Source organism: Porphyromonas endodontalis (assembly GCF_052173515.1).
In the GTDB taxonomy this organism is placed as follows: domain Bacteria; phylum Bacteroidota; class Bacteroidia; order Bacteroidales; family Porphyromonadaceae; genus Porphyromonas; species Porphyromonas endodontalis_A.
Genome location: NZ_JBQMYL010000003.1, coordinates 115,343 through 173,013, shown reverse-complemented (window position 1 = coordinate 173,013; position 57,671 = coordinate 115,343). Strand labels below are relative to the sequence as shown.

General features: G+C 48.4%; 45 protein-coding genes and 1 pseudogene (2 of these 46 running past the window's edge). 18 read left to right on the top strand and 28 right to left on the bottom strand.

All coding sequences use genetic code 11. The features are described 5' to 3' along the window. The 13 genes from rfbB to ACTTHR_RS02590 all read right to left on the bottom strand — a co-directional run. A protein-coding gene (rfbB, locus tag ACTTHR_RS02650) for a dTDP-glucose 4,6-dehydratase (protein ID WP_442605088.1) crosses the window boundary here: on the bottom strand, positions 1 to 421 show its 5' end (the start). It extends 635 nt beyond the left edge of the window; 421 of the gene's 1,056 nt are visible here — the first part of the coding sequence; its start codon is at positions 419 to 421; its stop codon lies beyond the left edge, outside the window. Between the two features lie 11 nt (positions 422 to 432). Next, entirely contained in the window at positions 433 to 1,314 is an 882-nt protein-coding gene (gene rfbA, locus ACTTHR_RS02645; protein ID WP_442605087.1) for a glucose-1-phosphate thymidylyltransferase RfbA, read from the bottom strand. A gap of 92 nt (positions 1,315 to 1,406) precedes the next feature. After that, complete coding sequence (locus ACTTHR_RS02640) at positions 1,407 to 3,068, bottom strand: dipeptidase (protein WP_442605086.1); 1,662 nt, start codon at positions 3,066 to 3,068, stop codon at positions 1,407 to 1,409. Positions 3,069 to 3,177: 109 nt separating this feature from the next. Then, positions 3,178 to 3,801 (bottom strand): hypothetical protein, encoded by a 624-nt coding sequence (locus ACTTHR_RS02635; protein ID WP_442605085.1) that lies wholly within the window; start codon positions 3,799 to 3,801, stop codon positions 3,178 to 3,180. A gap of 424 nt (positions 3,802 to 4,225) precedes the next feature. Beyond that, the gene (locus tag ACTTHR_RS02630) at positions 4,226 to 4,771 is read right to left on the bottom strand and encodes an RNA methyltransferase (protein ID WP_442605084.1); all 546 of its coding nucleotides are present in this window, start codon (positions 4,769 to 4,771) and stop codon (positions 4,226 to 4,228) included. 131 nt (positions 4,772 to 4,902) lie between these two features. Further along, a complete protein-coding gene (locus ACTTHR_RS02625) occupies positions 4,903 to 6,258 on the bottom strand; it encodes a gliding motility-associated C-terminal domain-containing protein (RefSeq protein ID WP_442605083.1) in 1,356 nt (451 codons plus the stop codon). Positions 6,259 to 6,396: 138 nt separating this feature from the next. Further along, complete coding sequence (locus tag ACTTHR_RS02620; RefSeq protein WP_004333203.1) at positions 6,397 to 6,942, bottom strand: 2-oxoacid:acceptor oxidoreductase family protein; 546 nt, start codon at positions 6,940 to 6,942, stop codon at positions 6,397 to 6,399. Positions 6,943 to 6,960: 18 nt separating this feature from the next. Then, positions 6,961 to 7,755, bottom strand: coding sequence for a thiamine pyrophosphate-dependent enzyme (locus ACTTHR_RS02615; protein WP_004333347.1), 795 nt, complete (start codon positions 7,753 to 7,755; stop codon positions 6,961 to 6,963). Positions 7,756 to 7,768: 13 nt separating this feature from the next. After that, on the bottom strand, positions 7,769 to 7,960 hold the full coding sequence (locus ACTTHR_RS02610; RefSeq protein ID WP_304285627.1) for a hypothetical protein: 192 nt from the start codon (positions 7,958 to 7,960) through the stop codon (positions 7,769 to 7,771). Between the two features lie 166 nt (positions 7,961 to 8,126). After that, positions 8,127 to 9,212, bottom strand: coding sequence for a 3-methyl-2-oxobutanoate dehydrogenase subunit VorB (locus tag ACTTHR_RS02605; RefSeq protein ID WP_304285628.1), 1,086 nt, complete (start codon positions 9,210 to 9,212; stop codon positions 8,127 to 8,129). A 20-nt stretch (positions 9,213 to 9,232) separates the two neighbouring features. Continuing rightward, positions 9,233 to 9,463 (bottom strand): 4Fe-4S dicluster domain-containing protein, encoded by a 231-nt coding sequence (locus ACTTHR_RS02600; RefSeq protein WP_004333224.1) that lies wholly within the window; start codon positions 9,461 to 9,463, stop codon positions 9,233 to 9,235. A 763-nt stretch (positions 9,464 to 10,226) separates the two neighbouring features. Further along, positions 10,227 to 11,288 (bottom strand): endonuclease/exonuclease/phosphatase family protein, encoded by a 1,062-nt coding sequence (locus tag ACTTHR_RS02595; protein ID WP_442605082.1) that lies wholly within the window; start codon positions 11,286 to 11,288, stop codon positions 10,227 to 10,229. A gap of 227 nt (positions 11,289 to 11,515) precedes the next feature. Next, positions 11,516 to 14,251, bottom strand: coding sequence for a TonB-dependent receptor plug domain-containing protein (locus tag ACTTHR_RS02590; RefSeq protein WP_442605081.1), 2,736 nt, complete (start codon positions 14,249 to 14,251; stop codon positions 11,516 to 11,518). A 507-nt stretch (positions 14,252 to 14,758) separates the two neighbouring features. On the opposite strand from ACTTHR_RS02590, the gene ACTTHR_RS02585 reads away from it, so the two are divergent. The 16 genes from ACTTHR_RS02585 to ACTTHR_RS02510 all read left to right on the top strand — a co-directional run bounded on the left by ACTTHR_RS02585 (position 14,759) and on the right by ACTTHR_RS02510 (position 38,904). Further along, positions 14,759 to 15,352, top strand: coding sequence for a DUF3575 domain-containing protein (locus tag ACTTHR_RS02585; RefSeq protein WP_304284885.1), 594 nt, complete (start codon positions 14,759 to 14,761; stop codon positions 15,350 to 15,352). 61 nt (positions 15,353 to 15,413) lie between these two features. After that, the gene (locus ACTTHR_RS02580; RefSeq protein WP_442605080.1) at positions 15,414 to 16,892 is read left to right on the top strand and encodes a tetratricopeptide repeat protein; all 1,479 of its coding nucleotides are present in this window, start codon (positions 15,414 to 15,416) and stop codon (positions 16,890 to 16,892) included. Positions 16,893 to 18,100: 1,208 nt separating this feature from the next. Next, positions 18,101 to 21,208, top strand: a complete 3,108-nt coding sequence (locus tag ACTTHR_RS02575) for a SusC/RagA family TonB-linked outer membrane protein (protein ID WP_442605079.1) — start codon at positions 18,101 to 18,103, stop codon at positions 21,206 to 21,208. A 32-nt stretch (positions 21,209 to 21,240) separates the two neighbouring features. After that, positions 21,241 to 22,638: a RagB/SusD family nutrient uptake outer membrane protein gene (locus ACTTHR_RS02570; RefSeq protein ID WP_442605078.1), complete on the top strand. Its 1,398-nt coding sequence runs from the start codon at positions 21,241 to 21,243 to the stop codon at positions 22,636 to 22,638. A gap of 307 nt (positions 22,639 to 22,945) precedes the next feature. Next, positions 22,946 to 25,624 (top strand): trypsin-like serine peptidase, encoded by a 2,679-nt coding sequence (locus ACTTHR_RS02565; RefSeq protein ID WP_442605077.1) that lies wholly within the window; start codon positions 22,946 to 22,948, stop codon positions 25,622 to 25,624. Between the two features lie 36 nt (positions 25,625 to 25,660). Continuing rightward, positions 25,661 to 27,292: a hypothetical protein gene (locus tag ACTTHR_RS02560; RefSeq protein ID WP_442605076.1), complete on the top strand. Its 1,632-nt coding sequence runs from the start codon at positions 25,661 to 25,663 to the stop codon at positions 27,290 to 27,292. A gap of 36 nt (positions 27,293 to 27,328) precedes the next feature. Continuing rightward, entirely contained in the window at positions 27,329 to 28,294 is a 966-nt protein-coding gene (locus ACTTHR_RS02555) for a hypothetical protein (RefSeq protein ID WP_442605075.1), read from the top strand. Between the two features lie 322 nt (positions 28,295 to 28,616). Next, positions 28,617 to 30,584, top strand: a complete 1,968-nt coding sequence (locus ACTTHR_RS02550) for a hypothetical protein (RefSeq protein WP_442605074.1) — start codon at positions 28,617 to 28,619, stop codon at positions 30,582 to 30,584. 340 nt (positions 30,585 to 30,924) lie between these two features. Beyond that, positions 30,925 to 32,205: a serine hydroxymethyltransferase gene (glyA, locus tag ACTTHR_RS02545; protein ID WP_304284877.1), complete on the top strand. Its 1,281-nt coding sequence runs from the start codon at positions 30,925 to 30,927 to the stop codon at positions 32,203 to 32,205. Between the two features lie 283 nt (positions 32,206 to 32,488). After that, positions 32,489 to 33,436 carry a helix-turn-helix transcriptional regulator gene (locus ACTTHR_RS02540; RefSeq protein ID WP_442605073.1) on the top strand — a complete coding sequence of 316 codons (948 nt, stop codon included), beginning with the start codon at positions 32,489 to 32,491 and terminating at the stop codon, positions 33,434 to 33,436. Positions 33,437 to 33,615: 179 nt separating this feature from the next. Beyond that, the gene (serB, locus tag ACTTHR_RS02535) at positions 33,616 to 34,863 is read left to right on the top strand and encodes a phosphoserine phosphatase SerB (RefSeq protein ID WP_040580630.1); all 1,248 of its coding nucleotides are present in this window, start codon (positions 33,616 to 33,618) and stop codon (positions 34,861 to 34,863) included. Positions 34,864 to 34,918: 55 nt separating this feature from the next. After that, positions 34,919 to 35,221, top strand: coding sequence for a Dabb family protein (locus tag ACTTHR_RS02530; RefSeq protein ID WP_442605072.1), 303 nt, complete (start codon positions 34,919 to 34,921; stop codon positions 35,219 to 35,221). A 12-nt stretch (positions 35,222 to 35,233) separates the two neighbouring features. Then, positions 35,234 to 35,974 carry an LPS export ABC transporter ATP-binding protein gene (gene lptB, locus ACTTHR_RS02525; RefSeq protein ID WP_304284873.1) on the top strand — a complete coding sequence of 247 codons (741 nt, stop codon included), beginning with the start codon at positions 35,234 to 35,236 and terminating at the stop codon, positions 35,972 to 35,974. A 534-nt stretch (positions 35,975 to 36,508) separates the two neighbouring features. After that, positions 36,509 to 37,597, top strand: a complete 1,089-nt coding sequence (gene gcvT, locus ACTTHR_RS02520) for a glycine cleavage system aminomethyltransferase GcvT (RefSeq protein WP_304284872.1) — start codon at positions 36,509 to 36,511, stop codon at positions 37,595 to 37,597. A 79-nt stretch (positions 37,598 to 37,676) separates the two neighbouring features. Beyond that, positions 37,677 to 38,153 (top strand): hypothetical protein, encoded by a 477-nt coding sequence (locus ACTTHR_RS02515; protein ID WP_442605071.1) that lies wholly within the window; start codon positions 37,677 to 37,679, stop codon positions 38,151 to 38,153. Between the two features lie 4 nt (positions 38,154 to 38,157). Beyond that, positions 38,158 to 38,904 (top strand): 2-phosphosulfolactate phosphatase, encoded by a 747-nt coding sequence (locus ACTTHR_RS02510; RefSeq protein WP_442605070.1) that lies wholly within the window; start codon positions 38,158 to 38,160, stop codon positions 38,902 to 38,904. Between the two features lie 128 nt (positions 38,905 to 39,032). On the opposite strand, the gene ACTTHR_RS02505 is transcribed toward ACTTHR_RS02510, so the two are convergent. From ACTTHR_RS02505 to ACTTHR_RS02440, 14 genes and pseudogenes are all read right to left on the bottom strand, one after another. Beyond that, positions 39,033 to 41,555: a prolyl oligopeptidase family serine peptidase gene (locus ACTTHR_RS02505; RefSeq protein WP_442605069.1), complete on the bottom strand. Its 2,523-nt coding sequence runs from the start codon at positions 41,553 to 41,555 to the stop codon at positions 39,033 to 39,035. A 13-nt stretch (positions 41,556 to 41,568) separates the two neighbouring features. Continuing rightward, positions 41,569 to 42,627, bottom strand: a complete 1,059-nt coding sequence (gene selD, locus ACTTHR_RS02500) for a selenide, water dikinase SelD (RefSeq protein WP_442605068.1) — start codon at positions 42,625 to 42,627, stop codon at positions 41,569 to 41,571. Beyond that, entirely contained in the window at positions 42,618 to 42,869 is a 252-nt protein-coding gene (locus ACTTHR_RS02495) for a DUF3343 domain-containing protein (RefSeq protein WP_442605067.1), read from the bottom strand. Before ACTTHR_RS02495 ends, selD begins: the two co-directional genes overlap by 10 nt. Then, a complete protein-coding gene (locus ACTTHR_RS02490) occupies positions 42,856 to 43,998 on the bottom strand; it encodes an aminotransferase class V-fold PLP-dependent enzyme (protein WP_442605066.1) in 1,143 nt (380 codons plus the stop codon). The genes ACTTHR_RS02495 and ACTTHR_RS02490 overlap by 14 nt, the downstream gene beginning before the upstream one ends. An 11-nt stretch (positions 43,999 to 44,009) precedes the next feature. Next, positions 44,010 to 44,603, bottom strand: coding sequence for a sulfurtransferase-like selenium metabolism protein YedF (gene yedF / locus ACTTHR_RS02485; RefSeq protein WP_442605065.1), 594 nt, complete (start codon positions 44,601 to 44,603; stop codon positions 44,010 to 44,012). Between the two features lie 19 nt (positions 44,604 to 44,622). After that, positions 44,623 to 45,945, bottom strand: a complete 1,323-nt coding sequence (locus tag ACTTHR_RS02480; RefSeq protein ID WP_442605100.1) for an ABC-F family ATP-binding cassette domain-containing protein — start codon at positions 45,943 to 45,945, stop codon at positions 44,623 to 44,625. Between the two features lie 39 nt (positions 45,946 to 45,984). Next, positions 45,985 to 46,548, bottom strand: a pseudogene (locus tag ACTTHR_RS02475) (ATP-binding cassette domain-containing protein); the annotation flags it as partial. Then, entirely contained in the window at positions 46,545 to 48,605 is a 2,061-nt protein-coding gene (locus tag ACTTHR_RS02470; protein ID WP_442605064.1) for a tetratricopeptide repeat protein, read from the bottom strand. The gene ACTTHR_RS02470 and the pseudogene ACTTHR_RS02475, both read right to left, overlap by 4 nt. 28 nt (positions 48,606 to 48,633) lie before the next feature. Next, positions 48,634 to 49,206, bottom strand: a complete 573-nt coding sequence (def, locus tag ACTTHR_RS02465) for a peptide deformylase (RefSeq protein WP_314813429.1) — start codon at positions 49,204 to 49,206, stop codon at positions 48,634 to 48,636. Positions 49,207 to 49,232: 26 nt separating this feature from the next. Then, a complete protein-coding gene (ruvX, locus tag ACTTHR_RS02460; protein ID WP_276773791.1) occupies positions 49,233 to 49,676 on the bottom strand; it encodes a Holliday junction resolvase RuvX in 444 nt (147 codons plus the stop codon). A gap of 539 nt (positions 49,677 to 50,215) precedes the next feature. Further along, entirely contained in the window at positions 50,216 to 52,495 is a 2,280-nt protein-coding gene (locus tag ACTTHR_RS02455; RefSeq protein WP_442605063.1) for an NADP-dependent malic enzyme, read from the bottom strand. Positions 52,496 to 52,633: 138 nt separating this feature from the next. Further along, positions 52,634 to 53,971 (bottom strand): ABC transporter permease, encoded by a 1,338-nt coding sequence (locus ACTTHR_RS02450; protein WP_442605062.1) that lies wholly within the window; start codon positions 53,969 to 53,971, stop codon positions 52,634 to 52,636. Further along, on the bottom strand, positions 53,964 to 54,905 hold the full coding sequence (locus ACTTHR_RS02445; protein WP_442605061.1) for an ABC transporter ATP-binding protein: 942 nt from the start codon (positions 54,903 to 54,905) through the stop codon (positions 53,964 to 53,966). Before ACTTHR_RS02445 ends, ACTTHR_RS02450 begins: the two co-directional genes overlap by 8 nt. An 11-nt stretch (positions 54,906 to 54,916) precedes the next feature. Next, positions 54,917 to 55,390 (bottom strand): type I restriction enzyme HsdR N-terminal domain-containing protein, encoded by a 474-nt coding sequence (locus tag ACTTHR_RS02440; RefSeq protein ID WP_442605060.1) that lies wholly within the window; start codon positions 55,388 to 55,390, stop codon positions 54,917 to 54,919. 78 nt (positions 55,391 to 55,468) lie between these two features. Between ACTTHR_RS02440 and holA the strand changes: the two genes are divergently transcribed. Together holA and ACTTHR_RS02430 are read left to right on the top strand one after the other, a co-directional pair. Beyond that, positions 55,469 to 56,512 (top strand): DNA polymerase III subunit delta, encoded by a 1,044-nt coding sequence (gene holA / locus ACTTHR_RS02435; RefSeq protein WP_442605059.1) that lies wholly within the window; start codon positions 55,469 to 55,471, stop codon positions 56,510 to 56,512. Continuing rightward, positions 56,512 to 57,447 carry a TIGR01212 family radical SAM protein gene (locus ACTTHR_RS02430; protein WP_442605058.1) on the top strand — a complete coding sequence of 312 codons (936 nt, stop codon included), beginning with the start codon at positions 56,512 to 56,514 and terminating at the stop codon, positions 57,445 to 57,447. The genes holA and ACTTHR_RS02430 overlap by 1 nt, the downstream gene beginning before the upstream one ends. Positions 57,448 to 57,585: 138 nt before the next feature. Here ACTTHR_RS02430 and ACTTHR_RS02425 read toward each other — a convergent pair whose 3' ends face one another. Then, positions 57,586 to 57,671, bottom strand: partial view of an FKBP-type peptidyl-prolyl cis-trans isomerase gene (locus tag ACTTHR_RS02425; RefSeq protein WP_442605057.1) — the final stretch only. Its footprint extends 778 nt past the window's final position; 86 of the gene's 864 nt are visible here — the last part of the coding sequence; its start codon lies off the right edge, out of view — the gene reads right to left on this strand; its stop codon occupies positions 57,586 to 57,588.

Genomic DNA, 57,671 nt, shown 5'->3' with positions numbered 1-57,671 from the left:
CCTCTAGGGGGAGAGCTCCGTACACTTCGTCTGTAGAGACGTGATAAAAACGCCCTTGTATTGACTTCTCCTGCCACGTAGCGCGAGCCGTCTCTAGTAAAGAGAGAGTACCCAGCACGTTGGTTCGGGCAAAGAGAAGAGGGTCGGATATGGAACGATCAACATGACTCTCGGCCGCCAAATGCACTACGCCGTCAATGCCCTCTTGGGCAAAAAGTGACTGAAGCAAGGGTAAGTCCGTAATATCTCCCACCACAAAGCGCACTTGGGGTAGCTCTAGGAGGTCTTCGAGATTCGCTACATTACCTGCATACGTGAGGGCATCCAAGAGAATGATTCGGTACTCAGGATACTGCAGAACAAAGTGCCGTGCTACATGGGATCCAATGAAACCGGCTGCTCCCGTAATCAGTAAATTCATAGGAGTAAATGTCAAATGGAGGGGACGAGTAGGGAGAGAAGGTATTGGCCATAGGCATTCTTTGCCATCGGGGTGGCTACCTTGCTGAGGGTATCTGCCCCAATCCAACCCTGTTGGTAGGCGATTCCCTCGAGGCAAGCAATCTTGATGCCCTGCCTTTTCTCAATAACTTCTATAAAGGTAGAGGCCTCACTAAGGGAGTCGTGCGTGCCGGTATCGAGCCAGGCAAAGCCCTGTCCGAGTTGCTCTAAGTAGAGAGAACCTTGGGTCAAAAAAGCTTGATTCACGGAAGTGATTTCCAGCTCCCCTCGTGCGGAAGGGCGCACTGCTTGTGCAATATCCAAGACCTTATTGGGATAGAAATAAAGCCCTGTTACGGCATACGGACTGCGAGGCTGTTTGGGTTTTTCTTCGATAGATAAGACCTGACCATCGGCATCAATCTCTGCAACTCCGTAACGCTCGGGGTCACTAACCCGATAGCCAAAAATCGTCGCTTTCCCCTCTTGTTCTGCCCGGGCTACCGCCCTCGTAAGCATCTCAGGGAATCCGGCTCCATAAAAAATATTATCCCCCAAAATAAGGCAAACAGCGTCATCGCCTACGAACTCTCGTCCTATGATAAAGGCCTGTGCTAAGCCATCGGGGGAGGGCTGAGGGGCGTACTGCAAACGAATCCCCAAGTCGCTACCATCTCCCAAAAGACGCTCAAAAGCCGGAAGATCTTGCGGCGTGGAAATCAGAAGAATATCTCGAATCCCGGCCAGCATCAGTACACTGAGCGGATAGTAAACCATGGGTTTGTCAAAGATTGGGAGCAATTGTTTACTCACCCCCTTAGTGATCGGATAGAGACGCGTGCCCGAGCCTCCTGCTAATACTATACCCTTCATTTTGCTGATACTGACTAGAGAAAAGATACAACAACCGCAAGCCGCAGAGGAGCGACCCGCAGTTGTTGCCGTTAGTGATAAGGAAAAGTCAATTAGTGACCTCCCCCCGTAGAGAGGAACTTATTGCCCGTTTCGTCTACAATCTGCTTGTAGTAGCGTGTGTCGTAACCGGGGAATTCGGGCATAGCACTCAAGCCGTGACCATTATCTTTGAAGCTGCCGTTTTCTTCCTTCTTCATGTTACCATCCATGTACTTTACAAGTAGATATTCGCCGAGAGACTTCCAGCGAGCCGTAGCAGCATCTGCCACAGTGCAACTATAGTTGGTGAGGAAAGCTCGTGCCTTGGCGGGCGACTCCTTGAGGAGGGCAACAGCCTTAGCATCGATCTGTGCAAGGGCATTGTCGAAGCCATCTTCCAACTCATACTGAACGGGACGGATGTCTTGAATCATGGGAGCATAGCGTGCGTACGCCATATTAGCTACCCAGTTGTGGATCCAGAAAGCACTTGTCCAAGAGAAGTGCATCATGTCACCATTACCTACGCGATAGCACTCGGGAGTGCGTTGTATGGAGGCATACATAGGCGTAAATACGGCGGTATTGGCATCGTCTACACCGAACCAAAGGATACCACCTACTTCATCAGGGAGGTTGGGGCGGAGCTGAGCCACGAGTACAAAACCGGTTTGCTGCGTTGCGATAGCACGCTCATTGAAATAGGTTTTGCCATTATACTCCCACGACATAGGACGCCAGCGGTAGGGAACGCTATAAGGACCGGCACCGATATCTTGAGTCATATCCATCGGGGTGCCTTCGTAGTGGTCGCGCATCATATTGCGTACATCGGCCACCGAAAGTTTGCGGTTGGGGATGACGTAAAGAGGCATAGGCTCTTGGTTTACGTCGCCCATAGCAAGAGCTTCGTACTTCTTCATGCCATCGGCAAAGCGATTGAAAAAGCTCCATACACGAGCCTCGCAACCACGGAGACCATCGGACGTCCAGGGGTTGTATGCCTTCTGGAAGCTGAAGTCTTTGTCCTTACCCTTGAAGTAGCCTTTCTCCCGAGCCAGAGAAATTACATCCTTAGCATAGAGACAATTATTGGGGTCGTTGAACTTGATTTGTTGGATACGAGCCTGATTGGCATGGGCAGAAATGGCATTGTCAGGAATGCGCATTGCCACCCAAACAGCCCCCTTCTTACCGGGGCCCTTTCCGATTAACTCCATTACCCACGCCTCGTTTTTATCCGCAATACTGAAGCTTTCGCCCGAGCTGCGGTAGCCATACTCTTCGACGAGGCTGGTCATTACCTTAATGGCTTCGCATGCTGTTTTGGCACGTTGTAGGGTTACATAGATAAGGCTACCATAGTCCATCAAACCATCGGGGTTGACGAGTTCGGAGCGACCGCCCCATGTAGACTCGGTAATGGCGAGCTGATGCTCATTCATATTACCAATTACATTGTAGGTATGAGCCACCTGTGGGATAAACCCAATAGGGGTATTCGTATCCCACTCGATAATCTGACGCATAGAACCCTTTGCCCAATCGGCAGCAGGCCAATGGTAAAGCTCGCCGTAGAGAGTATGCGAGTCTGCGGCATAAGAGATCATTACAGAGCCATCTTTTGAGGCCCCTTTGCCAACGAGCAACCCAGTACAAGCGTCGGCTTGTGGGGCTAATAGCGTGGCAATTGCTGCGACGGTGAGGGTCGCAAAGAAAGTGCGAATCTTCATCTTACTAATGCTTTTGCTTGTTTTTGCTCCACAAATATACGACAAAAGCGAATGTATCCAGCCTATTGACTTCCATACATTCGCTTGATAAGGAGTCTATCCCCTCTAATTATTTCAGAAGCATATCACGATGGAGTACCTTGCCATCTTTGAGTATAACGCGTATTTCCAGCCGATCAAACTTCCCCTCCACATCACTACGATTGCAGGTAATAGTAAACTCATACCCCACATTAGGGAAGGGCATATAGTCATAGTTGGTTATACGATCCAATGGTAGGTCAAAAGGAGTCCACATCTCAGAATCAGCATTCTTGTAGCCTCTTCGGATAAAGGGCTCAATACTAAGACTCGATAAGGTTACAAGATGGGATAAGGATGCTTCACGTCCTCCATTACAACCCACTACTTCTATTTTTTGCACCCCGTACACACACGGAAGGGTCGGAGAGATGGCGTAAAATCCCGATCCATCCTCTCCATGCTCTTTGGCGATCTGATCTAGTAGCTCCTCATTTGTAGCCTTTGTTATAGTAGATTTTCTCAAACTATGGAACTGAAGATACCAAGTAAGCTTAGATTCATCCTCTCCAAATACCTTTTTCAAACTAATGCCTTCGGGAATACAGCACGTCTCAATCGCATATTTATGCCACTCTGCGTCCCTCTTCTCCTTAGCACATGCTCCCAGCAAGATCGTGAGCAAAAATATAAGTACACTAACCTTTTTCATTGCACTTCTTGGCTTTTATACGCATTTTTAATATCCCTTCGCCCGTGAATGTACGAATAAAATTTGAATTGAATACCTATATCGGAAGATGCAGACAGGGTGCAGATGCCAGTGTCAAATGCAATGGGATGACAAAAGTAGTTTTCCATTAGGCAATATTTGAATGATAGAATAACCTATCTTTCTCTCGGTCAGGCTAAGAGTGGTTTCTCGTTGATGAACTCCGATGATAAGGTCTATTCTTGTTTGAGAAGCCGATCAATTGTATACATTAGCTCTTTGATTAAGTAGTTGTTTTAACTTTTAAGTTCAATGACCGAGGGGCAACCCCATGGCGGTTTTTGTTTACCAAAGCATTGTATTTACAACTGAGAAATAGATTCTCCTCTCCGGAGAAATACCCCAAACAGATACGTATTGTGGATTAGAAGGAAGGTAAAGAGCGCAAATAGTTTGCCACAATGGAATAGATGGCAATCCCTGCACTCACACTCACATTAAGGGAGTGTTTGGTGCCATATTGAGGGATCTCAATGCAACGATCAACGCAAGCAATAACTTCGTCTGCTACACCGTGCACTTCGTTCCCAACCACCAAGGCAACTCGCTCGGGCGGAGTGAGCGGAGATTCTTCGGGACATAAACTATCCGTTGCCTGCTCTAGAGCCCAAATCTTATACCCTTTGCTACGGAGTCGCTCTACTGCCTCCAAAGTGGATTCGGCATGCTCCCACGCTACACTAAGTTCGGCACCAAGTGCCGTCTTGTGAATCATTGGGTTGGGAGGTAATCCCGTAATACCGCAAAGAATCAAACCCTCCAGACGAAAAGCATCTGCGGTGCGAAAGAGACTTCCTACATTGTTTAAGCTACGGACATTATCCAACACCAACGTAAGGGGCACCTTCTCTTCGCTGCGGAACTGCTCTACATCGAGCCGTTGCATCTCCTCTATCTTGAGTTTTCTCATATATTACACTATGCCAATGTGGGGGCGAAGGTACTCAAATTAGAGCTAAAGCACCGCCTCTTGCCCTGGTTATCGAGCATGGATACGAGGAGAAAAAGGGGGAATTGCTGGGAAGGTGTTTGGGAAAGTCGTTAGAAAGAGTTTGGATGGGTGCTTTGCAGATCCCCATCTAAGACGTTGATATGCCCCCGTTCATTGTACACCTTACCATCCGCTCCTCGGGCATAAATCACATAATAGTAGACGCCTCCCGAGACCGATTGACCTTGATAGGTGCCGTCCCATCCGCCATTAGGATCCGTCCAATGGTACAATTCGTTACCCCACTCGTTGTAGATACGTCCATCAAACTCCACAAGCGAGGTATGTACCACACGGAACACATCGTTGATCCCGGGGGAAGAAGTGGGACTAAAAGCATTGGGAACCTCTAGACGAGAAGTCTGCACCGAGGTGGTGACTTTGTCTGTGGAAGCACTGCAAACTCCGTTGCGAGAGGTCGCCGAAAGCTCGATCGTATAGGCACCGGCCTCCGTAAAAGTGTAGCTACAATCTGCTCCGGAATACTGGAATACTACAGACGAGTTTCCGGCATTCATTGCCTCCCCTCGCACGATACGCCACTGAAAGAGCGTTGCCACCGGAGCGTTGCCAATAGCATGCATCTCAATCTGTGCCGGAGCCGAAAGAGAGCGGGGTAGGGAGCCTTTTGGCAAAGAGTCAGCCTTAGAAGTAGAGCCAACTAAACGTAAGTTCCCGTGCACCTCCACTCGCTGCCCCAATAGCTTTTGGGTGTGAAGGGGTTCAAAATTGTATCCCAACTCTTCGGAAAAAGCATCGCCCAAGAGAGTGAATTCGGTATCCATAAGAGGGGCTAGTAGACGCAATACACCCTGCTGAGGCTGTAGCATTTGCACCCTTTTTTTCTCCGCAAAGATAGTATTAGAGGCATCGTACTCTTGATCTTGATACTGCACTTTGTACGTACGAGCGACAGGAGATAGAACGCCTTGAGGAGTGTAGCAAGAGAGGTCTGTAAATCCACCTTCTGTCCTTAGTACTACTCGCTCACAAGGGCTTTCGCTATCAACCTCGGCCACAAAAGGAGTTTTGGGAAAGGGTTGTTTTGCATAGTCAATAAGCCAATAGTAGGCATCAGGTAAGCCCTGCGAGGGTTGTACAAAATAACCACATCCTAAAGGGGGATTGACCAACTGCCACGCCGTACCATTGTATTGCGCTGTTGCAACCGGCTTAGCATCCCTCAGACTTTCGGTATAGGTCATGAGTTGCTCTCCGCTATTGGCCGTAAAGTAAAGAGTGGTGGCAGACGAGACCCCATTGAGCAGCAGCACTTTCATTCGCTGCCCCTCGGGTGCTTTTGCCTCCGTATAGCGAGCTCCTTCTACCCTAAGTTGCGACCAAAGATGGGGCGACAATCCAAACGAAAGGTAGATAAGAAGTAAAAAATAGTATCCCTTCTTCATGATAGAATAACGCCTGAGAGATACAAAATAGTATGGCTACAATAGGGAAAAGAGAAGATAAAGAAGCACTCCCTGCTCCCCTAGGAAAGGGGGAGGCAAGGAGTGCCGATACTCAAAATAAGGGAGAAAGATCTTCGATTAGTTCTCCTGCTTGATGGCAGTCATACCAATCTTGATTGCTTCCTCATTCATGGGAATGAGCTTATGATGGCGCTCGGGAAGAGACTTCTTGAGACCAGCCACCACGCTGTCAAGTTTTACCACGGGAACGATCTTGAGAAGACCGCCGAGGATAATCATGTTGAAAGCCTTGTCGTTACCCAACTTGAGAGCTTCTTCGGTAGCGTCTACCGAGTAGATGCGGATATCATCGCGCGTAGTCTTAGTATGGATACCATTGGGTTCATAGATAAGGATACCACCCTTCTTTACTCGGGGAGCAAACTTATCAAGCGAGGGTTGATTGAGCGCAATAACGATGTCGTATTGGTTCACAACCGGAGAGCTAACCTTCTCATCACTTACGATAACGGTAACGTTAGACGTACCACCGCGTTGCTCGGGACCATACGAAGGCATCCAGCTAACTTCCTTGTTCTCCATTAGCCCGGAATAGGCTAGGATCTTACCCAATGAGAGCACGCCTTGACCACCAAAGCCTGCAATTACTATTTCGTGTGTCATCTTACTTATCTCGTGGGATTATTGGTTATCTACATCTTTTAGGTCTCCCAACGTGTACTTAGGAGCCATATTTTCCATCATCCAGTCGTTAGCTTTAGCAGGCGACATCTTCCAACCCGTATTACAGGTAGCAACGATCTCTACTACAGAGCAACCCTTGCCGGCCATTGAGTTTTCGAAAGCCTTAATGAGTGCTTTCTTTGCTTTGCGTACAGCAGGCATAGTGTGTACCGTCTGACGAGTTACATAGCAAGTACCATCCAACTCAGCCAAGAGGTTAGACATAGAGATGGGGTAACCATTGCGCTTTACGTCACGACCATAGGGGCAGGTAGCCGTCTTCATACCTACGAGGGTAGAGGGAGACATCTGACCACCGGTCATACCATAAATACCGTTGTTGATAAAGATAATCACGATATTTTCACCACGGTTGGCGGCATGGATCGTCTCAGCCGTACCGATAGCAGAGAGGTCACCGTCACCTTGATAGGTGAAAACCAATTTGCTGGGATACAATCTCTTGATAGCTGTTGCAAGAGCAGGAGCACGACCGTGAGCAGCTTCTTGCCAGTCGATATCAATGTAGTTGTAGGCAAACACAGAGCAACCTACGGGAGCAATACCCACGCTTTCTTCTGCGAGCCCCATTTCGTCGATTACCTCAGCAACCAACTTGTGCACAACCCCGTGGCTACAACCTGGGCAGTAGTGCATCGTATTATCGTTGAGAAGACGAGGCTTCTCATACACCAAGTTCTCCGGCTTTACGATGTCTTCAAAAGAGAGAACCTTTTCGTCTGTCGTATTCATTGTAATATCTTGTTTATCGGTTTATATGTCTTAGCACATAGCTAGCAACACGCACTACCACCGCAGGGATCGCAGCCCAGAGGAAGGCTAGTCTATTCCCCTCATCGGTGCGGAAGAAAAGGAAGAGGGCGATCATCAGTACGACCAGGGCAAAGAATGCAATGTCGCAGATGGTGATCCATCGTTTGAGGTTCTTCTCTTTCATATTCTCGCTCGCTCTCCGGAGTAGTTTTTTTTGACTTGCTCTCTCTCTTTCTTACAGTGCCTTACCCCATTCTAGGGAGTGGATTGATACTATAAGGTATCTCTCTATTGCCGTTCCCTAAGAGAAAGGAGAGTGCTACATGCCAAGGAATCTCTCGTTACTCTCTTTACTTACGGTTAATGATACGTTCTTTGAGGGCATCAAGTACTTCGTCCGGAGAGAAGAGCATCCCTCCCATACGTCCATAGTGAGCTACAGGCACGCGACCTTCGGCTGCAAGGCGTACATCTTCTACCATCTGACCGGCATTGAGCTCTACAGAGAGGAAGCCCTTTACCTGCTTGCTGAGGCGAGCAATTTCGTCATAAGCAAAAGGCCAAAGAGTAATAGGACGGAGAAGACCGACCTTGATACCGCTCTCACGAGCAATCTGTACCACCTTTTGGCAAATACGAGCGGACGACCCGAAGGCTACGAGCACGTAGTCGGCATCATCTGTCATATATTCTTCGTAGCGAACTTCGTTCTTAGCGATTTCGGCATACTTAGCTTGGAAGCGTTCGTTGTTCTGTTCCATTACAGCAGAGTCGAGCTCTAGTGACGTAATGATGTGACGCTTACCACCTGTAGCACCGGTAGTAGCCCAGGGGCATTGCTCTTTGATTTCAGCATCGGTACGGCGAGGCTTGAAGTCGGGGAGCTCTACTTTTTCCATCATTTGCCCGATGATACCATCAGAAAGCATCATCACGGGGTTGCGGTACTTGAATGCAAGTTCGATACCTTGGTCTACAAAGTCTACCATTTCTTGTACCGAGTTGGGGGCGAGTACAATGAGGTGATAGTCGCCATGACCACCGCCCTTAGTTGCTTGGAAGTAGTCTGCTTGGCTGGGTTGGATGGTACCAAGCCCCGGACCCCCACGCATAACGTTTACAACAAGACAGGGAAGTTCTGCTCCGGCGAGGTAGCTAAGGCCCTCTGCCATAAGGCTAACACCAGGGCTAGAAGAAGAGGTCATCACCTTCTTACCGGCACCGGCACCGCCATAGACCATATTGATAGAAGAGACTTCACTCTCGGCCTGTAGCACCACCATACCGGTAACATCTTCAGGATTTTCTGCAGTGAGGGTCTCAAGTACTTCGGATTGAGGAGTAATAGGATAGCCAAAATAACCATCCATACCTGCACGAATAGCGGCATGAGCTAGTGCCTCATTGCCCTTCATCAGTTTAATTTCTGCTGCCATATCTCTTTGTAGTCCTTAGCTTATTTCTGAGTTACTTTATACACGGAGATGCAACCATCGGGGCATACCATACCGCAACTAGTGCAGCCAATGCAAGCCTCAGGATTGCTCATGTAACAATAGTGATATCCCTTGTCATTCATGTGATCGGGATGCAAGCTAATCGCCTGCGTAGGGCAAGCCACAACGCAGAGATTGCAACCTTTACAACGCTGTTGATTGACTACAACAGCTCCTCTAACTTTCGCCATTATTATCTATCTGTCTATTAGAATTATATGTTCTCTTTCTGTTCTTCCTTTACGTCCTTTCTTACGCATACGACTCTCACTCTGAGAGAGGGGGACAAGAAAGGGAGCTGATCCGCTAGCTGAGAAGCTATGCCGGGGAAGCCCTTTTTCATACATTCTCATCCGCTCTCCAAAGATACAACTAAAATCCGATACATACCTACTTAATGCGATAAAGAATGTTGCTAGATTGCCTCCTTCTAAATAGGGTAATAAGAATTTTCTGAGATTATTTAGTTCCTTATTGGAATAGATTGGTGTAATATAGTAAAAATACAGCAAAATAGAAATGTTGCTCAATTAAAATTTTTCCAGCGTCTTCTTGTGAGAAAATGCCATCTGCACTAAGCAATTCGAACTATTGAGTCGCTATTTATCGCTACTACTCCCCATTTTAAGAGGAGTTGGAGAGGAAAAAGCAAAAGGAGAATAGGTTGGGCTGAAAAAGATACCGCCCCCTTCGATGATTTTTTCCTGGCTAGAAAAGGGGTGCATTACTGCCTGAAAAATACGAGAAAATCAGGTGGAATAATTTTTGTTTTAGGCCTAGATCGGAAAATATTTAGGGCAAGGTTTTGAGCACTTTTCAGCCTAGTATTTCGCATGTGTCTTTCAGTGGTTAAAAAGATTGGAGAAGAGAACTAACAATCGTTCTGAGATTTTGGGGTTGCTCTCCTTGCCCTCGGGTTCTCGCCTCTACGACCAAAGGAGGTAAAGTGTCTACTTACGACTCTTCTTTACAAGCGAGAACAAACTGAGCCACTACAGGCAGATGATCGCTGACTCCTCCCATATAGAAATGGCCTCCATAGGTGCGCTTTGGAGAGAGTTCTCCATCGGCATCCTGTTGCATCCAGCGACGCATCATCACGGAGTGTGCACTTTCCCAAAGGTAGGTAATAGGATTATCCGGAAAAAGCATACTACCACTTACTACAATACGGTCTATTTGCTGCCATACCCCTCGATGTCGATAGCTCCCGGGGATGACTCCGGAGGGAATAAGAGAGGTGAGATCGTACATCAAATCAGCACGATAAGCCGTTCGCCTTGAGGCTAGGGGATGTGCCCAAACGTGCGTGATAGGGTCGCGAGGCGTAGTGTTGAAGTCTCCCATCACTAGGATGGAGGCTCCTGGTTCTTTATTCAATATGCTATCGCACTTGGCTTGCAATAGGGAGACTACATCTTGCCGCTTACGATCTGAGGCTCTCTTTCCCTCTCGTCTAGAGGGGAGGTGTACGACCATAACGTGCAGTGGCACGCCATTGAAAAGATGTCCATGTACGTGTAAAATGTTGCGAGAGAGCGTATGAGGGCTATGGGGGAATTTTACCTGAAACTCCTCTATCTTATCGGGGCGAAATAAATCTTTGATATAGAGTAGGGCGACGTCAATTCCTCGCTCATCCGGACTATGGGTGATGGCATATTCATACCCTCTTGCCCCGAGCGGAGTGCTGTGTAAGAGATCGTCCATGACCACTTCATTTTCCACCTCTACCAAACCGACCAATAGGGGCCATCCAACTCCTCCCACATCACTAATAACCTCGCTCACATTGCGCAGCTTGCGTAGATAACGCTCTCGAGTCCATTCGTTAGCTCCTTCGGGAAGATATTCATAATCATTCTTCCCCTCATCATGCATCGTATCAAAGAGGTTTTCTACGTTAAAGGTCATTACCTTAATCCGTTCTCCTCGTGCTTTTTTTATGGGTCTAGCCATCAGTAATAGTAAACAAAGCACACATACGCGAATCCGCCGTCGGTTCGTATGTATCATAGTCTTTTCCTCATCAAGAAACTTCCCTTTGCTGAAGAGAAGTATATAATAATAGTGTAAAGCTTTTCAGTACCTCCTCCTTTGACGGAGGAATGCAACTGAAAAAGAGAAGCCCTCCCCTTAGTTTTGCAACAAAGGGAGGGCTTGCAGATAGATGAGGGTAGATCTATCATTTTTTTGTTGAGAGGGAGGCAAAGGCTAACCTTTCCTCCCATTCTTTGGACTTATTAGAAGTTCACACGCATACCCATTTGCCAGGTGCGTCCGAAGCCATACCATACAAGAGCGTCTTCGCCCGTGCGGAGGCCTGTAGTTGCATCAACCTTGCTTCCGTCGGTAGCATCTGCAATATACTTGGTATTGAGGAGGTTGTTTACACCACCAAAGATCGTTGCATTCATACCCTTGTAGAGCTCGAAGTTGTAGCTAGCCGAGAGGTCTACGAGAGAGTAGTTAGGCATCTTCCAAGAATCACCTGTGAAGACTTCTACCTCACCACCCTTCTTAGTGAGACGGTTTGTAGGCTCAAAGGCTGCATAGTTCTTGCCATAGTAGTTGTAGTTACCACGTAGATGTAGGCGGGGGAATACTTCCCAATCAAAACCTACAGCAGCGGTTATTTGTGCAGAGTTACCTACGTGTACGCCGTTAAGGTCGATCTGGCCTTCTCCCAAGAACTCTTGAGACTCGTTGTAGATATCGTACTTAGAGATACCACCCCAACGCCAGTCTCCGAGAGAGAACATACCGGTAAGACGTAGTTCCTTCGCAGGACGATATTCCAAATCAAGCTCGATACCCTTGTGGAGAGCTGAGAGGTTGCGGAAGTTCCAGTACTGATTCTTCTCTAGTACACTATTACGACGGAGGAAGCGATCGTCCCACTTTGTGAAGTAACCATTGAGGTTGGCGCGGAACACTTCGTTTTGGAAGCCGTAGCCGAGCTCTACCGTCATGATCTTTTCATTAGTGAGGTGCTTATTTATTTGGGTCGAATAGTTGAGGAATGCTCCGGCAAACTTAGGAGCACGAGTGAAGTACCCTGCGTTAAAGAAGAAGTTATTGTAATCGAGGAACTTGTATGAAGCCCCAGCCTTGATGCTCCAAGGCATGAGATTTACTCGGTCACTTGCGGTACGCTTCACGAAGTCAGGTCCGTAGAGAGGGTTGCTGAGGAAGTTAGCATGATTCGTTGTGCTATAACCTTCGGGCACGAGATAGCGATACCCCTCGTAGGTCAAAGAACCTGACAAGAAAGCGTCGAACATTTCGCTCGTGAACTCTCCTTGGGCAAATAGACCGGCCCAAACAACTTCTCCAATGTTGTGGTAATCATACTTATCTCCCTTATTGAGTGCTGTCTTCCCGCCATCTACCTGAGATTGGAAGAGAAGGCTTTGGAAGTTTTGACCACCAAGCAAGCTATAAACTTCTTTGTAGTGGTCTCCACGATAGTAGCGACCATCAAATCCGGCAGTCAAGGTGAAGTTTTCGTCTAGGCGATTGCGGTAAGAAGAAAGCAATCCGAACCACTTGTGGTTGTTCACGCTATTACCAAGGATTACCTGAGACCCCTTGTCTCCATTAGCAGCATTGGCAGCATACACAGCTTCCCAGTCGATCAATCCATCGGGGGTAGCCTTAAAGTTGGTGGGGTTAGGACCTATAACATTACCTGCATTGTCCTTAATCACTTTGTAAGAACGCTCTCCTTTGTAAGTTTCAATCCAGTTGCTATAATAGCCATTTTTGTCTTTGAGCCCATCTACACGACGACCGCCACCCGAAGCAATAGAGGCATAAAGAGCCGTGCTGAGAGAGGACTTGTCGTTAATTGTCCAATAGTGGTTCAAAGAGAGCTGAGGCTTATGGTAGAAGTTGTAGCGGGGAGTAAGTACCTTACCATCGAGGTAACCATACTCAAGGTTCATACGTGCACCATCAGGGTGGTTATCGTATTGAGATTGGAGATGGCGAGAAGAACGCTGATTGTGCCACTGAGGAGCACCAAAAGCGGTAAACGAAAGGGTGTGTGCCTCATTGATCTTCTTAGAGATGTTGAGGAAGTAGCTATACCCGCGGAAGTCTGTTGCCTTTACGTAACCTTCTCCGTAAGAAGTATTGGCAGAAGCCGTGATAGCCCAACCATTCTCCATCAGGCCGGTAGAGAGGTTGAAACCATACTTCACATAACCATCGTTACCAATACCCATGAAGACGTTGCCGCCTTTCTTAGCATCAGTGTTCTTGGTTACGATGTTAATAGTACCCCCTACAGAAGAAATGCCGAGGCGAGAAGCTCCGAGACCGCGCTGTACTTGTACCATTGAAGATACGTCCGAGAGGCCAACCCAGTTGCTCCAGTATACCTTACCACCTTCCATATCGTTTACAGGTACCCCGTTGATAAGCACCCCGAGGTTATCGGTATCGAAACCACGCATCATAATGCGAGAATCCCCAAAACCACCTCCGGAACGAGTAACGTACACAGAAGGAGAGGACTTAAGAAGCTCAGGGAACTCTGTGTTAAAGGCTTTGGATTCAATTTGTTTGAGGGAAATGTTGCTCACCGGCACGGGCACTTTGCGATCCTTAGGCACCACAGAAGCAATTACTTCTACCTGACCAAGGCTCACAGCATCGGGAGTCAACAAGATTTTCCCAAGCTCCACAGTCTTAGCTCCGGTGCCTACTTTATCCAAAATGATTTGATTGTAACCAATGCTACGAATCGTAATCTTGGCACGATGAGGTACATCTATACGGAACTTACCATCAAGGTCGGAAGTCACCCCTCTAAGGGTAGATCCTTGTCCCGTAGTTACCGATGCTCCAACAATGGGAGCATTATTCTCAGCATCCAACACCTGGCCGGTTACTACCACCTGGGCGAAGGACACTCCTACCCCTGCTATCATAAGCGCGATAGCGAAGAGCAAACGGAATACATTCTGTCTCATAGTTTTTCGTACTTTCTATGCGTTCATATTTTCTATACGAGGGCAAAGATATCCCATTTTTGCCACGTACCACTCATTATCAAGAGAATAAATAAAAATTCCCCGAATCAAGAAAGATGGTTTTCTTTTTAGGAGTTGTCAAAAAGACTTCCCTTTTGATTGAAATCATGCATTGTGTCGGGTCTTTTGTGAGAGAGGTGTGTTTTGTTGATTTTTCTGAGGGGATCCTCTTTAAGGCCACTTGGACAGGAATGCTAAATGCTCTAGAGATTTAAATCTCGTTCTCCAAAGCCTCTTGATCTCTGTTGCCGGCATTGATACGCTTGGTGCTATGGCTTTTCTCGAATGATAGAATCCGTCTAGAATGTTTTTTGTATAGAAAAAAAAACTACCTTTGCAGGCGAGATGAGGGGCCCCTAGGGTAAGTGTACTTGTAGGCTAAGCGCGCGAGTGGGGTTACCTTAGAGGGTGTCTTATTTGTTGTAGAATTAGATTTTACATAAACATATGAAGAAAAGAATTATTATCTCACTTGTTGCGTTGCTTATGCCTTGTGGCCTTTTTGCGCAGAAGGTTGCCCTAAAAACCAACTTGCCGCATCTCGCAACAGTTACCCCCAACCTTGCTCTCGAGATTGGACTCGGTAGTCGTACAACCTTAGATTTGTACGGAGCTTTCAACAACTTTGATCTTATGAAAGACAATACCAAATGGCATCATTGGTTGGCTCAACCAGAGTTGCGTTTTTGGACTTGCGAGAAGTTTGATGGCTTTTTCTTTGGCGTGCACGCCATGGGTGGACAGTTCAATATCGGAGGTCTTAAGCTTCCTCCTTTAGCTTATACCTGGGAAGGTAATATGATAGCCAGCCTTCCGAATTATCGCTATCAAGGTTGGTACCTTGGAGGAGGGATTAGTTTCGGTTATCAGTGGGTCTTAAGTAATCGCTGGAACTTCGAGGCTAGTCTTGGTGGTGGTTACAACCATGTGTGGTACGAGAAGTTTAATAAAGAAAAGTGTGGTCCGAAGTGTGGTGAAGGGGAAGGTAATTACCTCGGGATTACGAAGGCAACCCTCTCGCTAGTGTATCTTTTCGACTAATATTTCTCCTCGTGGGAAGTCCTTTTTATTTACCATAACCCTATAGATAAAAGTAACGACAATGAAACTAAATAGACTATTTCTCGTCCTTTCCTTCTTGTTCCTCGGTATACAAGTGGGGCGTGCCCAAGATAATCTTTCTCATCGCTATCAAAATCTCAAGATTGTTCGTGTGAAGGATTATCTAGGGAAAACAAAGACTGTCAAGATCGATTTTGACTTTGATATTAATACCCTTGTAGACCTCAAATCTACAGAAATGCTCTTTGTTTCACCTCAACTCCTTGGTGCTAATAAGGAGGAGCCGAAGCTTCTTCCTGGTCTTATGCTTGCGGGCAATAATAAGTATCTTACAACGCGTCGTAAGATTGCTTTAGGTAATACTAGCAAGCTTTTTATGCCCCCTGCACAGCTTTACAAGCTCAAAGACCTCAAGGGGAAGACCTTTGTGCATTATTCTCAAGAGATTCCTTTTGAGGATTGGATGCGTGATGCTAGCTTTGGGGTCTCCGAACAGATTTTGGGCTGTGCTAGCTGTCCTAATGTAGGTGCGGCACCTTATGTCTTCGCTCGAGTTTATGAAGATCCTTACAAACCACAATATCAAAATCTTTATGTAAAACCTGCTGTAGAGGCTGTTAAGCAGCGTGCTGATAGACAAGAAGCTCGCTTCAACTATAAGCAAGGTCGTTATGAACTTCTCAGAGATTTTGGCAACAACGCGGCTGAGTTTAAGCGTGTAGATGAGTTTATTAAATCATTTATTAATGATAAGAATCTCAGTGTGAGTGATTTTGCTATTGATGGTTATGCTTCACCAGAGGGTAACTTCCAAAGCAATATCACTCTCTCTAAGAATCGTGCTTACTCTTTTGCTAGCTATTTGAAGACTACCTATAACATCGCCTCTAATCGCATGAAGATCAATTGGTATGGTGAGGACTGGGATGGCCTTCGCAAAGCTGTAGAAGCAAGCTCTCTTACTAATAAGAGTCAGATTGTTGATATCATTGACAAGTACGATACCGATCTTAAGCGTGAAGCAGCTATCTCTGCTCTCGATGGGGGAGTCACCTTTGCTAAATTGCTTAAGGATTTCTATCCACCACTCCGTCGTAACGTATATAGTGTGAGCTATGTAGTTAAGGGCTTTACGCTTGAAGAGGCTCTCAAGGTGTATCGCACCAAGCCTGGCCAGCTCAGTCTTGAAGAACTTTTCCATGTAGCTAATACCTATGAGAAGGGTAGCAAAGAGTTTATTGATGTGTTTGAGACGGCTGTAGCTCTCTTCCCCAATGATCCTGTTGCAAATCTTAATACAGGGTCTGCTCTTCTTGAGAGTGGGCAAAGCGAAAAGGCCATTAGGCATCTTCGTAAGGCTGGTGATACTCCCGAAGCAAATAATAACCTTGGGATTGCTTATTCACAGATGGGAGAGTATAATAAGGCTCGTGCCTATTTTGAAAAGGCACTGAAGCAAGGATGCAAACCTGCTGAACAGAATATTGCAGAACTTGATAAGTTAGAGAAGTCTCTCTGATAACCTATCCTTTGTAGAGAATAACGCTCTACGAGATTAAGGTTTTACTCATCAGGGGTTGTAGCCACAGGGTGGTTGCAACCCCTTTCTTTTGTTTGAATTTGTTTCGAGCCTAGGGTGATAGGGGTGTGACAGTTGGAAGGTTTTACCCGTTTCTCTACTTGCGATAGTGTTGAGAGTGGGTGGTTCTGCTGTGGCATTTGGGTGGTTTCGGATGCTTCCTTGCCTGGATTTGTGTCGAGTATTGGTTGGTTTGGAAAAGACTATAGGGTGGTTATAATTCTTTTCTTGGCTAAAGGGAGGAAAGAGTTGAGGGGGGGGGAGGTTTTTTTACACGAACCTAATATTAGAAAGAGAAAGGCTTCTTGTTTCTACGTAGATTTAGGCTAAGTCTGCTCGTAGAGCGTACGGGTGTGGTGATAGAAAGGTTCTCTTCTCTATGGCTTTGCGGTGTTTTATGCGGAATTTTCTACCTATGGCGAGGAGGTATTCTCCTCCTCTCTTTCAAAAAGAATAGCCTCTCTTTCTGCTCAAGGAGGATCTTTGAGGAAACCTTGTCACCTGAAATCTTTCTCTTTTCTTCTAAGCCTTTGTATCTCTATTCCTTTTTCCCGAGAAGATTTTCCTCGCTTTTGCATTCTCTTACATAGGGCTCTCTTCTTACCTTTTGCATCTTTGTTTTTATTTTTGTTATTCGCAATGTTGCCACTTCTTTCTTGTGGTAATGTTGCTTTTTAGTGGGGGTTGACAAATGTCTGTATTGTCATTCTTCTTGTCTTAGATTGTTTTTTAGATTGAAGATTTATCTGTTTTATAGTCTTGTTCCCATTTCTTTTTCTGTCTATTATTTCTCTCTTTTTCTTTTCTGTATTGCCAAATATCCCTCTCTCTCTTTTCTTTTAATTGTTGAGTTCTATTCTGGTTTTGGTGATATTTGTAAAATGAGCTTTGCAATTTAATGCTCTTCATTAAAAAATAATGCTCTTATGTATTGCACATGTCATCGGATGGTGTATATTTGTATTGCGAAATGATTTTAATGAAGGTGTAGGGCGACATTATAGCCGGTTTTCTCCTCAAAATCTTTCAAAGAGGCAATATGGAGTTGATTTTACAACTTGTAAAAGAACACAACTAGAGGGAAGCGCCCTTTAGTATTCTCCCCACTAAGAAGGTAATAGATAGAATCTAACTTAAATAGTAAGAGTATGAAAAAATTTGTATTGCTGCTAACTACGCTGCTCGTTTCAGTGGGTTTAGCGATGGCTCAGACAAGAGTCGTCAAAGGTACGGTCACGTCTGCTGAAGATGGCTCTCCCGTGATTGGGGCTGCCGTTGTGCTTAAAACGGACATGACTAAGGGTACTACTACCGACTTCGATGGGAAATTTCGCTTAGAAGTGCCTTCGTCTGCAAAAACTCTCTTGGTTAGTTTTATGGGGATGAAGACGGAAGAGGTTACCATTACAGGCGGTGATCTCAAAATTGTGCTTGCCTCGGACTCCAAGGTAATGGAGGAGGTTGTTGTTACAGGTTACACTACCACGAGTAAGAAGGCGTTCACCGGAGCTGCAAGTTCTGTAGGTGCCGAAACGGTAAAGGCTAAGTTTGATGCCAATCCGATTAACGCTCTTAATGGTAATGTGCCCGGTCTCCAGATGAGCCAAGCCAGCGGTCAGCCCGGAGCTCCTACCACTATCTTTGTTCGTGGGCGTAACTCTCTTAATTCGGGTACGCAGCCGCTGTACGTAATTGACGGGGTACCTCTAGAGACGGGTGTGATGGGTACCCGTACTAGAGAAGGGGTGCAGGTTTCTCCTCTTTCTACCTTGAATTCAGACGATATCCAGTCTATCACCGTGCTAAAGGATGCTACGGCGACCTCTATTTATGGAGCTCGTGCTGCTAATGGTGTGATTGTAATTACAACCAAACGCGGCCGTGCCGGATTCAAGATGAACTTCTCGGCTCGCATGGGTTCTAGTATGATGCCTCGTACGATCAATGGTTATCGTCCCGTAGATGCGGCTACTTACAAAGAACTTGTGACAGAGGGGATTCTTAATACCCATAAGTATAGCTCTCTAGGGCTCAATTCTGTCTTTGATATTTACAACAATAAATATTCTCTTGGACTTACTCCGGATGCTGAAGGAGCTGCCAAATTCCTTGAGTGGTATACGGATATCCCTAATATAGCCGGTGCAGGTACCGACTGGGTTAAAGAGGTAACTCGCTCGGGATTCCAACAGAGTTATAATCTCGACCTAAGTGGTGGCGGTGATACACCTCGATCGCCTCGTTACTTCGTTTCGTTCGATTATATGAATGATAAGGGTATTGTACGAGGCAAAGACCTTGAGCGTTATGCTCTTCGTCTTAACTTGGACCAAGCTCCTTTTGAGTTCTTTGCGTACGGTTTGAACACCTCTTTCTCAAAGACAACCACCAATATGGGTACCGGTGGAGGTTACTTCTCAGATCCCATCACACAGGCTTTTATGCAGAGCCCGATGAGCCCTGTCAAAGACGAGAAGGGTAATTGGAATTTCAATACCGTCAATGGATACAACCCGGTTGCTCAACGTAGTAAATATGGGGATAAGAATATGGGGACACAATATCGTGTGCTTTTCTCTCCCTATGCTACACTTAAGTTCAACGACTGGCTCAGCTTTACCTCTCGTTTTGGTCTTGATGCTTACTATCTAGACGACTTCGGTTACTGGTCTTTCTTGCAGCCTCAAGGTCGTGATATGGGAGGTATGGGAGAAAATGGGCACTACCTCAATTTCTATACCACTATCACCAATACGTTCAATATCAATAAGAGCTGGGGTGAGCATCACCTCAACGCCCTAATTGGTCAAGAGGGGCAGCGCACTTATAGTAAGAGCTCGTATCTTGCAGCAAAGAACTATTCTTCGGAAACACTTACTGATATTGTTCTTGCCTCTGTTCCCTCAGATGCAAGTCAGTCTTCTGATGAGCTTCGTCTGCTCAGTTTCCTTTCCAATGCGGAGTACAACTATGCGAGCCGTTACTATCTCTCGGCTAGCTTCCGCTATGATGCTTCCTCTCGCTTCCACAAAAAGAATCGTTGGGCTCCTTTCTGGGCTCTCGGTGCTAAGTGGCGCATGAGCAACGAGGCATTTATGGCAGATACCGAAGATTGGCTCAACGATCTAACCCTCCGTATTAGTTACGGTACATCGGGTAACCAGGCTGTTGGCTCAGGGTGGTATGCAGGACGTTCGCTCTACGACTTTGGCTACTCTTACAACAATCGTCCCGGTAGCCTTTTCCTTCAGTTTGCCAATCCAGACCTCAAATGGGAGCAAACAGGGAAGTTTAACGTAGGGTTTGATACCCGTCTATTTGATCTCTTGAGTATTGGTTTCGACTTCTATAACCACGATACCAAAGACATGGTCTTCGAGGTGCCTATCTCAGGGACTGTAGGGCTACCCACCTACTATTCAGGAGTTGCTTATTACAAAAACATTGGATCTCTCAACAATAAGGGGATTGAGTTTACTGTGGCTGTTGATGCTATCAAAACAAAAGATACACAACTCACCTTTACACTCAATGGGTCGCACAACAAGAATACCCTCACCAAGTTGAGCAATGATAATCCTATCATCGAAGGTTCTCAGATCCGTAAAGTTGGCAACGATATCTATACTTTCTACCTCAAAGAATGGGCAGGGGTTGATCCTCAAACAGGGGTTGGCACTTGGTACAAGGGCAAAGAAGGTAAGGAGGTCACAACTGATTACAACGAAGCGAAAGAGCGTGAGGTAGGAAAGGCAAGCCCCGACTTCCAAGGCGGTTTCAAGACAGACTTCCGATACAAGAACTTCGATGTTTCATTCCAGCTTGGTTGTTCTTTGGGTGGAAAGATCTATGGTAATCACCTTCGTTATGACGAACAGGTTGGGAATGGTTTCGGTAACAACTATATCCAATATGTGGCCGACAATCGTTGGAAGAAGCCCGGGGACAATGCTTTAGTTCCCATGTTGGTAGACGATCCTAAGATCTCTTGGAATAAGAGCTCTACTCGCTTCTTGATGGATGGTAGCTACCTCAAGCTCCAAAATATTATGCTTGGTTATACTTTCCGTGGCAAGTCATTCAAGACAGTCGGTCTTAGCTCAGTACGTGTATTCGTAAGTGGTGAAAACCTATTTACACTCACGGCTAAGAACTACCGTGGTTTCGACCCCGCAAGTGTAGCTGCCGATGGCATTGCTTGGTGGAATTATCCCGTACCTGCTCGCTTTACAGCCGGTGTTTCTCTTGGGTTCTAATGGAGTATTCATAATATAATAGACAGATCATTATGAAAAAGATATTTGTTTCATTTATAGGGGTTATCGCAGCTCTTTTGTTTACAGGTTGCAATATGGATGTACCCCTCACGCACAATACCGATGGTGATAAACCTATGGAAACAGTGCAAGATGTAACCAATGCACTCCATGGAGCTATGCAGCAGTTTGGTGGGCATCGCTTTATGGGGCGTAACTATGTAGCCACAGGAGACTTCTGCGGCGATATTGCCAATGCAAGTGCTTCCACAGGACACTTCCTTAATATGAATGGGTGGACGTTTGACGAAAACACAGGAGACCTTGAGGAAATGTGGCAATCTGGATATGTGATTATTGTAGCTTGTACCCGAGGGATAGAAGGTGCCAATCATGTGATGGCTAAGGTCTCTTCTGATGAAGAAAAGCAGACTCTTACCAATTGCCTCCAGCAATTTTACGGGCTCAAAGCTGCCACCTACTTCTACCTTTCCAATATCTTCTGCAAAGCTTATAGTGCTGAGCATGCTCCCGGTTTGGGTCTTGTCCTTGTAAAAGATGAGATTATAAAGCCGGAGCAAAAAGTGGAGCGTTCTACCCTAGAGGATACATATAAGTACATTCTAGAGCTTATCAATAAGGCGTATACCTACGATAATCAGGAGACTAGCCCCTTCTTTATCAACCCGATCAACCTCAAGGCTATTGAGGCAAAGGTACGTCTCTATATGAGGGACTATGCCGGGGCTTTGGCCGCAGCCGATGCAGTGGTTACCAGTGATCTTTATAAGAAGGTGAACCTAGAGGAGAAGGATTATCTCGCTATGTGGCAGACTGTGGCTACAGTTCCCGAAGATGTCTTCACCATTGTAAAGAGTGATAACGACAACCTTAGTGCCAATGCTCTCAATACGCTCTATGGTAGTTATAAGGGAACGATTGATCTCACTTTTATACAACCTCTGTTTGCAGCAGGGGACTATCGTGCTAAGCTATTTGATGAAGCGAAATCAAGAACCCTCAAATACGAAGGAACTCCTACAGCTCAGGCTGTGAGCAATATCCACGTTATCCGCCTATCTGAGGTATACCTCATCAAGGCCGAGGCTGCTGCCCAGCTTGGTAATGTGGCAGAAGCACAGACCGCTCTCCTCTATACAGCGAAGCGTAACCCTGCCATCACGGCAGTGGCTGATCTGCCTTCTACTAAAGAAGACCTTCTCAAGTTCATTGCAGAAGAGCGTATACGCGAGCTATTTACAGAGGGAAATCGTCTCTATGACCTCCGTCGTACCGAGGCTACTGCAACGATTGCAGGTAAGGCAAACTTTAAGCCTTACAACTCAGTATTCCCCATCCCTGCTAGTGAAATCAATGCCGGTTTTATGACGCAGCAAAACGACGACTGGGCAAGCAATCTTCCTAAGTAATAGTATATGCTACCTCTCGAGAGCGAGGGGTAGCATTTGATATCTCAACAAAAGTTAGAGCCGTGTGTCAATTGTCTTTGTACATTGATGCACGGCTTTTTTATGCTCCAAGACCTCTATTTCTTTTTCTCCAAGCCTGAATTAAATCTTCTCTTTCTCTTGTTTTTCTTTTGAAAAAAGAGTACATTTGCCTCTGAATAAATAACACAAAGGCATTAGTATTTGAGAGGGGTCGAGCATCGATTTGGCTCGTTTAGTCACACCCTTTTATTGTTTAATTTGTGTTTTTGGTGCCTTAGGAAATGTGATGAATAAGAGAGGCGTATTTTTCTTTTGTGTGCGGAGTCTTTTGTTTTTCTCTGCATTGTTTGGAGTTGGTAATGGGTGGCTATTGGCACAGGAGCAGTTCGGTGGACAGCCGAGGGGCGTCGGATCCGTGGTAGCCACACGGGCAAAGGTAAACCTTAGGCAGCTTAATAGGCAGGATACCGAGGCTCTTCTCTCATGGAAAAACCGGCAAGATGGCGTTTTTTACATAGGGCAGACTATACCCCTAGATAAGGAGGCAAGCTTTTGGCAGTACAACCCCGATTTATCGGTTTGGCAACTTGAGATTTCGGCACCTGGAGCCAAAGCTCTTACTTTATATTACGCCTCTTTTGAGATCCCTCAGGGTGCTCGATTGTTTCTCTATACTCCAACAGGGAGTGAGGTGCTGGGGGCTTATACAGAGGTCTCGGCACCCAAGCGATCGGGAGCGCACTTTGCAACGGAGATGCTAATGGGGGATAGGGTTATCCTTGAGTACCAATCCTCCGCCTGTGGAGAAGCCCCAAAGGTGGAAGTTGAATCCCTAGGCTATATCGTCCGTCTCCCTAGAGGTCGTGGGCTTCGTGCGGATGGTTACGACTATGCCGGCGAAGATAATTCCGGCTCTTGCATGGTCAATATCAATTGCGAGGAGGGAGAGGCGTGGCAAAAGGAGAAGAAGAGTGTAGCGTTTATTCAGACGAAAGTAGGTAATGATATAGCCGTATGTACGGGTACTTTGCTTAATAATAGCAAGCAAGATGGTGCCCCCTACCTCATTACGGCAGCGCATTGTGCTATCCCCGGTGAGGGTAGGCAGGCTTCGGCAGAAGACCTTGAGCAATGGATCTTTTACTTCCATTACGAAAAAGAGAAGTGCGGCAACGAGAGTGCGGCCTCGCTACACGCAGTATCCCTTGTGGGGGCGGAGCAATTGGCGGTTAGCTCGCTCAAGGGCGGAACAGATGCTCTCTTCTTGCGGCTAAAGGAGGCGATTCCCCCCTCGTATGATCTCTATTTTAGTGGATGGTCGCGCTCTTCTACGGTTCCTGCTTCGGGTGTCGGGATACATCACCCCTCGGGAGATGCTACTAAGATTTCTACTTATACCGCCACCCCTCGGGTAGATAGATGGGACGAATCCTCTCAAATGGATGCCCATCTCGATGTAACCTACACAGCTACCAAGCATGGGCATGGTGTGACAGAAAAAGGCTCTAGTGGATCGGGTTTATTTGACGCAGAACACCATTTGGTAGGTACCCTAACGGGTGGGACAGCTGCCTGTACTGCACCCGAGGGAACCAACTATTACGGCAGACTCGCAGCGCACTTTGGGAGTATGGGCTTGGCTCAATGGCTTGCCCCTGAGAACTCAGATCTTCTCTCCCTTGCAGGGCATTACCCCTTGGGGGATAGGGCTAGAGTACGCGACTTTGTGGTCTGGCAGGGCCAGCAGGGGGTGCATGCCTCCTGGGTCGCTCCCGATGGGGATTTAGGCTCTCTACAGGGTTATGTATTGTACGTGGATAATCAAAAAGCACTATCGATACCCAAGGATAGGCAAACCGCTCTCCTCGATTACCAGCAAGAGGGCACGCATTATATCTCCATCACCGCCCTCTATACGGATGGTGAGAGTCGCCCCGTGGGTACTCATTTTTCCTCACAGAGTCGGCATATTTCAGTTCCCATAGATGCTCTAGCGGAGGGCAAAGTGCATTGGAAGAAGCCACAACTAAGGCAGGTTTGGTCGTATAATGCAAGAATAACCCCGGAAGAGTTGATTAAGGTGGGCGATATAGAGACGGCCTCTTTCTTCTACGTAGGGGTGCGCTATGGGGCAGACCAATTAAGAAATGCAGTGATGCGCGGCAAGTACATTACCGCCCTTCGCTTTGTCCCTATCAGTGCCAAAGCTATTCCCTACCTATACATAAGGCAGGGGGATCGCACCTATGTGCAGAAGGTCGTTTTGCCTGAGCAACTGGGGCAGTTGCAGGAGGTTGCTCTTACCACTCCTTTTGAACTAACGGAGACTGAGCCCCTATTTGTAGGGCTTCGATTTAGGGGGGACACGAAAGCACCTTTCGTTGCAATGACCCACGAGAGTAGACTGTTGGGGCGTAGTATGCTCGCCTCTCTCAATGGAGAAAACTTCTTCGAATACAAGACTCTGACCCATAGTTTGGCTCTAGAGACTGTGGTCTCGGATAGGAGTTTGACAAGCAAAGTCGTAGAGGTGTATAGGGGAGAGTATCCTAGCGTATTCCCTTCTATTACAGGTTATAATATACTCTATGATGGACAGTCAATAGGGCAAACACAGGAAAAAGGGGACGAGCAGAATAGGTTCGATCTCCCCCCGGAGTGCCAAGACGAAACGAAGCTAAAGATAGAAGCGATTTTGTCTGACGAGAAACCCTCTTATACTCAGCCGTTGGTGGATGGCAACCCCACTCCCCGTCTCTATATTGATGCAGGTGGGCATCCCTATTTGCCGGATTCGGGAGCTGTAGAGCGAGTTCTTTTTTATGATCTATCGGGGCGTTTGTTGGGAGATTTACCCCCGCAGCAATTGAGTGGAATAATCCTCTCACCGGGGCAATACCTCGCCCAAATCGTACTAGAGGGAGGCTCCATTTGCTCGCAGAAGCTACATGTTCATTCAAATTAAAAGCATAAATGGTTTAATTGAAAACAAAGAAAGATTATGAAACACCGCTACATTTTTTCTACTGCTTTAGCTTTTGCCTTTGTGGCATGGCAGGCTCTCTCTCTGAGAGCGAATGCGCAAGAAACGGATAAGTGGACCACCGTACTGCACGAGACTTTCGATTCGTTTACCAAGGGGACTAACAACACGGCCAATGCCCCCTCAGAAGATCTCAAGGTCTCTGCCGACGCAACGCTCAAAGACTTTGACCTCTCTAAGTCGAAGGACTTGTACGAAGCCGGTGGAGCCGTTCTTTTCCATGGTGATAAAGGAGCCTTGCTTATCACTAAACCTATGGACTTCTCAGGAGAGGAGATCAAGATCACGATAAAGGCAAAGTCTTTTGAGACCTCAAAGTATATCTACTTCCGCTTCGATAAGGAAGACTACGACTCGGAGAACGAGACTGTGACAGCTACCTACGAAGAAGATTACGAGGTGCTTGAAATACTGATGCCTGCCGGAGACGAAAATTGTGCCCTCAAGATTTACACGAAGGATATGGGGATCTTTGGTGCTGCACCAAGTATCTACATTGACGAAATCAAGGTAGAAGCAAAAAATCGCATAGAGCCCACTCCCGATCCAACGCTCGTTGTAACGCCCAATAATATCATCTTCGAAGATTGTTCTCCCAACGAAGAGTCTTATGCCAAAGAGATAAATGTCAAAGGGCTTAACCTTGAAAATATCCCGACCTATAAGCTGGATCAAGCGGCCCCCTCCGAGGCGACCTTTACAGTAACAGGTACACTGACCAAAGAGGGTGGCAAACTTAGTGTTGTATTTAAGCCCCTCAAGCCCGGTGTACACGAGGCTAAGATTGAGATTGCAAGTGGCGAACTCAAGGAATCAGTACAGCTCAAAGGGCGCGGATTGGGCGGTAACCCCGTGGCCGGATTGCCCACAGATGCTCCTCTTACCGAGCTTAAAGAGACTTTTGCAACAGAGGGGCTTCCTAAAGGCTGGTCTACCTCTATTGCCGGTGGATATGAGGATTGGAAAATCGTTCCTTCGTCGTTTGATGCAACCAACATGGTGGCAACGATGGATATTTCGTCCACACCTTGGGACTTGGGTATGGCCTATTTGGTAAGTCCTTGCTTGAATAATCCCGAGAAACATATCCCTGAGGTTTCTTTCGATTTTGCTATGCTCAAGGGGAAAGCTCTGTTTACGACCACTTCGTTTATGGCCTATCTCATTGCACCGGACGGCACAATGGGTAATCCTATCTTCGAGATGAATTACGAAAAGCAGGCCGACTATGCAACCCTAAAGAAGGTCACCGTAAAGGCTCCGAATGCGCCCCAGGGAAAATATTTCCTTGCAGTGGCTTACAAAGGGGCATCCACAGCCGCTTATTCTACAGGGGTAGAGGTAGATAATATCGAGGTTAAATCGATGGAAGATACAGCCACGACCGACCTTGCCACAGGCGAAGCAAGGGTATGGCGCACGGCAAACACGATTTATTTCTCGGATATGAAGGGCTGCGAACTCAAGGTATATGCTCTTGATGGCTCCCTCCTCATCTCTTTCCCCAAGGCTCAAGACGGCTCTGTTACTCTCGTAGATCCGGACCAACGAGTAGTTGTTTGTTATGGAGAAAAGAGCCTCTTGCTCTAATTTAGAATAGGTAATATAGATAAGGATACAGAGATTATGAATGCGAATAAGAGAATGCTACAATGGGGAGTTGCCTCCCTACTTTTGATGCTGGCTTGTGCTTGTGGAGGACGCAGCAATATCCCTTTACCTCCAATAGAGAAGAGGGCGGAATACAAACTTCCCATCATTGATTACGATTTCGATGGGGGCGTAAACAAAATTATCAAGTTTGAGGCACAGCAGGGGCATCTCTACAATATGGCGGAGTCGGATGCCACTACGCTAGTTTTCACAACAGGGGACGAAGTTTACCCTCAAACGGTATATCGCCTAGAGAACCAGAGGATTGTAGAAGTGTATCAACCCTGCACTAAGGGTGATACTCTGAAGAAAGATCTCTCCAAGATAGACGAACTGTTGAAAGCGAAAGGATGGTCGGAGTGGGCTAATCCCGTGCAGAGGGGGGAGTGTGAGGCAGCCTATTTGCAAACTCGTACCATCAATGGTCAGAGCGTACAAATAGCCTCAGCGTTGGTCCGTACCACTACGAATCATGTGAAAAAGACAACCCCGGGCGTAACGTTTCTATTTGCAAGAGTGCAAAATGACATAGACTACAACAACGTGCGTATGCCCGAGATTTATTTTGATGCTGTGGGGAAAACCAAAGACGAACTGAAGGCCTACTTTGAGGGTAAAGGGCAGACGGTTAGCTTCTCTTCCTCGTTTTTGCGTGTGAAGGTGGATAACGTGGCTTTCAACAACGAGGTGCTTTACTTTTTCCCGGAGGGAGAAGAAAAGTGTTCGCAGATCATATTGACCTCGGTGAGTTTCGTGCTAAACAAGAGCGAAAACATAACAAACCAACTCAAGGGAAGGGGGTTCGAACTTAATAACGAGACGAATCTTATACGCACGTTCTACAACGAATCTCAAGATCTTTGGGCTATGGTTCGGATCTATCCTGCCAATCAATTCACCCAACCCAACATTGTATTTACTAAGAAGATTCAGCAGTAATTGTTACAAGTAGGGCCTCACTCCCTCCCTCTTGGAGAGAAATACGCTCTCAAGAGAGGGAGAGTGAGGTTCGGCTTTATGGGAGATAAGAATCCTTTATTGCCCCTTTTTGCTCGATTGATGCTAGGGTAGTAGATTCTCTTTCTTAGCTGCCCGAGGGATGATTTTAGTGCCTCTCTCGGGTAGCTCTTCCTTTTTATCCCCAAGCCTGTTCCCTGCTTTTGAAGTCCTTTTTGTGGGGCATTTCTTTGATATGAGGCGTTTAGTCCTTCGGTTTTTTTCCTCCTTTTGCTGCTTTATATTGCTCTTATTCGATCCTTTAATGGGGTGGGGTCAGAGTGACACAACGCGCTATACCCCAAGGGATTCTCTGTTGGATGCAGAAGAGCTCCGCGATGACCTTTTGGAGCAAATGCTAGAGCAAGGCACGTTAGACGAGGCAGAGGCAAGCGAAGTATTGGGGGAATTTGTGAGCGATCCGGCTTTGCGTATTGATGTAAATAGCGTGACCGAGGAGGAGCTTGTAGCAACGGGGCTTCTTACACCCTATGCAGCCCATCAATTCGTGTTGGCGCGTCTGCATCGCGGAGGAGCCTTTCGCTCTCTCCGAGAATTGAAGCAAATCCCGGGATGGGACATCCGTACCCTCCGTCGTGTTTTGCCCTATCTCGCCCTAATCCCCGTACGAGATCCATCGCAAGTTGTGCGCTCTTTGGGGCAGGGATCCTTCTCGGGGCAGCTCTCTTTGGGCGTAGCTCGTGGCGATTTTACCACCAAATCCAAGACTTTGGGCGACCCTTTTTCGCTCGATCTTAGGGCACGGTATCAGGTGCGCCACCGCTTCTCTTTGGGAGTACTAGGTGCGAGCCAACGTGGAGAACCCATCCTGCAACAACGTTACCCCCTGCTCGATAGAGGCGGCTTCCATCTTTCCTTGCAGCTCCCAGAGTACGCTCTTCGCCAACTCATTGTAGGGGATTATCGCCTTAAGATGGGATTGGGGTTGGTAGCCTATCAAGGGTTTATGAGAGGTACAGAGTTGCGCTTGGGGATGCCCCTGCCCACCTCTCCTGTGCAGGCTGCTCTCTCTGCCGATGAGGAGAATACCCTGCGAGGAGTTGCTACCGAACTGGGCTCCTCTGCTCTACGTTTCTCTCTTTTTTACTCGGATAGGAGGCGAGATGGAATATTCCATGAGGGCGACAATAGGGTACAACTCATGGCGACAACAGGCTACCATCGTACCCCTCTGGAGTGGAAGCATCGTCACCAAGTGCGAGAGAGGCTTGTGGGTGGGCGGATTGCCTTTCGTGCGGCACAAGGCTCTTTGGCTTTTAACTATCTCCGTATGGATTGGAGCGGGCGTCTCGTGCAGCAATTACCCCACTATGGATACCTCCGCGAGGCAAATGACTTGTCTTATCTACAGCATTTTTCTTTGGATTATCGAATGACTTCTCTCTCGGGGCAGTGGCTTAGTGCCGGGGAGATGGCACTCTCTACTCGAGGAGGGAAGGCGGCTCTTGCCTATGTAAGGTACCGCGATCCTGATAGGGGAGACTATACGCTTTCGGGTCGATATCTATCCTCCTCTTATATGGCTCCATTGGGTAATGCTCCCAGTCGTTTCGCTTACCCCGGTAATGAGATGGGGTGCTACATGGCGGCGCATTTACCCCTCTTAGACCAACTTGATTTGTTACTAAGTTGGGATGCTTACCGCTCTCTTGTGGTGCGTAAGGGGGAGGAGGCGCTTTCTCGTGGGGGACTTCTTGGGGTGCGTGCGAGGTACGCTTTTTCGCCCCAATGCCTACTTTATACACAATATCGTATGCACTACGAGCAGAACAAAGGGCAACGGCATTCTTTGCATATGCGAGGGGTTGTGCCCCTCTCTCCCGAGTGGAAAGCGACCGTAGGGGCACAAGTCAAGAGAAATCATATACGCCATGCAAAGCGTATGGCTTGGCACAGAGGGTTTTCTACTTCGTTGCAACTCGATTATACCCCCACGGAGCATTTGCGCATCGGCGGATTGGGCGTTTTTTACCAAACGGATTCGTTCAATGAGCGAAGCATCTACTATTCCCCCTATGTGCGTACAACCCATTTGCTTAGTACCTTTTATGGCAAAGGTATTGCCGGCATTGGATATGCGCGTTGGCGTATAGGAGAGCATTGGGCTGTTGAGGCAAAGGTGGTAACTACCCTGCTGATGCAGCCGAATAGGGGCACCTCTCGAGCAACACCGCAGACCACCGAGTTTGCCCTCTCGCTATCCCTATTATAGGCTGTGGGGAGAGTGCCTTTTCTCCTCTGCGTGGTTTCTGAAATTTTCCTGCCCTGCACTTTGAAATTTTCTACCCTGTAATCAAACTTTTTTCTATCAGAAAGAGACTCTCTTTTTGGCTGTCTTTTTTTGCATTTCTACCCTATGTCCAAAAAGGGGAGGGGAGAGGCGGTTGAGAGGAGGGGTGGGGATCGGATAGCCCCCATGGCATCAGGACGTTGTTTTGGGGAGGAGGGACGCCCCTTTGCTGGATTTTCTTCCCCCATGAATAGGGCATTATATCACGATAATAAGCTACCTTTGCGGGAGTGTTTAGATAATTACTAAATCATCTCTAGATATGAACAAAGACAACATCATCTTCAGCCTCATCGAGGAAGAGCATCAGCGCCAAATGAAAGGCATTGAGCTTATTGCCTCTGAGAACTTCGTAAGCGAACAGGTAATGCAGGCTATGGGTAGCTGCATGACCAATAAGTATGCCGAAGGGTATCCCGGTAAGCGTTACTATGGTGGTTGCGAAGTAGTAGACAAAAGTGAGCAAATCGCCATTGATCGCATCAAGCAACTCTTTGATGCAGAGTGGGCAAACGTACAACCTCACTCAGGAGCACAAGCCAACATGGCCGTTCTCCTCGCTTGTCTAGAGGCTGGCGACACCTTTATGGGACTTAACCTCGATCATGGTGGTCACCTTTCTCACGGTTCTCTTGTTAATAGCTCAGGTATCCTCTATAAGCCCGTGGGCTACAACCTCAGCCGCGAGACCGGTATGGTAGACTACGATGAGATGGAGCAACTCGCTCGTCAGCACAAGCCCAAGCTCCTTATCGCCGGTGGTTCGGCTTACTCTCGCGAGTGGGACTACGAACGCATGCGTAAGATTGCCGACGAAGTAGGGGCTATCTTCATGGTGGATATGGCTCACCCTGCCGGGCTTATCGCTGCCGGTCTTCTCAAAAACCCTGTAAAATATGCTCATATCGTAACCTCTACAACGCACAAGACACTCCGTGGTCCTCGTGGAGGTATCATCCTTTTGGGTAAAGACTTTGAGAATCCTTGGGGTAAGAAAACACCTAAGGGCGAGATCAAGAAGATGTCTCAATTGCTCGACTCTGCCGTATTCCCCGGAGTACAAGGTGGTCCGCTTGAGCATGTTATTGCTGCTAAGGCTGTTGCTTTTGGCGAAGCTCTCGACCCCTCATTCAAGGTATATCAAGAGCAGGTAAAGCTCAATGCAGCTACCATTGCTAAGGCCTTTATGGATTGTGGTTACAACGTAATCTCTGGTGGTACGGACAACCACTCAATGCTTATTGACCTCCGCACCAAGTATCCCGATCTTACGGGTAAGGTAGCAGAGAAGGCTCTCGTAGCTGCTGATATTACAGTGAATAAGAACATGGTTCCCTTCGATAGCCGCTCTGCATTCCAGACTTCGGGCTTCCGCGTGGGTACTCCTGCTATTACTACTCGTGGCGTGAAAGAAGACAAGATGCCCCTCATCGTTGAGCTTATCGACCGCGTACTTCGTGACCCGGAAAATGATGCTGTAATCGCTGCCGTTCGTGCCGAAGTAAACAACATGATGCGCGAGTATCCTATCTTCGCTTGGTAATTCCACTATTTGTTAAATAGGATCCCCTCTCTGGCTGCTCAGTGGCAGTGGAGAGGGGATTTTCATATAGATTCTCTTGCTGCTCTGTATGGTAGAAATGGAACGAAATGAACCTACGATTCCCTCCTGCTTTACCTATGAAAAACCACTTTCGACCTCCTTTCTAATTCCTTATAAAAGTCTTTGAGAGAATAATAGTAGTTAAATATCGAAATTCCCTTGATGAAGTGGAATCAAAACCGCCCCAAAATAATTATCTTCGCATTCGTTAATGAGAATGTAAATGAAGCACCACGATTCGAAAACTAAACCTGAAGTTTCCTTCTCTTCGATAGATATCGAAACAGATGTACTCTTCGCTGACCATCCGTTGCAATACTCGGCGGCTGTGGCGTCTTCGCTACGGAAGCCCCCTGCTATTGTATCGCTTACGCACGATGCGCCTCGCCCCTTAGAGACTGAGGATGAGTACGCTATTGTGATGCCTCTTGATGGGGATCTTGTAGTGAGAGAGGCTCCCTATCTTGATAGAGTATTGCGTCAAGATCATATGCTCTTTCTTCCCTATTTTACGAACCTTTCTTTGCATACATTGGCAAAGGAGAGCTCGTTTTTGATTTTCCGTTTCCTCCCTAGTATCCAACTTTGTGCAGGGCGTTGCCCCAATAAAGAGCTTTGTGGTGTAGATTTGGATCATCACCGTCGTTCGGTGGACTCAGATACCCAACTCGTTTCGGGCACTGCCTATCTACAGGTCAATCATCCCACCGATAGTTGGTGTCAAACAGTCGCTTCCTACATTAGAAAGGGCTGTACTACGCTCTCTCTTTATGAGTACAAGTTGCGCGAGTACTTCTATATTTTGCGTAACTTCTACAACCGACAAGAGGTAGATACTTTCCTTGATAACTTCCATTGTCGTAACGTGGGATTCCGAGCTTTTGTCTATCGACACCATCTTGATTGCCGCAACGTGGAGGAATTGGCTCAGATACTTGGGATGTCGCTATCGACCTTTAAGCGTACGTTCAAAGAGGAGTTCAATTGCCCCCCTCTCCAGTGGATGCATAAACAAAAGGCTGTCTATATCTACCGAGATCTCGTCGCAAAGGAATTGACCCTTGCCGAGGTGGCAAAGAAATATCACTTCTCTTCGGTGAGTTATCTTTGCGCTTTCTGTAAGAAAATGCTCAATGCCACCCCGATGAAGATTAGTGGGCAGAAGCTATAGTTTTGCTCTTCCCCTGTTTCATGGTAGAGGGGTGAGGTGTGCGAGCCGGAGCAAAGAATTAAAGGCTAACGAGCATGGATTGTTGCATTATGTAGCCAACAATCGGGGAGAGTTGTTATCTTTGTTATCACGATTCTCGCACTGAAAATAAATCTGAAGTAGCTAATAACTACGATATGATGCAAAACAAAAATAAGCTTCTACTAGCTACAATCCAGGGAACTGATCGCCCCGGCGTAACCGCTTCGCTCATGCAAATCCTCGCGGAGCACGATGCCTTTATCCTCGATATTGGTCAGGCGGACATCCACAGTAACCTTAATCTGGGAATCCTCTTCCAGACGACAGAGGAGGCTTCCGGAAAGATCCTCAAAGATCTTTTGTTCCGTAGTTACGAGATGGGCGTCTCTATTCGCTTCTCTCCCATTACCAACGAAAATTATACGCATTGGGTAGAAGCTCAAGGTAAGAACCGCTACATCATCACAGTGGTAGCCCACAAGATTACCGCTGAGATGCTTGCTGCTCTTACAGAAGAGGCTGCCAGCCAAGGGCTTAATATCGACAATATCCGTCGCCTTACAGGGCGTATTCCTCTAGAGAAAGACGCCCGAGCTCCTATGGCAAGTATCGAGTTCTCAATGCGAGGTACACCTAACGATCTAGATACCCTTAAGGAGTCTCTTTTGCGCATTTCGGCTGATCTCAATATGGATATCTCCTTCCAGAGAGAGTCGATGTTTCGCCGGATGCGTCGTCTCATCTGCTTCGATATGGACTCAACACTTATTCAAACTGAGGTGATAGACGAGCTGGCCATCAAAGCCGGTGTGGGCGACAAAGTAAAGGAAATAACCGAGCGCGCCATGCGTGGCGAGATTGATTTTCGTGAGAGCTTTACCGAGCGAGTGGCTCTACTTAAGGGCTTGGATGTGTCTGTAATGCAGGAGATTGCAGAGAATCTCCCTATGACAGAGGGTATCGATCGTCTCATGAAAGTGCTTAAGTTCATGGGCTATAAAATTGCCATCTTGTCGGGAGGGTTTACCTACTTCGGTCACTATCTCCAGAAAAAATTTGGGATAGATTACGTGTATGCCAATCAGCTGGAAGTGGGCGAAGATGGCAAGCTCACAGGGCGATATGTGGGCGAGATCGTAGATGCTCATCGCAAGGCTGAATTGCTAAAATTGATTGCCCAAGTAGAGAAGGTAGACCTACAACAGACCGTAGCCGTAGGGGATGGAGCCAACGACCTCCTTATGCTGCGAGAGGCAGGGCTGGGTATTGCCTTCCACGCCAAACCCAAGGTGAAGGCAACCGCACGGCAGAGTATCTCGTTTGTGGGGCTCGATGGTATCCTTTACTTCTTGGGGTACAAAGACTCCATGTTCGACGAGACGCTCATCAATCATCAGATTATCTAAGGGTGGTTTTTCCTCTGTTAGTTAAATAAATTCTTCTTGATTATTCACTAGTACAATGGTACGTCACCTCGTTACCTTTACTCTAGGGGGCTTTGATTCGCCCGCTGCTGCTCAATCCCATCTTCAGAAAATAAAAGTAGCTTTGGAGGCTCTCCCCGCTAGGATCCCTGCCCTCAAGGCCATGCGTGTACATCCCAACGAAAACCCTGCCGAAGCTGTGGGCTTTATCCTAGAAGCTGACCTAGATACTTGGCAAGATCTACCCCTCTATGCCGAGCATCCGGAGCATCAGAGTGTGGTAAAAGAGCTCATCGCTCCATACAAAAAAGGGCGTGCGTGTGTCGATTTTGAGATTTAAAAGAAAATCCCGATGAGCACTCTCCGAACCGATAATCTTATCAAGCGTTATCGTAGCCGTACCGTTGTCAATCATGTATCTGTAGAGATCAACCAAGGCGAGATTGTGGGGCTTTTGGGACCTAATGGCGCAGGTAAGACTACCACCTTTTACATGACCGTGGGGCTTGTTGTGCCTAATGAGGGGCGTATTATCCTCGATGACGTTGATATTACAGACTATCCGGTATATAAGCGAGCACGCTTAGGCATCGGATACTTAGCCCAGGAGGACAGTGTATTTCGCAAAATGACGGTGGAAGACAACCTCCGCACGGTACTAGAGATGACCCCCCAGTCGCGAGAGGAGCAGGCCGAGAGCTTGGAGCGACTTATCAAGGAGTTTAGGCTGGAGAAGGTGCGTCGGAATCAGGGGAATCGGCTATCCGGAGGGGAGCGTAGGCGTGTGGAGATTGCTCGCTGTTTGGCCATTAATCCGCGCTTTATTATGCTCGATGAACCTTTTGCCGGCGTCGATCCCATTGCCGTACAAGACATCCAATACATTGTAGCCCACCTCAAAGAGCGCAACATTGGTATCCTTATTACGGATCATAATGTGAATGAAACCCTCTCAATTACCGATAGAGCCTACCTTCTTTTTGAGGGTAAGGTGCTTTTCCAAGGTACGCCGGAGGAGTTGGCAGAGAACGAGATTGTGCGAGAGAAGTACCTCGGAAGAGATTTTCTCCTTCGTCGCAAACAATTTTCTTAGCCCTATTTTTGTTCCTATATTTCTGGTAATCAGGAATAAAAATTCTGTCTATCGATAATCTAAATAGCTAGATAGAAAAAAATATTGCTGCGTACCAATAGCTTGGCTTATCTTCGCGGCGTGATTGATTCAGATAGTGTTTTGGACGGAGTCCCCAATCCCTTAGATGTGTCTTATATACGCGGTATGAGATGTAAGGGAAGGAGAGTTGATTAAACTTCTGCCTAAGGGGGCCGTCTAAATAACGAAAGGCACTAGGGAGAGCGTGAGAGTTCGAACCCTCGATGGTATATCCCTCAGGGGGGTACAGATACCCGAGTAACCAAGGCCTTAACCCATAGTCGGGGTAGGAGGGTCTTCCTTAGGAAGATGCTCCTTTAGTCTTTTGAGTTCTTTGCTCCTTAGTGCCCTCTCTTATTCCCCCTTCGCTTAGTTTTTTAGAGCTGAGCGGAGGGGGAACTTCTTTATCGGACGGTAATAATTCGCTATCTTTGTCGTTAGGACAAAAAATAAATTAGATACAATATCATACGTATGAAGACGACTCCATTTACCGACCTGCACATTGCACTCGGTGCTAAGATGGCAGAATTTGCCGGCTATAATATGCCTATCGAGTACAATGGCATTATCGAAGAACACCTTAATGTTGTGAATAACGTAGGGGTATTCGACGTTTCGCACATGGGCGAGTTTTGGGTAAAAGGTCCCAATGCTTTGGCATTCCTCCAAAAAGTATCGAGCAACGATGCTTCCAAACTTGCTGTAGGTCAAGTACAATACTGCTGTTTCCCCACAGAAGAAGGGGGGATTGTAGACGATTTCCTCCTCTATCGTTACGAGGAAGAAAAGTACATGATGGTACCCAATGCCGCTAATGTGGAAAAAGACTGGGCTTGGTGCCAAAAGCACAATACCATGGGGGCAGAATTGGAAAATGCTTCGGACAACATCGCACAGCTAGCGGTGCAGGGACCCAAGGCTACCGAAGTAATGCAACGCCTTACCAACATCAATCTCTCTGAGATCTCCTACTATACCTTCAAGGTGGGTGAGTTTGCCGGATGTCCCAACGTGATTATTTCGGCTACGGGCTACACAGGTGCCGGTGGTTTTGAGCTCTATTTCTTCCCCGAGTACGCAGAGAAAATCTGGAACGCTCTCTTCGAAGCAGGAAAGCCCGAGGGGATTATGCCCGCAGGTCTTGGTTGCCGCGATACACTCCGCCTAGAGATGTCTTTCTGTCTCTATGGTCATGATATTGATGATACACACTCTCCCATCGAAGCCGGTCTTGGCTGGATTACCAAACTTGTAGAGGGGAAAGAAGAGATGATTGGTCGCAAGCTCCTCGAAGAGCAAAAGGCCGGTGGGCTTACACGCAAGCTCGTTAGCTTCGAGCTCCAAGACAAGGGCGTACCCCGTCAGCACTACGAAATTGCCAACGAAGCCGGCGAAATTATCGGGGAGGTTACCTCGGGTACGATGTCTCCTTGCCTCAAAAAGGGTATCGGGATGGGCTATGTAGCCAAAGAATATGCCAAGGTTGGTACTCCTATTGCCATCGTGGTACGGGGTCGCAAGCTCAAGGCAGAAGTTGTACAAGCACCTTTCCGTAAATAATTCGGAGCTTAATCTTGATGCAATAATAGTTCTAGAGGGTCTTCTCATTTTCGGGTGGGGAGACCCTTGTTTTTAGTCTATGAAAAAGTACTATTTACGCCATAGTTTACGCAGTGCTAGGTCGGCTTATCTCGTGGCAATACTCTATGCCCTCGCCATGATAGCCTTTATTATCGTTATCTTTCATAGTACTACGGCTCCCCTGTGGACGCTGATCCCGCCTGCATTGCTCATCCCAATTGGGGTGGTGCTTTACCTCCGGCACGATACCTATTACTACATAGATGAAAAGACGTATCTGCTCTATGCCGGTAATGACTATGGGCGTAAACCTCACGTCGTATGCAAGTTTACCGACCTTGTAGAGGTCACCTATCTCCCTCACACCAAAGAGGTAAAATTGACCAAGCCCGGGGGAACGGACTATCTCAAACTAGCCGAGGGGAAAGATTTTGTAGACGAGATAACCGAGATATTCGAGCGCATCTATCCTGAGGATACACACCATACGGAGACTACAGAAGAGGGGGATACAACCTCCCCAAAAGAGGACTAATGCCATGGATCTAACACTACAACTCTGCCCCTCTCCTGACCTTATTGGCTGCTATGCTCAGCAAGATTGGGATACTACCCTTGTGGTGATAACGGATGTATTCCGAGCCTCGGCCACTATCTTATCTGCCCTCTATCACGGAGCCATAGAGGTGCGACCGGTAGCTACGATAGAGGAGAGTTTACAACACCAAAACGACCCTGATTACCTCGTGGCTGCCGAGCGCAATGCACGGCGTGTAGAGGGGGCAACTCTAGGCAATGACCCCGAAGAATACACTCGAGATAGGGTAGAGGGCAAACGAGTTGTCCTCACCACCACCAACGGCACCCGAGCTCTTCACCTTGCCCAAGAGGCTGGGGCAAAGCATATTGCTGTGGGGACTTTTGGCAACATCTCTTGCCTCTCCGATTATATCCTTCGTGAGAAATTCAAGAGCGTACTCGTGGTCGCTGCCGGATGGAAGGGGCAGCTTGCCGGCGAAGATTGTCTCTTTTCCGGAGCCTTACTGCACCATATCGGGGAGCGAAATGTAGATGCAAAGGGAATCAACGATGCCCTACTGATGGCGGAGATTTCTTTCCAAAAATATAAGGATGATCTCCTCTCTTTTATCAACCGAGTAGAGCACTACGCTCGTTTGGAGCAACTCGGTTATCTCCCCACCATTGCCGTTTGTCTGGAGCAAGATCGCTATCCCATACTCCCTCTTTTCGACCTAGAGAGGCAAACGCTACTACCACTACAATAGGGGAATAATAGCTCCCTCGAAATCCCCTCTGAGTACTAAAAAGAAATCCTCCCCCTATGGTTTCTCGCCATAGAGAGAGGATTTTTCTTATCTATTGCCTTAGAAAAACTTTCTATCGCACAGCCGTGTTATTTCTTTTCGTCGTAGAGCTGATGCCACCAAGAGGCATCGTCTTTGAGGAAACGTGCGAACCAAGCTTGTATGCTGGCCGTCCATTTCTCGCGGCGTTCGGGTTCGAGGATGAAGTGATCTTGCCCCGTAAATTCGATGAGCTCTACCTCCCGACCGAGTACCTTTAGAGCATTGTAGAGGTTCACACTCTCGCTGGTGGGTACGTTGGTATCGCTATCGCCATGGAGCAAAAGTAGGGGGGTGTGGATTTTGTCGGCATTGAAGAGCGGGCTTCGGTCCACGTAAATATCTTTGCGAGTCCAAGGATAGTTCCCCTCCGCGGCAGTTGCGTTGTAACCGACACCCCAGTAGCCGCTACCCCAATAGTTACTGATACTGCTGATGCCGGCATGGCTTACCGCTGCTGCAAAAGTATCTCCCTTAGTTTGTAGGTATTGGGTCATAAAGCCTCCGTAGCTCGCACCAAAGCAACCGATCTTTTTAGCATCTACAAAGGGATGTTTTTGGCAAAACTCTTTGGTGGCTGCAATGATTTCGGTAGCGGTAGGTTCGCCCCAGGCGTTGAGGTGACGTGCTGAGAACTCTTGTCCATAGCCCGTAGTACCACTCGGATTGAGGGTGTAAACCACATACCCTTGTGCTGCATACATGGCAAGCGAATAGGTTCCCTCTAATCGGCGAGATATGGGAGAAGTCCCCCCATAGTAGTAGATGAGCATGGGGTATTTCTTCGAGGGGTCGAAGTTGGGAGGGAGGTAGTACCAGCCTTCGATAGGAGTACCTTCGGGAGTGGTATAGACGAATTCTTTGATGATAGGACGCTCATAATCTGCCATCTTTTCTGCGTCAAGGTCCCAAATCTTTCGTGCTTTACCCTTGTAGACGGCATAGAGGGCATCGGCCGTAGTTGCACTCTGCCCGAAGTACCAATAATCGCCCGTATTGTAGGCAACTGATAGGTTCGTCACATAGTCTTCTGCCACGGGTAGCGTCTGTACGGCCACTTTCTTCATATCCAAACGATAGATATGACGGCGAGAACCATTCTCTGCAATAAAGTAGTAGTTGCCCTCTTTGTCAAAGGATCCTCCCTCTGCGGAGGGATCAAAGTGTAGGGTAGGGGTTTGTACCTTTCCGCTAGATAGGGAGTAAATGAATATCTCGCCTTCGAAGCTATTGGCCACCTGCTCTTTGGGGAGTTCCTTACCTACGCCGTCGAATGCATTGGGGGAGCTACGGATGAGTAGATAGTCGGGGTGCCCGGGTACGTAGCGTGCCTCGTGCAGATCCACAAACCTACGGAGCAACGTGTCTACCTTGCCCGTTGCCGGATCGAATTGGTATAGGTCGCTAAAGTCGTAGGGTTGCTTTGTCCAATCCGTTGTGTAGCGAGCAAAGAGCAGTTTACCCGAAGGGGCAATATCGAGTAGCCCGATATTCTCTTTCCCTGAGGTGAGCGGAGATTGTACTCCCGTGGCGAGGTCTATGGCAATCCATTGGATAGCGTCTCGCCATGAGGGCATACGGTCGTTGGGGTCTCGCATGCGTATTACTTTTTCGTCCTTAGCATCGCCTTTTACCTCTTTGGCAAGATAGAGCGTTTTAGCGTCGGGAGAGAAACGATATTCCCCTTGAGGTAAATCTCTGAGGAGTATCTTTTCGCTAGCTCCCTCGGGCGATTGCACTACGAGTAGGCGTTTGCTCCCTTCGGTGCGTACGAAGTGGAGTTGGTCGCTTTCGGGGAGCCAATTGGCATAAACTAGTTCTTTGCTTTCGCGGATGAGGCGACCATCGGCATGCATCAGGCGTCCAAAATACTCTGTTTTGCGCTCACGCTGTGAGTAGTAGATCACAAGGGCATACTTACCCGAGGGGGAGAGGCGTACCCTGGAGAGACTATTCCCAGACATCATATGGGCAAGAGAGAGCAATTTCTTCTGCTGTATATTCGTCTCGATGGGGGTAGACTCAGAGGGCTGCTCTAGGGTGAGACGGAAGGCTTGTCGAGCACTATCCGAGGGCTGGGAGAGGCAGCGTATCTCCAATTGATGGCTCCCTGGGATGAGAGATAGGGGGGCGGTAATCAGAGCGGCTGTGTCTGTGGCTGCTCCCTTTAGGGCTTTATCCAACAATACCCCATCCAAATAGATTGCTGTAGGGCGAGTGCCATAAAGGCGGAGGGTGCTCTTAGAGAAATTCGTACAAGAGAGCTGTGCTGTATAGATCTGGAGTGTACGTACTTTGGGTTTTGCCTCGTTGAGGGCAAACCATCCCTTGGCATCGGCTTTGACGATGGGGAGCGTAACGGAAGAAGAGGGGGCTAGAGCCGAAGCGTTGAGGAGTGGCTCTGTAGCCGTTTGGGCTGTTGTATCCGTGAGTCCAAAGCTGTGAGGCAGTGCAATTGCAGCCTTTTGCTGGAGAGAGAGGATAGGGGATTCTACCCCTTTTTTCTCTTGGGCAAAGCTCGCAATGGAGAGCATCGATGCCCCTAATAAAAGGATAAGTTGTTTGATTTGCATAGCTTTTCTTAGATTACCAAATAGTGAGAACGGAGCCATTGGGTGAGGCAGGTGATGCAACACCGATAAGGGCAGATTGAGCTGTATTGGGGTTGTCTTGGAGTCGGCGGAGGAGGTCGGGGGCTTCCTCTTCGGGGAGTGCAATAAGGAGCCCTCCCGAGGTTTGAGCATCACATAGGAGCAAGGTCTCCTCCGGCGAAGCATGGGTGTGGAGATGCTCTTCTACGTAGCGTCTATTGCGCAGTGCTCCACCGGGGATACACCCCTCGTGCAGTAGATCGCGCACGCCGGGCAGTGAAGGTATGGCGGAGGATTCGAAATGAAGTTCTACGGCCGATGCGAGTGCCATTTGCATAGCGTGCCCTACCAATCCAAAGCCGGTAATATCGGTCGCTGCATGGGTGGAGACTTGGGTCATTTGCTCAGCAGCATAGCGGTTGAGTCGTTGCATAGAGAGGAGAGCTTCTTGGTAGTCTTCTTCGCGTGCCATCCCTAAGCGGTGAGCCGCAATCAGTATCCCTGTCCCTAGAGGTTTGGTGAGAATGAGGGCATCGCCGGGCTTGACCCCCTTGTTCGTAATCACTTGCCGGGGGTGTACTCGCCCCACTACCGCCATACCATACTTTACGGGAGAGTCTTCTATTGTATGCCCTCCCACAATGAGCGCACCGGCCTCGTCTGCTGCCGATTGTCCCCCTCGCAGTATCTCACGAAGTACCTTCAAAGGCATTTGGGTGGAGGGGAAGAGGACGATATTGAGGCAGAGGAGAGGAGAGCCTCCCATGGCGTAGACGTCGCTCAGTGCGTTGGTAGCCGATATCCGTCCAAAGGTGTAGGGGTCACTTGCTACGGGGGGGAAGAAGTCGGTCGTGACGATAAGCGCTTCGTTTTCGTTGAGCTGATATACTCCGGCATCGTCGCTGGTATCGGTTCCCACAAGGAGCCGATCGGAGTGAGGAACAGGTAGGTCTGCAAGTATTTTGTGCAGCTCTTTGGGATCGAGTTTGGCGGAGCATCCCCCTTGCTCCTGTCCCTCAAGCAGGTCGATTAAAGGTGGTGGTACTAGTTCCATTGCTTGATAAGATAATAGGGATGAGTGGAGAAAAGTCGTCCTGCGATGCCCTCTTTTTGGAGCAGTTGGCAGGCAGGATCTATCGCGTCTTGGGTGAGCCCAAGGCACATCCCACAGCCTGAAGTAATAGCATCGGGTACGGAGAGTGCCCGCACAGACAGACGTGCCGACTCACAAAGCATGAGTGCTCGGATAAATAGCCGCGTAGAGCTAAATAGGATGAGGGCACTATCTGAGTACATCGTCTAAAGCATGGGCTAGTAGCTCGAGATCTTGGTTCGTATGGAAGGGCGAGAAGCCTATGCGTACACTACCACCCTGGGCTAGAGTGCCTAGGGTTTGGTGGGCAAGTGGAGCACAATGCAACCCGTCTCGTACAATTATCTCATGATCGTATCGTAAGGCATTCGCTATCTCATCGGCTCGTTTTGTCTGATGGACGAGCGAGAATAGGGGGCCTTGGTGCGTAAGATCGAGGGAGCGGAGGAGGCGCACATCGGGGTTCCGCTCTATTTGATCGAAAAGATTTTTCCACTCTTGGCGTGAGGTGTTCCACGCCACAGGGTGCTCCACGGCGGCGGCAAGGGCAGCAAGCCCCAGCATATTGGGGGTACCTGCCGAAAATCTCTCGGGCATCTCGAGAGGAGTATCGGTGTAATTTTCGCTATGTATCCCGTTACCCCCGACGATGAGAGGCTCAATACTTCGCGGATTACGGATGTAAAATCCGCCCGTCCCTGTGGGACCAAGTAACCCTTTATGCCCGGAAAATACGATATAGTCAAACTCGATCCTTTGGGGTATTTGGCTAAATCCTAAGTATTGTGCCGTATCGATGAGTAGGGGAATGCCCAATTCACCCCCTATCACTTGGGCTATCTCTTCGAGGGGTTGTATTACTCCGTTTACATTGCTCTCGGCATTGACAATTGCTAGTGCCGTACCCGGGCGAGCTTCTCTACGCAACCTCTCTATATCAATGCGTCCATCGGGGGCAGAGGGCATTATGCGCAGATTGAATCCGTAGCGCGTCTTGAGGCGTGTGAGGGGGCGCATTACGGCATTATGCTCCAGAGGAGAAATCCAAAGGGTACGCCCCTCCAGCTGAAGACTGCTGAGGATGGTATTGATGGACTCTGTAGCTCCGCTATTGAAAACGATATGCGTAGGATCTACCCCGCCTAGTAGTACGGCAAGGTGATCCCGTAGCTTCTCGATGGCAGCTGTGGCATGCAGAGTTGCGGGGTCTGTGCTCCTACCATAACTGCCGATGGGGTGTTCGTAGTAATGGGCCAATACCTCTTGTAGCTCGGGACTCTTGGGCCATGAGGTAGTACCACAATCGAAGTAATGTAGGGAGTTTTGGGACATAAACAGGAGGGTTAAGGGGTTACAAGGCGAGAGGCTTGGCGCATATATTCGGCAATAACAAGCATATTGGAGATGGTACCTACCGCTATCTTGTCGCGAAATTCGAAGTAATCTACACAGGTGCCGCAGAGTATCACCTCTACACCATGCTCCTTGTGTAGGCGAGTAAGAGTAGCCCCGGTATCTGTGTCTTTATCCGCTAGGAGTACCCCACGATTGTAGCAAACAATGCGATTGGGTTTGCGCTCTACTCCTTCAAGTGCGTTGACAAAAGCACGAGCCAAGATACGCCCTAGTTCGTCATCGCCTCGCCCCATGGTATCACTGGATAGCACAACGGTATAGTCTTCGCTACCTGATTCTTTTTTCCCTATAGGCCTACAACTTTCTTCTTCTAGGGTAAAACGCAGAGAAGTATAGCCCTGTAATTCTTCTGTTTCTAGCGTGGAGGTGATCTGACGAATGTAGTCTGTGAGATTTTGACATGCCGTAGCGTTATCGGTTAGAACCTGCCATTCACCAGAAAATCCCTCGCCGTTGAGTGCCTTTTTGAGGAGGATGAGCGGCATGGGACAGAGCTTACCGCGTGTGTCTACTGTGTTCATAATGATGGGATTAAGAGAATTATTTTGACAACTTTTCCATGGCTCGTTCCCACTCAATCATTGCTTCGTCGAGTTTTTTGCGAGTCGTATCGTATTTGTTGTATAGAGGGCTGTCGATGGGGATATTGGGGGCAGAAAGTTCGCCCTCGAGACGTGTTAGTTCCTGTTCGAGAGAGGCTACTTTTTTCTCGATCTCTTCGGCCGCTTTCTCCAGATTGCGCTGCTGCCTAGCTCGTTCTTTTTGGGCTTGATAGTCCTCTTTTACAGAGCTTTTTGTAGGAATAGGAGGGGTGGGTTTACTCGTGTTTTTAGGCGTCTCAAGCTCATGCAAACTCTCCATCCTTCGTTTGGCAAGATAGTCGTAAATGCCTCCGAGGTGGGGGATTACCTTCCCGTGTGAGAACTCGTACACTTGCTCTACCAAGCCATCGAGAAAGTCACGATCGTGCGAGACGAGTACCACAGTGCCCTCAAAGTTCTTGATTGCCTCCTTCAAGACATCCTTAGAACGCATATCAAGGTGGTTGGTCGGTTCGTCTAAGATCAACAAGTTGGCAGGCTCAAGTAGGAGTATCAAAATGGCAAGCCTTGCTCTTTCTCCTCCGCTGAGTACGGATACGGGTTTGTCTGCCAGTTCGCCACCAAACATAAAGGCGCCTAGGAGGTTATTGATCTTATCTCGCACAGGACCTCGCGCGGCACGATCTACGGTATCTCGTATGGTTAGGTTGGGGTCAAGCTCTTGGGCTCTATTTTGAGAGAAGTAGGCAATGTGGATGTTGTGCCCTATCTTGAGCGAGCCCGTGTAGTCGTTGATCTGTTGCATGATGCACTTGACCATTGTAGACTTGCCGGCACCATTCTTCCCAACAAAAGCTACCTTGTCTCCACGGCGGAGGGTAAAGGTGGCATGATCGAATACTTGATGCGCCCCATAGGCCTTGCCCACGTCTTCTACAATGATGGGAAAGTCTCCCGAGCGTTCGGCAGGGGGGAAGCGGAAGTGAATGTGCGAGAGATCGAGTTCGTCTAGCTCAATCAGTTCTATTTTCTCTAGCTGCTTGATGCGGCTTTGCACCTGTATCGCTTTGGTCGCCTGATAGCGGAATCGCTCAATAAAAGCCTCAATCTCCTCAATCTCCTTGCGCTGATTCTCGTAGGCACGACGCTGGTACTCAAGTCGTTCTTGGCGTAGGATTACGTATTGAGAGTAGTTGGCTTTGTAGTCGTAGATGCGCCCAAGCTCTATCTCTATGGTGCGTGTGGTGGTGGCATCGAGGAAGGCGCGGTCGTGGGAGACGAGTAGTAGGGTGGCTCCCGAAGTCTTGATGAATTGCTCCAACCACTCTATGGACTCGATGTCGAGGTGATTGGTGGGTTCGTCTAAGAGAAGTATGTCAGGTCTCCTGAGCAATATCTTGGCAAGCTCAATGCGCATGCGCCATCCGCCACTAAACTCGGAGGTGGGGCGCTCAAAATCTGTGCGCTCAAACCCGAGTCCTACAAGGGTGCGCTCTGCCTCGGCTTCGTAGTTGTCTTGCCCCATGAGGTTTAGTCGATCGCTTTCGTGCGAGAAGCGTTCGATGAGATCTTGATACTCGGGCGTATCGTAATCCGTCCGCGTTGCCATCTCGTCGGCAAGTTGGGCTACACGCTCTTTGATGCGGGCTACATCCTCAAAAACAGTCTTTACCTCTTCGATAACGGTGCGCCCATCCGTAAGTTGCATTACTTGTGGTAGGTACCCTATCTGTAGATCTTTGGGATGGGTAACGGATCCGCTGGTTGCCTCTCTAAGCCCGGCAATCAATTTGAGGAGAGTAGACTTCCCTGCTCCGTTTTTCCCCACAAGGGCTACACGCTCTTTGGGGGATACGACAAATGAAACGTCGTTGAAAAGAAGTTGTTTGCCAAAGTCTATTGTGAGGTGTTGCACCGAAATCATAGTTGCTCCTGGATGCGTTTGATGATGTTATATGCTTGGAATATCCCCTGCTCGCCGGCTAGGCTGAGATCGGCTATTGCCTTATCTTTTTGTCCCATAGAGAGGAGTAGAAGCCCGCGATTGAAGTAGGCCTCCGGGAGGAGGGTGCCCCCTAGTGTAATAGCTTGGGAGTAATCTTCGAGAGCTTTTTCCTTCTGTCCCAAAGAGAGATGTACGATGGCTCTGTTGTAGTAAGCGTAGGCAAACTTGGGGGCTAGCTCTATGGCTTTGTCAAGTTCGCCCAAAACGGTATCCATCCCTCGTAGGGTTGGGGAGGCTTGTTCCCTCTGTGTGGGAATGCTTATCCCTAATCCGTTGTGCAACTCTTGAGAGGGAGCACTTAGGGATGGCGTGGGGAGGGTGGTGTGCTGTCGCACCTCAAGGCGTCGAAGCCATGCTGCCGAACGCACGAAGTAAGCTAGTGGATTCTTTTTGTCTAGCAAGAGGGCGTGGTCGAAGTCGTCTATCGCTCTGTCAAAGTCTATGAGAAGTAGAGAGGTAATGCCCCTACGGAGGTAAAAGTTGGCCTCTTCTTTGGGTTGAGCATCGAGGGCGGAGAGGGATTGACGTAGCTCGCCGGTGGCTACACTATCAAGGATACGATTGCTCGGAGCTACCAACAAACGGGGCGTTTGTGTGGGATGGGCTTCGTTATAAGAGGTTACTTCCTGACTGTAATATACTCTAGGAGGAATACCGGGCTGAGGGGTAGCGTGGTAGTAATTGAGCGAGAAGGCTCCAAAAGGCACGATGGCTACATCGGCATCCTGCACCCTCCCGCGGAGCGACTGGGGTAGAGTAGTTGTTCCTCCCATGGTAGAAGCGGAGAGCGAGGTCTCTACAAGTTCGTTGTACCTCTCAATGGCTTCTTCTGTTTCGCTTCGGGTGGATTTGGATGTGCCCGAAGCCTTTTTCTTTATCTGTTTCTTCTGCTGTTGGTAGGCTTGCCAACTATCTCTATCGGCCCCTGCGGCGTCTCCCAAACCTCGTTTTGCATCCGCTCGAGCTAGTAAGCCCATTTGGAAGTTGGGATGTCTCGTGAGCACTTTGTCGAAACTCTTGAGTGCCGTGCGAAAGTCTCCTACCTCAAGACTCAGTAGCCCTCTATTGTAGAGAGCCATGTAGTTATTGGGCTGTACCTCTAGTACTACGGCGAGATCTTCGAGGGCATTGTTGGCATCTCCCACAGTAGCGCGGAGCAAGGCGCGGTTGTAACGTGCTACGGGGTCGGAGGGGGCTAGGTTGATCGCTGCGGTATAATCCTCTATGGCTCCCACATAGTCATTGAGTTGATAGCGAGTGAGACCGCGGTTGATGTAGTTGTTTTTGTCATCGGGAGCAAGCAGGAGGGAGCGGTTAAGATCGAGGAGCGCGCTCTTGTAATCCTCTTTTTTAGACGCGAGCATGGCACGAAAAGCATAGGCTTGTGCCTGTGTGGAGTCAAGGGCGAGAGAACGATTAAGTTCCTCTGTCGCTTGTAGCGTATCTTGCTGATTGAGCAGAATATCGGCACGCAGGAGGTGGGCTATTGCGTGCTTAGGATGTCTTTTGATTAGGGTAGAAATGGTGGTGTCGGCAGCATTGTATTGCTTGTCGGAGAGCTGAGCCGCAGCAAGGTTGAAAGCAATCTCGGCATCGTCCGGAGCTAAATAGAGAGAGTGCTTGAGGTCGGTTATGGCTCCTTTGTATTCGCCCAAAGAGTGGCGTACTACGCCTCGCAGCACATAGGCTCGGGATATAAAAGCATTGCGCTCTAGGGCTAGAGAGGCATCCAATTCTGCTCCGCGATAGTCCCCAAGCATGTACTTAGAGACGGCACGGTGGAAGTAAGGCTCTGCCATCCAAGGGCGTACCTCTATTACCTGATTGAAGTAGCCGATGGATACAATGTAGTCTTTGAAGTAGAGCGCATTCTGCCCAATGGCCATTACTCGGTCTACGTCGAGTTGTGCCTTAGCCCCACACAAGAGACTAAGTAGTGCCCCTAGGGTAATCAGTGTACAGCGTAGCCCTCTCATGTCTTTATGCCCTTTCCCGAAAAAGATATTAGCGGCGCATCCCTTTTTTCTGAGGGGCTGCCACTACAGGATAGCCGGGGTACGCCTTGCCAGAAGCGATGCGTGCCAACTTGTTTTTGATCAGACTTTTGCGGAGTGTGCTCACGTGGTCGGTAAAGAGTTTTCCCTCCAGATGGTCGTACTCGTGCTGAACGACCCGAGCTGCAAAGCCCGTGAGGTGGCGAGTTTGAGGAGTAAATTGTTCGTCGAGATATTCTATTGTAATCTCCTTGGGTCGCTCTACTCGCTCATGGATCCCGGGGAGGCTGAGGCATCCCTCTTCCTCAGAAAGGGTCTCCTCGCTCAGCTCCGTAATGCGAGCATTGATCATTACAGTTTTGAAGTCTTTGCACTCGGGGAAGTATTCTGCCATGGGCGAGGCGTCAATCACAAGAAGGCGGATCGACTTGCCAATTTGGGGGGCAGCCAGTCCGATGCCGTCGCTTTCGTACATACTCTTCCACATCTCGGCAATAAGCCCCGATAGGTTGGGATATTCCGGAGTTATATCTTGTGCCACTTCGCGTAATACCGGGTGACCATAGAGATAGATAGGTAGCATATTATTGGGTGTTTAGTTATTTCTATTTAGGGGATAGGGGGGAGTGGTGCACCGGAGTAGGCAAGAGACTCCATATACGATTGTAGGATAATGATGGCACTCACCTCGTCTACCAACGCTTTGTTGCGCCGTTTTTGTTTCCCTATTCCGCTCTCTAATATCGTTTTTTGGGCAAGGCAGGAGGTGAACCTTTCGTCGTAGTAGACGATGCGGAGCTGAGGAAAGCGTTTTTCTAGCTTCGCAACAAAAGGACGGATGTAGCGCATAGATTCGCTCTCTTCGTTGTTCATTTGCCGAGGGTAGCCCACTACTACAAGGTCCACTCCCTCTCGGGGGATATACTCGGATAGGTACTGAAGTAATTCGGACGAAGCCACCGTCGCAAGGCCTCCCGGAGTGATTCTGAGCGGATCGGTTACGGCTAGTCCCGTACGCTTCTTGCCATAGTCTATTGCTAGTATTCTGCCCATAATGATGCTTACAAAGATACGTTATTCTCCCCAATCTTAGGGGCTAATTTTGTGTATAAATGGGGGAGAAAATGTCGTATTGCAAAATAAAAAGAGCTACTAACTTCCCTCTTTCGGAGGCGAGTCAGCAGCTCTTTTAGAGACAAAACCGCACTGTGAATTGTGAAAACTCCTATAATCAGGATTAAAGCGTGTCGGCACTTTTGTAATCCGTCTCGTGCACACAAGGTGTACCAACGGCCCGCCATTGTTGCCAACAACATCTCGGTAAACACAAAACACTTGATGAGTTTCCCAATTTGACAAGTGCGGTTTTTATTTCGACTTATCAATACTTAAATGAAAGATCGTCTTCTATTCTGTTACCACAAAGATAGTAATTAATCCGATAAAAACAAGGGATAAAGAGAAAGAAAGCCCCCCTTAACTGCAACTTTTCCCCTCCCTGTAATGAAAGGGAGAGGATAGGTTGCAGACTTTATGATATGAGGGAGGTTTTCTCCCCTCTAGGGAGCTTTTTTGCAGATTTATGAGGATGCTTAGCCAACAATGCAGGCGTTGCTATCGAGGGATGCCATGGCGGTGATATTTACAATATCCTTGACAGAGGCGTCGTGGTCGGCAAAATAGATGGGGCGAGCAAGCCCTACCTGTATGGGGCCTACCACCTCGTCTGCATTACCTACGGCTTTGAGGAGTTGGTAGCAGGCGTTCGCTGCCGAGAGTCTTGGGAAGACGAGTACGTTGACCTGCTTGCCTTTGAGCTTGTTTTGAGGGTATTTGGCATCGCGTTGTGCAAGCTGAAGAGCCGTTTGTATCTGCATCTCTCCATCTACGGATAGGTCGGGATAACGCTCGTGTAGGAGGGCAACAGCTCGGCGAGCTTCGCAAGAAGACTCTGCATCGTCACTACCAAAGTCGGAGAAACTGATGAGAGCAATGTTGGGTTGAAGCCCAAAGCAACGTACTTTTTCCGCAGCAAGTACCGAAATATCAACCAGGCTCTCGGCACTGAGATTGCGGTTAATGAGTGTATCGACAAGGAATAGCGGACCCGATTTGAGGGTTACAAGGTGCATGGTAGCAAAGTGATTGTGCCCCGGAGCTAGCCCTACTGTGGAGCGCGCTACCTCGGATAGGTAGGAATAATTGGAGTACAACCCCGTGAGCATGCCATCAGCATCTTGATTTTGCACCATCATCATGCCAAAGTAATTGGGGTCATACATTTTGTCGAGAGCCTCTCTGAAGGTGCCCCCCTTTCGCCAGTTTTGCTCTGCGTAGAGCTGAGCGTAGCGGTGGCGAGTCTCCTTGAATGCGTCGGATCGGTGGTTGATGATTTGGATGCCAGCTAGATCGAGATCGTCATGCTTAGCCATATCCTGAATATGAGATTCGTCGCCTAAGATGATAGGCTTTGCAAGCCCTTGATGGAGTACCTCCACGGCTGCTTTTAGTACTGTGTCGCTCTCTCCTGCGGCATAGACCATCGTGCGAGGAGCTTGGCGAGCAGAGTCGTGCAAGCGGCGCATAAGGTGATTCATCTGCCCCAGACGAGCCATGAGTTCGCCTTCGTATGCCTCCCAGTCTGTAATCTCTTTTTGCGCTACACCCGATGCCATGGCAGCTCGTGCTACGGCAGTGGAGACGCGTACAATCAGTCGGGGGTCTACGGGTTTGGGGATAAAGTAATCGGGCCCGAAGTGTAAGCGCACATTGCCATAGGCTTGACTCACCTCCTCGGGTACAGGCTCCGAAGCTAGTTCGGCAATGGCAAGGGTAGCGGCCTTTTTCATCTCCTCGTTGATGGCAGTAGCTCGTACGTCTAATGCCCCACGGAATATATAGGGGAAGCCAATTACATTATTGATTTGGTTGGGATAGTCCGAGCGCCCCGTAGCCATGAGCACGTCGGGGCGAGCCTCTTTAGCCTTTTCGTAGGTAATCTCGGGGTCTGGGTTGGCAAGGGCAAACACGATGGGGTTGGGAGCCATCTGGCGTACCATCTCTTGGGTGAGTACGCCCGGGCGGGAGAGCCCGACAAAGACGTCTGCCCCTACAATGGAGTCGGCAAGCGTCTTGAGTTCGGTACGATCGGTGGCGAAATAGGCTTTTTCTTCGCTCAGCCCTTCTCTGTCTTTTGTGATTACTCCTTTGGAGTCTATCATCACGATATTGCTGCGCTGTGCCCCAAAAGACTCGTAGAGTTTGGTGCAAGAGAAGGCGGATGCTCCGGCTCCGCTTACAACGATGCGAGCCTCTTCGATGCGCTTACCGGCAATCTTGAGGGCATTGAGAAGCCCTGCCGAAGAGATAATGGCCGTACCGTGTTGGTCGTCGTGCATTACGGGGATAGACAACTCCTTTTTGAGCGTTTGCTCAATGTGGAAGCACTCGGGGGCTTTAATGTCTTCTAGGTTTATCCCCCCAAAGGTGGGAGCAATGGATTTGACAATTTCGATAAACTTATCGGGGTCTTTCTCGTCAATCTCTATGTCGAATACGTCAATCCCGGCATATATCTTGAAGAGAAGTCCCTTCCCCTCCATCACGGGTTTACCGGCAAGTGCCCCTATATCGCCCAATCCCAATACGGCAGTACCATTGGAAATAACGGCTACGAGGTTGCCTTTGGAGGTGAAGTCGTAGGCTTGGGATGGGTTCTTTTGTATATCGAGACAAGGGATGGCTACCCCTGGGCTATAGGCAAGGGTAAGATCGTTTTGTGTACTATAGGGTTTGGTCGGTTTGACCTCTATCTTACCGGGTTGCGGTAAGGCGTGATATTTGCGTGCGGCTTCGGCTAATTTGCTATTCATTATCTTGATTCTTACAAATTCAGTTATGTCGTTTCCCTACAAAGGTAGCGAATAAGAACTTGTTTTACTACCCTTTTGTTCAGAAAAATAGCCGGCTCATTCTCAAAATCAGCCGGCTATTTTGTTTTCTTGTCTAGCTTACTTGTATCGAATCCAGCGGCGAAGCTCTCGCCAGCTTGGTTTCTTTCCGTACATTAGGATACCTACTCGGTATATTTTGGCACTCAGCCAGGTAATCCCTCCAAAGGTGACAAAGAGAATCACAAGGCTGAGAATCTGTTGCCATACAGGCACGTCGTAGGGAAGTCGTATCATCATAACGATGGGCGAGGTGAAGGGGATAAGAGAGCACCAAAGAGCTAGAGGTCCATCGGGGTTACGCATGCTCCCAAAGCCGGCATAGAAGGCAAACATGAGCAGAAGCATTACGGGAGTGATGAATTGGTTGCTGTCTTCTTCGCTAGAGATAGCGGCCCCTACGGCGGCAAAAAGAGAGGCATAGAGGAGGTATCCGCCTACAAAGTAGAGAAGGAACATGAGGAGGAGTTCGCCAAAGTTGATGCCCATCAAGGCTCCAATCCCCATCTGTATCTCACTAAAGCTATCGGGGTTAAGCCCTGCCCCTAGGCCTGTCATATCGCTTTGTTGCATAGAGGCAAGGGAAGCAATGCTTTGCAGGTTTCCTGCCATAAGGCTACTAAAGGCGGTTAGCAGGATGCCTGTAAGTGCTACCCAAAGCACGATTTGCGTGATCCCGACTAGGCCTAAAGCAATGATTTTTCCCATCATCATATCAAAGGGACGTACGCTCGATACCATCACCTCCATGATGCGGTTCTTTTTCTCCTCGAGTACACTGCCCATTACAAGGGAGCCAAAAGTGGTGATAAAGAAGAAGCTAACCCCCGCAAGTATCATCCCTATTATGCTGGCAATACTACCGCTAGAGCGTTCTTCTTCACCATCGGCAGCCCATTTGAAGGTAGGTACATTTATCTCTACTTTGCTGTTGGCTACAATCTCCGTAATACCCTCTACCTCGCTAGCTTCGAGCTTCTTTTGGCTCAGATAGGGTGAGAGTACGTCGTTGATGTGCTCTGCCACCCCGGGAGGTATTTGCTTATAGCCATAGAGGGTAATAGCCGTAGGATCTTGTAAGAGGTCGCTTCTAATCTCTAGCACGGCAGCATATCCCTCCTCATTATCCTTGCCCAGTGTTTTTAGTTCCTCTAGGGATTGCTGAGTTGGGACAAAGGTGTAGGCTTTTGTATTCTCGAAGAGATTGGCATACAAACCGGTTGCATCCAATACGGCAATCTTCGTTTCTGAGACACTCGTCTTCCCTATGATGATGGGGACGGTGAGGAATGCTACAAAAAGAATGGGCATCAAGATGGTCATGACAAAGAACGACTTCTTGTGCACTCGGGTTGCGTACTCGCGCCCTATTACAATGGCAATTTTGCTCTTACTCATGGTCTTCTTGGTGGTTTTGTTGTTGGGTAATGGTTTGAATAAAGATCTCATTCATAGAGGGGATCTCCTCCCGAAGGCTGAGGAGATGGAGCTCTCTTGGGAGCGTTTGTACCAGGTCTCGCAAGTCTTCTCCGGCACGCATCTTAAGGCGCAGGAGCTGTTTCTTCTCACCCGGATAGAAGTTGCTCTCAACAACCGAGAGCTGAGACAATTGCTCTTGAGATAGGGGTGCCGGCATCTCTACCTCTAGGCTTACAATCCCTTGGGCAAAACGCTGACGCACCTCACTCACATTCCCCTGCAATACTACGTGCGACTTATTGAAAAGCGCACACTCATCGCACACCTCCTCTACCGATTGCATATTGTGCGTGGAGAAGATAATGGTGCGCCCCTGGTCGCGTAGGGTCAGAATCTCTCGCTTGAGGAGCTCTGCATTCACGGGGTCGAAGCCGCTGAATGGCTCGTCGAAAATAAGTAGATCCGGCTCGTGTATTACGGTACAAACGAATTGGATCTTTTGTTGCATCCCCTTGCTCAGCTCCTCCACTTTGCGGTTCCACCAAGGCATGATGTCGAACTTCTCAAACCACTCGGTGAGCCGCTTACGAGCTGTCGCCTTATCTATCCCCTTGAGGCGTGCTAAGTAGATGGCTTGCTCGCCGACCTTCATTTTGCGGTACAGACCTCGCTCCTCGGGTAGGTAGCCAATGCGTGCTACATCTGTGGGGGCAAACCTTCTTCCCTCAAAAAGGATCTCGCCACTATCGGGGGCTGTGATGCGGTTGATAATACGTATAAGAGTAGTCTTGCCGGCTCCATTGGGTCCCATAAGACCGAATACAGAGCCTTGAGGTACGGCGATGGAGACATCGTCGAGTGCCAAGTGACGGGCATACCTCTTGACAATATGCTGCGCTTCTAAAAATGCCATAGGATATATGTCTATTCGTTGTTATTGCTTTGGTGATAGGCGCGGAGGGCGGCAAAGCTAGGGACTGAGCTGAGAAATTCGTACTCCCCCGTGTGGTAATCGATTTGGCAGACCATATGTTGTCTGCCGTTGGTAAGTACCAGATGGGCTGCCTTGTAGGTGAGGTTGTATCTACAGATCTGCTGCCACATCTCTCGGGTAAGCTCTAGGTGTGCCGCTTTGTACTCTACTACCATCCAGGGTTTCCCCCCTACGCCGTAAATAATTGTATCGGTTCGTTGTGCCGTATGGGCGGCTGCAACGCGTGTCTCGAGCGCGAAGCTGGCAAGCGGGTAGCCAAGGTGCTCCCTTAGATAGTGTACAAAGTGCTGCCTTACCCACTCCTCGGGGGTTAGGGCAACGCGCTTTCTACGAATATCATCGTAGATTAGTTTTTTCCCATTTTCCTCCTCAATTATGGCTCCATAGGCTGGGAGGTTCAGCACATTCGCGTTATCTTTGCACACAAGCTACCAACTGCTGCTCGTTTGTTTCTCGGCAAAGATACTATATTAGGATATACTATGGCAACCTCTACTCCTTCTCCCTCGCAGAGTTACCACCAGCTTGTAAAGAGCTTCTCTTCGGGCAAAGAGCTTCCTCCTCTTCTCTTTTTGGGAGGGGAAGAATCGTACTATATAGATAGACTTGTAGAGCTACTTGCCGAGCATTACCTGCCTCGTGAGGAGTGGGCTTTGAGTAGGACTATCCTCTACGGATCGGAGCTGTCTCTCCCCGAGCTGAGGGATACCATCCTCTCCTCTTCGCTACTGGGAGGGCGTCGCCTCTACATTATACGAGAGGTGAATGCCATCAAAGGGTTGGATGAGATTGTGGAGGCAATACCTTCGATACAGCCTGAGACCACGGTTGTACTTTGCTATAATGGAGATCCCGAGCGTGCTGCTCGTTCCCTTTTGAAGCGTCTCACCGAGGCTCAAGTGCCCCTATTCTTATCCCCAAAAATGCGGAATAGTCGGGATACAGCATCGCTAATCCGTGATGCTGCTGACCTACTTCATATCACCGTAGAGCCGGATGCTATGGGGGCTCTCTACGACTTTATTGGTACCAATGGTGCTACCCTTTATAGTGAACTACGCAAGCTTGCCGTACTCGCCTCGGGCAGAGGGGGAATGGTAACGCGCGCCATGGTGGAGCAGAATGTGGGGATTAGTCGCGAGTATTCTCCCTATGAGCTCCTCAATGCTCTGGTAGCTAAGCAACGAGCCAAAGCCTACAAATTGGCGCGCTATATGGCGCTTAATGAGAAACGCTACCCCTTGCCCATCATCCTATCTACCCTGTATACCTACTTTGCCAACCTGATGATTGTAATGTACCAACCGCGGAATATCTCTGCTGATGATGTGGCTAAGGTATTGGGTTTACGCAACTCCTACGCTGCGGAGAGTTACATGACGGGGAAGTGGGCTTTTTCTCCCATGCAGGTATTCAATATTGTGCACGAGATCCGTATGACCGATGCACGATTTAAGGGGGCAGAGGGGGGAGCCTATACGAATGATGGTTTGCTTATTGATCTTGTAACCTTTATCCTAGGGTAATGGCTCTTGAGTTTTCCTACTCGCAACGCTTGGCAACGTGTGACTTCTCTACCTACATACAACGCTTTTTCCCCGGAGAGAAGATCCAAAAGATAACGCTGGATGCAGGCTGTTCCTGCCCAAATAGAGATGGAACCATGGGGCGAGGGGGCTGTACCTACTGCAATAATGCCACCTTTAGTCCTTCATTTGCTCTTCAGCCTGGCTCTATTACGCAACAACTAGAGCGTGGAATCGATTTTTTCCGGCACAAGTATCCTCACATGCGTTACTTGGCTTACTTCCAATCCTATACGGCAACCTACGGGGAGGCTGAGCAGTTGATTGCACTCTATGAGGAGGCGGCACGATTTCCCGGAGTGGTAGGTTTGGTAATTGGTACGCGACCCGACTGTATGCCGGAGGTGCTTCTCGATTACTTTTCTGACCTCTCTCGCCGGTGTTTTGTGCTGATAGAGTATGGTATAGAGTCCACTCTCGATCGCTCGCTGGAGTACATCCGCCGAGGGCACTCATGGCAATGCTCTCTAGAGACCATCAAAGCAACGCACGAGGCAGGGCTTCCCGTTGGGGCGCATCTTATCTTAGGGCTCCCCGGAGAGACTCGGCGTGAAATGCTAGACCACGCTTTGCGCCTCAACAACTTACCCCTAAGCCTCGTAAAACTGCACCAATTGCAAATAGTCCGCCATACGATTATGGCACATCAATACCGGACGAATCCTGAGCAATTCCACCTTTTTACGGCAGAGGAATATGCCGAGCTTTGTCTGGACTTCTTAGCCCTCCTAAGAGAAGACATTGTGGTGGATCGCTTTGTGGCACAGTCCCCTCCCTCTTTGCTCCTTGCACCTCAGTGGAATATCAAAAACTATGCTTTTATGGATCTTCTGAGGAAAAAGGCGCAGTTGCGCGATAGCGAGAAGAGCATCTAGAGGAGAATATTCACCCCTTTCTTCGCTCTACAAAAAATGCACCGGAGTAGATCTTACGATCCTCTCCAGTGCATTTCTTTTATGCATTTGCACCTATTGGAGCTTCTACCTTTCTAGGTTAATCCCTCCTTAGGGCTATTAGTTTGCTTGCTCTCCGGGGATAACTTGGAGGAGGGTAACCTCGAATACCAAAGTAGAAAAAGGCTCTATGTCACCTCCGGCAC

Bases quoted from the DNA above. Each gene is read 5' to 3' on its own strand.
- ACTTHR_RS02530 (WP_442605072.1), top strand. From the start codon at position 34,919: ATGGTACGTCACCTCGTTACCTTTACTCTAGGGGGCTTTGATTCGCCC.
- ACTTHR_RS02470 (WP_442605064.1), bottom strand. From the start codon at position 48,605: ATGAGAGGGCTACGCTGTACACTGATTACCCTAGGGGCACTACTTAGT.
- gcvT (WP_304284872.1), top strand. From the start codon at position 36,509: ATGAAGACGACTCCATTTACCGACCTGCACATTGCACTCGGTGCTAAG.
- ACTTHR_RS02630 (WP_442605084.1), bottom strand. From the start codon at position 4,771: ATGAGAAAACTCAAGATAGAGGAGATGCAACGGCTCGATGTAGAGCAG.
- ACTTHR_RS02625 (WP_442605083.1), bottom strand. From the start codon at position 6,258: ATGAAGAAGGGATACTATTTTTTACTTCTTATCTACCTTTCGTTTGGA.
- ACTTHR_RS02580 (WP_442605080.1), top strand. From the start codon at position 15,414: ATGAAACTAAATAGACTATTTCTCGTCCTTTCCTTCTTGTTCCTCGGT.
- ACTTHR_RS02450 (WP_442605062.1), bottom strand. From the start codon at position 53,971: ATGAGTAAGAGCAAAATTGCCATTGTAATAGGGCGCGAGTACGCAACC.
- ACTTHR_RS02560 (WP_442605076.1), top strand. From the start codon at position 25,661: ATGAAACACCGCTACATTTTTTCTACTGCTTTAGCTTTTGCCTTTGTG.
- ACTTHR_RS02490 (WP_442605066.1), bottom strand. From the start codon at position 43,998: ATGTCCCAAAACTCCCTACATTACTTCGATTGTGGTACTACCTCATGG.
- holA (WP_442605059.1), top strand. From the start codon at position 55,469: ATGGCAACCTCTACTCCTTCTCCCTCGCAGAGTTACCACCAGCTTGTA.
- ACTTHR_RS02540 (WP_442605073.1), top strand. From the start codon at position 32,489: ATGAAGCACCACGATTCGAAAACTAAACCTGAAGTTTCCTTCTCTTCG.
- ACTTHR_RS02505 (WP_442605069.1), bottom strand. From the start codon at position 41,555: ATGCAAATCAAACAACTTATCCTTTTATTAGGGGCATCGATGCTCTCC.
- ACTTHR_RS02515 (WP_442605071.1), top strand. From the start codon at position 37,677: ATGAAAAAGTACTATTTACGCCATAGTTTACGCAGTGCTAGGTCGGCT.
- ruvX (WP_276773791.1), bottom strand. From the start codon at position 49,676: ATGGGCAGAATACTAGCAATAGACTATGGCAAGAAGCGTACGGGACTA.
- ACTTHR_RS02640 (WP_442605086.1), bottom strand. From the start codon at position 3,068: ATGAAGATTCGCACTTTCTTTGCGACCCTCACCGTCGCAGCAATTGCC.
- ACTTHR_RS02565 (WP_442605077.1), top strand. From the start codon at position 22,946: ATGAATAAGAGAGGCGTATTTTTCTTTTGTGTGCGGAGTCTTTTGTTT.
- serB (WP_040580630.1), top strand. From the start codon at position 33,616: ATGCAAAACAAAAATAAGCTTCTACTAGCTACAATCCAGGGAACTGAT.
- ACTTHR_RS02430 (WP_442605058.1), top strand. From the start codon at position 56,512: ATGGCTCTTGAGTTTTCCTACTCGCAACGCTTGGCAACGTGTGACTTC.
- def (WP_314813429.1), bottom strand. From the start codon at position 49,206: ATGCTACCTATCTATCTCTATGGTCACCCGGTATTACGCGAAGTGGCA.
- ACTTHR_RS02575 (WP_442605079.1), top strand. From the start codon at position 18,101: ATGAAAAAATTTGTATTGCTGCTAACTACGCTGCTCGTTTCAGTGGGT.
- ACTTHR_RS02555 (WP_442605075.1), top strand. From the start codon at position 27,329: ATGAATGCGAATAAGAGAATGCTACAATGGGGAGTTGCCTCCCTACTT.
- ACTTHR_RS02455 (WP_442605063.1), bottom strand. From the start codon at position 52,495: ATGAATAGCAAATTAGCCGAAGCCGCACGCAAATATCACGCCTTACCG.
- glyA (WP_304284877.1), top strand. From the start codon at position 30,925: ATGAACAAAGACAACATCATCTTCAGCCTCATCGAGGAAGAGCATCAG.
- ACTTHR_RS02635 (WP_442605085.1), bottom strand. From the start codon at position 3,801: ATGAAAAAGGTTAGTGTACTTATATTTTTGCTCACGATCTTGCTGGGA.
- ACTTHR_RS02610 (WP_304285627.1), bottom strand. From the start codon at position 7,960: ATGAAAGAGAAGAACCTCAAACGATGGATCACCATCTGCGACATTGCA.
- ACTTHR_RS02590 (WP_442605081.1), bottom strand. From the start codon at position 14,251: ATGAGACAGAATGTATTCCGTTTGCTCTTCGCTATCGCGCTTATGATA.
- ACTTHR_RS02620 (WP_004333203.1), bottom strand. From the start codon at position 6,942: ATGACACACGAAATAGTAATTGCAGGCTTTGGTGGTCAAGGCGTGCTC.
- rfbA (WP_442605087.1), bottom strand. From the start codon at position 1,314: ATGAAGGGTATAGTATTAGCAGGAGGCTCGGGCACGCGTCTCTATCCG.
- ACTTHR_RS02495 (WP_442605067.1), bottom strand. From the start codon at position 42,869: ATGTACTCAGATAGTGCCCTCATCCTATTTAGCTCTACGCGGCTATTT.
- lptB (WP_304284873.1), top strand. From the start codon at position 35,234: ATGAGCACTCTCCGAACCGATAATCTTATCAAGCGTTATCGTAGCCGT.
- selD (WP_442605068.1), bottom strand. From the start codon at position 42,627: ATGGAACTAGTACCACCACCTTTAATCGACCTGCTTGAGGGACAGGAG.
- ACTTHR_RS02605 (WP_304285628.1), bottom strand. From the start codon at position 9,212: ATGGCAGCAGAAATTAAACTGATGAAGGGCAATGAGGCACTAGCTCAT.
- ACTTHR_RS02550 (WP_442605074.1), top strand. From the start codon at position 28,617: ATGGGGTGGGGTCAGAGTGACACAACGCGCTATACCCCAAGGGATTCT.
- ACTTHR_RS02595 (WP_442605082.1), bottom strand. From the start codon at position 11,288: ATGATACATACGAACCGACGGCGGATTCGCGTATGTGTGCTTTGTTTA.
- ACTTHR_RS02570 (WP_442605078.1), top strand. From the start codon at position 21,241: ATGAAAAAGATATTTGTTTCATTTATAGGGGTTATCGCAGCTCTTTTG.
- ACTTHR_RS02445 (WP_442605061.1), bottom strand. From the start codon at position 54,905: ATGGCATTTTTAGAAGCGCAGCATATTGTCAAGAGGTATGCCCGTCAC.
- ACTTHR_RS02615 (WP_004333347.1), bottom strand. From the start codon at position 7,755: ATGAATACGACAGACGAAAAGGTTCTCTCTTTTGAAGACATCGTAAAG.
- ACTTHR_RS02510 (WP_442605070.1), top strand. From the start codon at position 38,158: ATGGATCTAACACTACAACTCTGCCCCTCTCCTGACCTTATTGGCTGC.
- ACTTHR_RS02600 (WP_004333224.1), bottom strand. From the start codon at position 9,463: ATGGCGAAAGTTAGAGGAGCTGTTGTAGTCAATCAACAGCGTTGTAAA.
- ACTTHR_RS02585 (WP_304284885.1), top strand. From the start codon at position 14,759: ATGAAGAAAAGAATTATTATCTCACTTGTTGCGTTGCTTATGCCTTGT.
- yedF (WP_442605065.1), bottom strand. From the start codon at position 44,603: ATGAACACAGTAGACACACGCGGTAAGCTCTGTCCCATGCCGCTCATC.